46 protein-coding genes and 1 pseudogene (1 of these 47 cut by a window edge) are annotated in these 57,671 nt (G+C 65.8%); 17 read left to right on the plus strand and 30 right to left on the minus strand.

Annotated features, from left to right (window positions below; translation table 11 throughout):
* Positions 1-474, minus strand: the 5' portion of a protein-coding gene (locus ACQPYR_RS34450) for a TetR/AcrR family transcriptional regulator (protein WP_433623032.1). Its footprint begins 183 nt before the window's first position; 474 of the gene's 657 nt are visible here — the first part of the coding sequence; it begins with the start codon at positions 472-474; its stop codon lies off the left edge, out of view.
* Between the two features lie 62 nt (positions 475-536).
* Between ACQPYR_RS34450 and ACQPYR_RS34455 the strand changes: the two are divergent.
* The 4 genes and pseudogenes from ACQPYR_RS34455 to ACQPYR_RS34470 form a co-directional block, all read left to right on the plus strand.
* A pseudogene (locus tag ACQPYR_RS34455) lies at positions 537-1,547 on the plus strand (VOC family protein); the annotation flags it as partial.
* Positions 1,544-2,482, plus strand: coding sequence for a fumarylacetoacetate hydrolase family protein (locus ACQPYR_RS34460; protein ID WP_433623034.1), 939 nt, complete (start codon positions 1,544-1,546; stop codon positions 2,480-2,482). The pseudogene ACQPYR_RS34455 and the gene ACQPYR_RS34460, both read left to right, overlap by 4 nt.
* Before the next feature lie 2 nt (positions 2,483-2,484).
* Positions 2,485-4,362, plus strand: coding sequence for an acyl-CoA synthetase (locus ACQPYR_RS34465; RefSeq protein ID WP_433623036.1), 1,878 nt, complete (start codon positions 2,485-2,487; stop codon positions 4,360-4,362).
* A 22-nt stretch (positions 4,363-4,384) separates the two neighbouring features.
* A complete protein-coding gene (locus tag ACQPYR_RS34470) occupies positions 4,385-5,905 on the plus strand; it encodes a bifunctional 3-(3-hydroxy-phenyl)propionate/3-hydroxycinnamic acid hydroxylase (protein WP_433623038.1) in 1,521 nt (506 codons plus the stop codon).
* Positions 5,906-5,929: 24 nt separating this feature from the next.
* Here the strand turns inward: ACQPYR_RS34470 and ACQPYR_RS34475 are convergent, their stop codons facing one another.
* Positions 5,930-6,544 carry a TetR/AcrR family transcriptional regulator gene (locus ACQPYR_RS34475; protein ID WP_433623040.1) on the minus strand — a complete coding sequence of 205 codons (615 nt, stop codon included), beginning with the start codon at positions 6,542-6,544 and terminating at the stop codon, positions 5,930-5,932.
* Positions 6,545-6,649: 105 nt separating this feature from the next.
* On the opposite strand from ACQPYR_RS34475, the gene ACQPYR_RS34480 reads away from it, so the two are divergent.
* The gene (locus ACQPYR_RS34480) at positions 6,650-8,059 is read left to right on the plus strand and encodes an MFS transporter (RefSeq protein WP_433623042.1); all 1,410 of its coding nucleotides are present in this window, start codon (positions 6,650-6,652) and stop codon (positions 8,057-8,059) included.
* 8 nt (positions 8,060-8,067) lie between these two features.
* Positions 8,068-8,754 (plus strand): SGNH/GDSL hydrolase family protein, encoded by a 687-nt coding sequence (locus ACQPYR_RS34485; RefSeq protein ID WP_433623044.1) that lies wholly within the window; start codon positions 8,068-8,070, stop codon positions 8,752-8,754.
* A gap of 168 nt (positions 8,755-8,922) precedes the next feature.
* Here the strand turns inward: ACQPYR_RS34485 and ACQPYR_RS34490 are convergent, their stop codons facing one another.
* Positions 8,923-9,105 carry a hypothetical protein gene (locus ACQPYR_RS34490; protein ID WP_433623046.1) on the minus strand — a complete coding sequence of 61 codons (183 nt, stop codon included), beginning with the start codon at positions 9,103-9,105 and terminating at the stop codon, positions 8,923-8,925.
* 232 nt (positions 9,106-9,337) lie between these two features.
* Positions 9,338-10,279: a helix-turn-helix transcriptional regulator gene (locus ACQPYR_RS34495; protein WP_433623048.1), complete on the minus strand. Its 942-nt coding sequence runs from the start codon at positions 10,277-10,279 to the stop codon at positions 9,338-9,340.
* Positions 10,280-10,367: 88 nt separating this feature from the next.
* On the opposite strand from ACQPYR_RS34495, the gene ACQPYR_RS34500 reads away from it, so the two are divergent.
* On the plus strand, positions 10,368-10,766 hold the full coding sequence (locus ACQPYR_RS34500; RefSeq protein ID WP_433623050.1) for a VOC family protein: 399 nt from the start codon (positions 10,368-10,370) through the stop codon (positions 10,764-10,766).
* 1,168 nt (positions 10,767-11,934) lie between these two features.
* Here the strand turns inward: ACQPYR_RS34500 and ACQPYR_RS34505 are convergent.
* From ACQPYR_RS34505 to ACQPYR_RS34515, 3 genes are all read right to left on the minus strand, one after another.
* Positions 11,935-12,765: an HAD family hydrolase gene (locus tag ACQPYR_RS34505; protein ID WP_433623052.1), complete on the minus strand. Its 831-nt coding sequence runs from the start codon at positions 12,763-12,765 to the stop codon at positions 11,935-11,937.
* Between the two features lie 260 nt (positions 12,766-13,025).
* Positions 13,026-13,268, minus strand: a complete 243-nt coding sequence (locus tag ACQPYR_RS34510; RefSeq protein WP_433623054.1) for a hypothetical protein — start codon at positions 13,266-13,268, stop codon at positions 13,026-13,028.
* A 351-nt stretch (positions 13,269-13,619) separates the two neighbouring features.
* Positions 13,620-15,965, minus strand: a complete 2,346-nt coding sequence (locus tag ACQPYR_RS34515) for an Hsp70 family protein (RefSeq protein ID WP_433623056.1) — start codon at positions 15,963-15,965, stop codon at positions 13,620-13,622.
* Between the two features lie 590 nt (positions 15,966-16,555).
* On the opposite strand from ACQPYR_RS34515, the gene ACQPYR_RS34520 reads away from it, so the two are divergent.
* Positions 16,556-17,317, plus strand: a complete 762-nt coding sequence (locus ACQPYR_RS34520; RefSeq protein WP_433623057.1) for an SDR family NAD(P)-dependent oxidoreductase — start codon at positions 16,556-16,558, stop codon at positions 17,315-17,317.
* Positions 17,318-17,473: 156 nt separating this feature from the next.
* Here the strand turns inward: ACQPYR_RS34520 and ACQPYR_RS34525 are convergent, their stop codons facing one another.
* The 9 genes from ACQPYR_RS34525 to ACQPYR_RS34565 all read right to left on the minus strand — a co-directional run bounded on the left by ACQPYR_RS34525 (position 17,474) and on the right by ACQPYR_RS34565 (position 26,793).
* Positions 17,474-19,057, minus strand: a complete 1,584-nt coding sequence (locus tag ACQPYR_RS34525; protein WP_433623059.1) for an FAD-dependent oxidoreductase — start codon at positions 19,055-19,057, stop codon at positions 17,474-17,476.
* A gap of 1 nt (position 19,058) precedes the next feature.
* Positions 19,059-20,063 (minus strand): AurF N-oxygenase family protein, encoded by a 1,005-nt coding sequence (locus ACQPYR_RS34530; protein ID WP_433635319.1) that lies wholly within the window; start codon positions 20,061-20,063, stop codon positions 19,059-19,061.
* A gap of 127 nt (positions 20,064-20,190) precedes the next feature.
* Complete coding sequence (locus ACQPYR_RS34535) at positions 20,191-21,303, minus strand: Hsp70 family protein (RefSeq protein ID WP_433623061.1); 1,113 nt, start codon at positions 21,301-21,303, stop codon at positions 20,191-20,193.
* A 513-nt stretch (positions 21,304-21,816) separates the two neighbouring features.
* Positions 21,817-22,527 (minus strand): hypothetical protein, encoded by a 711-nt coding sequence (locus ACQPYR_RS34540; RefSeq protein WP_433623063.1) that lies wholly within the window; start codon positions 22,525-22,527, stop codon positions 21,817-21,819.
* 225 nt (positions 22,528-22,752) lie between these two features.
* Positions 22,753-23,748, minus strand: a complete 996-nt coding sequence (locus tag ACQPYR_RS34545; protein ID WP_063047837.1) for a sulfate/molybdate ABC transporter ATP-binding protein — start codon at positions 23,746-23,748, stop codon at positions 22,753-22,755.
* Positions 23,745-24,551, minus strand: coding sequence for a sulfate ABC transporter permease subunit CysW (gene cysW / locus ACQPYR_RS34550; RefSeq protein WP_062991326.1), 807 nt, complete (start codon positions 24,549-24,551; stop codon positions 23,745-23,747). The genes ACQPYR_RS34545 and cysW overlap by 4 nt, the downstream gene beginning before the upstream one ends.
* Positions 24,548-25,348 (minus strand): sulfate ABC transporter permease subunit CysT, encoded by an 801-nt coding sequence (cysT, locus tag ACQPYR_RS34555; protein ID WP_157124980.1) that lies wholly within the window; start codon positions 25,346-25,348, stop codon positions 24,548-24,550. Before cysT ends, cysW begins: the two co-directional genes overlap by 4 nt.
* Positions 25,349-25,480: 132 nt before the next feature.
* On the minus strand, positions 25,481-26,539 hold the full coding sequence (locus ACQPYR_RS34560) for a sulfate ABC transporter substrate-binding protein (RefSeq protein ID WP_433623065.1): 1,059 nt from the start codon (positions 26,537-26,539) through the stop codon (positions 25,481-25,483).
* A 164-nt stretch (positions 26,540-26,703) separates the two neighbouring features.
* Positions 26,704-26,793, minus strand: a complete 90-nt coding sequence (locus ACQPYR_RS34565; protein ID WP_387290907.1) for an Ms4533A family Cys-rich leader peptide — start codon at positions 26,791-26,793, stop codon at positions 26,704-26,706.
* Between the two features lie 106 nt (positions 26,794-26,899).
* Here ACQPYR_RS34565 and ACQPYR_RS34570 point away from each other — a divergent pair, with 106 nt between their 5' ends.
* Positions 26,900-27,970: a M48 family metallopeptidase gene (locus ACQPYR_RS34570; RefSeq protein WP_433623067.1), complete on the plus strand. Its 1,071-nt coding sequence runs from the start codon at positions 26,900-26,902 to the stop codon at positions 27,968-27,970.
* Positions 27,971-28,010: 40 nt separating this feature from the next.
* On the opposite strand, the gene ACQPYR_RS34575 is transcribed toward ACQPYR_RS34570, so the two are convergent.
* Entirely contained in the window at positions 28,011-29,999 is a 1,989-nt protein-coding gene (locus ACQPYR_RS34575) for a glycoside hydrolase family 15 protein (RefSeq protein ID WP_433623069.1), read from the minus strand.
* Positions 30,000-30,103: 104 nt separating this feature from the next.
* Here ACQPYR_RS34575 and ACQPYR_RS34580 point away from each other — a divergent pair, with 104 nt between their 5' ends.
* Entirely contained in the window at positions 30,104-30,388 is a 285-nt protein-coding gene (locus ACQPYR_RS34580) for a hypothetical protein (RefSeq protein WP_433623071.1), read from the plus strand.
* A 253-nt stretch (positions 30,389-30,641) separates the two neighbouring features.
* On the opposite strand, the gene ACQPYR_RS34585 is transcribed toward ACQPYR_RS34580, so the two are convergent.
* Both ACQPYR_RS34585 and ACQPYR_RS34590 read right to left on the minus strand, forming a co-directional pair.
* Entirely contained in the window at positions 30,642-32,441 is a 1,800-nt protein-coding gene (locus ACQPYR_RS34585) for a hypothetical protein (RefSeq protein ID WP_433623073.1), read from the minus strand.
* 85 nt (positions 32,442-32,526) lie between these two features.
* Positions 32,527-34,770, minus strand: coding sequence for a hypothetical protein (locus ACQPYR_RS34590; protein ID WP_433623075.1), 2,244 nt, complete (start codon positions 34,768-34,770; stop codon positions 32,527-32,529).
* Between the two features lie 416 nt (positions 34,771-35,186).
* Between ACQPYR_RS34590 and ACQPYR_RS34595 the strand changes: the two genes are divergently transcribed.
* From ACQPYR_RS34595 to ACQPYR_RS34605, 3 genes are all read left to right on the plus strand, one after another.
* Positions 35,187-35,564, plus strand: a complete 378-nt coding sequence (locus ACQPYR_RS34595; RefSeq protein WP_433623077.1) for a hypothetical protein — start codon at positions 35,187-35,189, stop codon at positions 35,562-35,564.
* A 26-nt stretch (positions 35,565-35,590) separates the two neighbouring features.
* On the plus strand, positions 35,591-36,286 hold the full coding sequence (locus tag ACQPYR_RS34600) for a response regulator transcription factor (protein WP_433623079.1): 696 nt from the start codon (positions 35,591-35,593) through the stop codon (positions 36,284-36,286).
* 178 nt (positions 36,287-36,464) lie between these two features.
* Entirely contained in the window at positions 36,465-38,153 is a 1,689-nt protein-coding gene (locus ACQPYR_RS34605) for an ATP-binding protein (RefSeq protein ID WP_433623081.1), read from the plus strand.
* A 2-nt stretch (positions 38,154-38,155) separates the two neighbouring features.
* Here ACQPYR_RS34605 and ACQPYR_RS34610 read toward each other — a convergent pair whose 3' ends face one another.
* The 3 genes from ACQPYR_RS34610 to ACQPYR_RS34620 all read right to left on the minus strand — a co-directional run bounded on the left by ACQPYR_RS34610 (position 38,156) and on the right by ACQPYR_RS34620 (position 41,450).
* Entirely contained in the window at positions 38,156-38,740 is a 585-nt protein-coding gene (locus ACQPYR_RS34610; RefSeq protein WP_433623083.1) for a Uma2 family endonuclease, read from the minus strand.
* Positions 38,741-38,847: 107 nt separating this feature from the next.
* Entirely contained in the window at positions 38,848-40,734 is a 1,887-nt protein-coding gene (gene lepA, locus ACQPYR_RS34615) for a translation elongation factor 4 (RefSeq protein WP_433623085.1), read from the minus strand.
* A gap of 62 nt (positions 40,735-40,796) precedes the next feature.
* Positions 40,797-41,450 carry a DUF6304 family protein gene (locus ACQPYR_RS34620; RefSeq protein ID WP_433623087.1) on the minus strand — a complete coding sequence of 218 codons (654 nt, stop codon included), beginning with the start codon at positions 41,448-41,450 and terminating at the stop codon, positions 40,797-40,799.
* Positions 41,451-41,515: 65 nt separating this feature from the next.
* On the opposite strand from ACQPYR_RS34620, the gene ACQPYR_RS34625 reads away from it, so the two are divergent.
* Positions 41,516-42,244: a hypothetical protein gene (locus tag ACQPYR_RS34625; protein ID WP_433623089.1), complete on the plus strand. Its 729-nt coding sequence runs from the start codon at positions 41,516-41,518 to the stop codon at positions 42,242-42,244.
* Positions 42,245-42,316: 72 nt separating this feature from the next.
* Complete coding sequence (locus ACQPYR_RS34630; RefSeq protein WP_433623091.1) at positions 42,317-42,895, plus strand: type II toxin-antitoxin system PemK/MazF family toxin; 579 nt, start codon at positions 42,317-42,319, stop codon at positions 42,893-42,895.
* A 59-nt stretch (positions 42,896-42,954) separates the two neighbouring features.
* Here ACQPYR_RS34630 and ACQPYR_RS34635 read toward each other — a convergent pair whose 3' ends face one another.
* From ACQPYR_RS34635 to eccD, 4 genes are all read right to left on the minus strand, one after another.
* On the minus strand, positions 42,955-43,743 hold the full coding sequence (locus tag ACQPYR_RS34635) for an aquaporin (RefSeq protein WP_433623093.1): 789 nt from the start codon (positions 43,741-43,743) through the stop codon (positions 42,955-42,957).
* 182 nt (positions 43,744-43,925) lie between these two features.
* On the minus strand, positions 43,926-47,996 hold the full coding sequence (gene eccCa / locus ACQPYR_RS34640) for a type VII secretion protein EccCa (protein ID WP_433623095.1): 4,071 nt from the start codon (positions 47,994-47,996) through the stop codon (positions 43,926-43,928).
* A 3-nt stretch (positions 47,997-47,999) separates the two neighbouring features.
* A complete protein-coding gene (mycP, locus tag ACQPYR_RS34645) occupies positions 48,000-49,397 on the minus strand; it encodes a type VII secretion-associated serine protease mycosin (protein WP_433623097.1) in 1,398 nt (465 codons plus the stop codon).
* A 14-nt stretch (positions 49,398-49,411) separates the two neighbouring features.
* Entirely contained in the window at positions 49,412-50,884 is a 1,473-nt protein-coding gene (eccD, locus tag ACQPYR_RS34650) for a type VII secretion integral membrane protein EccD (RefSeq protein ID WP_433623099.1), read from the minus strand.
* 118 nt (positions 50,885-51,002) lie between these two features.
* Here eccD and eccA point away from each other — a divergent pair, with 118 nt between their 5' ends.
* Entirely contained in the window at positions 51,003-52,811 is a 1,809-nt protein-coding gene (gene eccA / locus ACQPYR_RS34655) for a type VII secretion AAA-ATPase EccA (protein ID WP_433623101.1), read from the plus strand.
* A 28-nt stretch (positions 52,812-52,839) separates the two neighbouring features.
* Here the strand turns inward: eccA and eccB are convergent, their stop codons facing one another.
* On the minus strand, positions 52,840-54,282 hold the full coding sequence (eccB, locus tag ACQPYR_RS34660) for a type VII secretion protein EccB (protein WP_433623103.1): 1,443 nt from the start codon (positions 54,280-54,282) through the stop codon (positions 52,840-52,842).
* A gap of 94 nt (positions 54,283-54,376) precedes the next feature.
* On the opposite strand from eccB, the gene eccE reads away from it, so the two are divergent.
* Complete coding sequence (gene eccE / locus ACQPYR_RS34665; protein ID WP_433623105.1) at positions 54,377-56,101, plus strand: type VII secretion protein EccE; 1,725 nt, start codon at positions 54,377-54,379, stop codon at positions 56,099-56,101.
* Between the two features lie 60 nt (positions 56,102-56,161).
* Here the strand turns inward: eccE and ACQPYR_RS34670 are convergent, their stop codons facing one another.
* The 3 genes from ACQPYR_RS34670 to ACQPYR_RS34680 form a co-directional block, all read right to left on the minus strand.
* Positions 56,162-56,452, minus strand: coding sequence for a WXG100 family type VII secretion target (locus ACQPYR_RS34670; protein ID WP_433623107.1), 291 nt, complete (start codon positions 56,450-56,452; stop codon positions 56,162-56,164).
* 35 nt (positions 56,453-56,487) lie between these two features.
* The gene (locus tag ACQPYR_RS34675) at positions 56,488-56,784 is read right to left on the minus strand and encodes a WXG100 family type VII secretion target (RefSeq protein ID WP_433623109.1); all 297 of its coding nucleotides are present in this window, start codon (positions 56,782-56,784) and stop codon (positions 56,488-56,490) included.
* A gap of 87 nt (positions 56,785-56,871) precedes the next feature.
* Positions 56,872-57,663, minus strand: coding sequence for an ESX secretion-associated protein EspG (locus ACQPYR_RS34680; protein ID WP_433623111.1), 792 nt, complete (start codon positions 57,661-57,663; stop codon positions 56,872-56,874).
* Positions 57,664-57,671: the final 8 nt, after the last annotated feature.

Below are 57,671 nucleotides of genomic sequence, written 5' to 3' on the forward strand. Positions count from 1 at the left end.
GACGATGGTCATCGCCAGCTCCGCATCGCGGACCTGGAACCGTCCCGCGCGCACCGCGGCATCGATATCGCGGCGCGCGCGGGGCACGAGGCCCTTCGTAGAGCTGACGAGGGCCAGACCATGATTGAGCAGCACCTTGCTCAACGTGGGATTTTTGCGGTGCAGACGACCGGTCAACCGGAAGCTCTGCGCGAAGATTTGCGCTGGATCGTCCATGCCTTCGGTCAGCGCGTCGAGGGTCGAGCCGTGCCGATCGAGCGCCTCCTCGATCGCGGCGCGGAACAATTCCTCACGACTTTCGAAGTGGTTGTAGAACGACCCCATCCCTACATCGGCGGCCTGGGTGATCTCCAGGATCGGCACATTCGGTTTCCCGGCTGCGAGGAAAGACTGGGCCGCGCTGACCAGCGCTGCCCGAGTACGCGCTTTTCGCCGCTCCAACCGATTGGGTTCGGCACCGGTTTGCTCGCTCATCACCTCTCCCTGGTCCATCTCGCAATCCTAACCCGCCGAGTCAGTAATGACGAATTCCTCAGAAGAAGCCCGACCTGGCCGCAGCCGAAATCTTCGCTCGCGCTTTCGGTTTCACGACCGTGCTGCGCACCGCGGACGAATTGCAGCTGCGTGGCACGGACCCGGGTGCACCGTGTGTGATCATTCGCCGGGGTTCGCGGTCGAGGTTCATCGGCCCCGCATTCCAGGCCGCGGCGGCCACGGATCTGCGCCGGCTCGCGCAAGCCACCGGACCCGAGCCGGCGCCGCTGCCGGAGAGTATCGGCGGTCTCTCCGTCGACCTGTCCGACCCGAGCGGTTTGCGGGTGCGCGTGGTCGCCGATACGCATGTGCTCGCGGCCCTGCCCGCCCAGCAGCCGCACACCCTAAATTTCGGCCACCAAACGCCGCGCATGAACCGGACCCAGCGCCCGCCGCGGGAACCGGCGCAGGTGCAGCGGCTCGGGCATGTGGTGATCCAGACGACGCGCTATCGGAAGACGCTCGACTGGTATCTGAAACACCTGGGTCTGATCGTCAGCGATTTCCACTACTACCCGGGTCAACGCGACCGCGGCCCGGTCATGAGCTTCATCCGTTGCGACCGCGGCCGCGCCCCCGCCGACCACCACACGCTGGCGCTGTCGCTCGGCCCGGTCAACCGGTATATGCACTCCGCCTATCAGGTCGCCGACCTCGATGCCCTGGTCGCAGGGGGTGAATATCTGCTCGACCACGGTTATCAGCGGTCATGGGGCATCGGCAGGCACATCAAGGGCAGCCAGATCTTCGACTACTGGCGCGATCCGGACGGGTTTTTGGTCGAGCACTTCAGCGACGGCGACATGTTCGACTGCACGCTGGAGCCCGGCTGGGCGCCGATGACCGCATCCGGACTTGTCCAATGGGGACCGCCCGCCACCAAGGACTTCCTCGGCCCCAAACCCGGTCGGGAATCGGTTCGCGAATTGCGCGGCATATTCGACGCGCTGCGCGCGGACAACGAATTCGATCTACACCGCCTGCGCGGTCTACTGAAAGTTGCCAATTCATGAGTATTTCCGTTCTCCGAACCGCCGACACCTGGTGGGTGTCGACATCTGCGGGAGCCGCGCGGGTGGATACCACCGCGACCACCACCGGTCAGTTGCTCGCCGACCGGCAGGCGCTGGCGGCGGCCGCGTCGAGTACCGAGGTCGTCCCCGTCGAAAGCCTCACGCTGGTGTCACCGGTGACCGCACCGTGCCGAGTGGTCGCGCAGATGACGAATTTCGCGTCGCACGTGCGGGATTCGGGTGGCGATCCGGAAGCCGTGCCGCTGGCCTTCTTCCGCAAATCCTCCGGTTCGATCAGCGGCCCGCACGACGACGTCATCCGGCCCGCGCATGTACGGCTGCTGGATTACGAGGTGGAGATCGGTCTGGTCTTCGGTAAGGCTATGCCGGTCGGCACCGCGATCACCGCTGACAAAATCGGTGAGTATGTGGCCGGACTCGTGGTGACCAATGATGTTTCGGCACGCGATGTGCAGCTGCCGAAAACCCAGTTCTACGAGGCGAAGTCGTATCCGACCTTCACGCCGGTCGGCCCGGCGTTGGTGCTGCTGGACGCCGATGAGCTGAAGCGGTTCATCGATCTGCGCTTACGGCTACTGGTCAATGGTGAAGTGCGCCAGGATATGACGGTCGCCGATATGATCTACGGCCCGGTCGAGACGCTGCAGGCGCTGACCCGATTCCAGCGGGTCGACGCGGGCGATCTCCTGCTCACCGGCACTCCCATCGGCACCGCGATCAGTGCCCCGCCGAAGCCGGTCGAGATCATCGGCTCGCTGCTCCCGGCGGCCACGAAGTGGAAGCTGTTCTTCAAGGGACAGGCAAAGAACCCGAAGTATCTGCGCGACGGCGACGTCATCGAGGCCACCGTGGCCACCGATGACGGCGCGATCGATCTGGGTCGCCAGCGCACTGTTGTGCGGTACGCGCGGTGAACATGACGACAACGGATCTGCTGTGGCCGCGCTACTCCGGCCCCGGCGACCTGGCCGAGATCGAATCCGTACCGCTGGCCGAACGCGGTCTGCCGGAATCGACCTACGCACTGCTGGTCCGGGCCACCGACCTCTGGCCCGACCGAAACGCGCTCACCGTGTTGCCGGAGGCCGCACGATGGCGAGAACCCTTGCAGCGCAGTTACTCCGAGCTCCTGTCCGACGTGCACCGCTACGCGAATCTGCTGCACCGGCTGGGTATCCGACGCGACGACGCGGTCGCATTGATGGCGCCCAACTGCGCGGAGTTGATCCCCGCGACACTCGCGGCGCAGCTGGCCGGTATCGCCGCACCGATCAATGGTGCGATGTCCGGTCGGCATATCGCGGAACTGCTGCGCCGCTCCGGTGCCAGAGTGCTGATCGCCGCCGGTCCCGAACTGGCCACCGATACCTGGGAATCCGCACTCGCCCTCGCGAATGACGGGCTGCTCGACGCCGTACTCGTGCTGCGCCCCACCGGCACTGCCGAGCCGCACCCGCTGCCTGTGCTCGACGGTGTACATATCGGCTATCTGAATGAGCTTGCCGCCGAGAATGATTCGACCGCCTTCGCCGGTCCGCTCCCGGCATCCGACGATCTGGCGGCGCTGTTCCACACCGGCGGCACCACCGGCGTGCCGAAACTCGCCGCGCACACCCATTCCGGCGAGATCGCCAATGCGTGGATGATCGCCGCCAACTCCCTGCTCGACGCGGATGCGACGATCTTCGCCGCACTCCCGCTGTTCCATGTCAATGCCCTGGTGGTGACGCTGCTCGCGCCGCTGTTCAAGGGGCAGCCGGTGGTCTGGGCCGGTCCGCTCGGCTACCGCGATCTCGCGCTGTACGGCGAATTCTGGAAGATCGTGGCGCACTACGGCATTGCCGCGATGAGCGCGGTCCCGACCGTATATGCCGTACTGGCGCAATGCCCCGTCGACGCTGATATCAGCAGTCTGCGCTACGCGATGGTCGGTGCGTCACCGCTGCCGTCCGCGGTGCGGACGAACTTCCAGACGCATACCGGTGTCACTTTGGTCGAAGGCTATGGACTCACCGAGGCGACCTGCGCGACCGCTCGTAGCTATCCGGACCGACCGCGACCGGGTGCGGTCGGGCAGCGGATGCCCTACCAGCAGGTGCGTGTGGTGCGCGCGGGCGACCGGGAACCGCTGCCCGCCGGCGCGATCGGCGTGCTGGAGATCAGTGGCCCAACGGTTTTCGCCGGGTATGTGATCGGCCGCAATGAACAGGGCCACCTTCTCGACGGGCTCGGCACCATGGTCGACGGCTGGCTCGATACCGGTGACCTCGCGCACATCGATGCGGACGACTTCATCCATTTGCACGGCCGCGCCAAGGATCTCATCATTCGTGGCGGGCACAATATCGACCCGGCGCTGATCGAGGACGCACTCCTGTCACATCCGCAGGTGACCGCGGCCGGTGCCGTCGGACGTCCCGATGTCCACGCCGGTGAAGTACCAGTCGCCTATGTCACGCTCGGAGCCGATGCCGATATCACCGAATCGGAATTGCTCGCCTGGGCGAGCGAGCGGGTGCCCGAGCGCGCCGCCGTGCCGAAATCCATTGTGGTTCTGGATGCTTTGCCGGTTACCGATGTCGGTAAGCCCTACAAGCTCGGGCTGCGCGCCGATGCGACTCGCCGTGCACTGCAGGACGCGCTCGAGCAGGTCGCCGGAGTGCACAGCGTCACGGCGGCAGTGGAAGACGGCGCGATCGTCGCGACCGTCGAACTGGACGCCGCCTCCGACGGTGTTGCAACCGCAATCCTCGGCCGGTATGCCATCCGCTGGAAAGTCGTGGTCCGGCAGTGAATCTCGTGATCGGATCGAGTCGATGAACTCGGTTCCGGTGGTGATCGTCGGTGCGGGGCCATCGGGCCTCACCGCGGCGACGCTGCTGGCCGAATACGGCATCGAAACCGTGGTGCTGGAACGCTGGGACGGCATATATCCGCAGCCCCGGGCGGTACATCTCGACGGCGAAATCCGCCGGATACTGGCACGTCTCGGCGTCGGTGACGGCTTCGACGCGATCTCGCGTCCGGCGCTGGGCCTGCGATTGATCGACCCCGATATGCGGGTACTGGCCCAATTCGATCGCGATCCGGCGGGCGGCGCAAATGGCTACCCGGAGGCGAACCTATTCGACCAACCGGAGCTCGAAGCAATCCTGCGTGCCAATGTGCGGCGATATCCCGGCATTACCCTCCGCGGCAACGCCGAGGTCGTCGGCGTGACGCAGGAAAACGACTGTGTGCGTATCGATTTCACCGATCGCGTGACCGGTGCCGCCGAGTCGGTCCTTGCCGAATATGTGCTGGGCTGCGACGGCGCCAACAGCGTGGTCCGGTCCGCGATCGGAGCCACGATGCGGGATCTGAACTTCGCACAGCGCTGGCTCGTGGTCGATGTGGACACCACTGCCGACTTCGGGGAATGGGAAGGGGTCCACCAGGTTTGCGACCCCGTTCGAGCCGCGACCTACATGCGGATCGGAACGACTCGCTACCGCTGGGAATTCCGACTCCGCCCCGGTGAAACCGCCGCAGACTACGGCGATTCGACGACGCTGCAGCCACTGATCGCGCCGTGGACCGGGAACACCCCATCCGAGGAACTCCGGCTGGTGCGCGTCGCCGAATACACCTTCCGCGCTCAGCTCGCCGACCGCTGGCGTTCGGGCCGGATGTTCATTCTCGGCGATGCCGCCCACCTGACCCCACCGTTCATCGGTCAGGGCATGGGCGCTGGGCTACGCGATGCGACCAACTTGGCCTGGAAGCTCGCGGGCGTTCTCGCCGAAGACCTGCCGGCGAGCGCCCTCGATACCTACGAAATCGAACGAAAACCACACGCGCACGCCATGATCAGGCTCGCCAAATTCGTCGGATGGGCGATGACCGACGGCGGTGAGTTCGGAAATCTGCTGCGCCGCCTCATGGCGCCGCGGTTGCACCACCTGCCCGGTTTCGCCGAGCTGGTCACCAACGGACAGACGCCGCCGCTACACCGATCCGAACTTGTTGTGGCGCATCGCTTCCACCGAGGGCCGGCGGGCAAATTGGTCCCGAACGCATTCCTCGACGGCCGCCGCTTCGACGATATCGCGGCGGGCCGATTCGCGATCCTCACCGCTGTCCAGCCGACACCGGCACAGCGTCGCGAGATCGAACAGCGCGGTGGTGTCATCGTCATCGCTCGGGGCGCGTTGCGCGGCTGGCTCAGGCGCGGACGCGGCGCCCTCGTCCGTCCCGATGGCACGGTGCAGCGAACCAGCCGTCAGCTGTCCGACCTCATCGCCGACTTGCCGCGATTCAAGGCACCCGCTCCGGGTGATTCTTCACGCGTGTGCTGACTCCCGACGCGTAAGCAGAGGATCTCAGCCCAGCAGCCGGTTCACGATGGTGCGCGCGGTGGCGACACCGCGATCATCACCCATCTGCAGGGCGGTATTGGCCGCACTGATCACCGCATCGAATTCGAAAGCCATGGCATCGGCGTCGCGGCCGGCGAGATCGCCCTGATCCTGCGCGTGCCGAATCTGCTTGGCCAAGAAGTCGAGCCATTCGCTGCGATCCTCGGCGATGGCATCACGGACCGGGCCGGGCTTGCTGTCGAATTCGGCAATGGTGGCCACACGGAAGCAGCCGCCCGGAAAAGTCGGGTCGGTGATGTGGTCGAACCAGCGGTCCATGATGGCGCGCAGGCGGGGTAAGCCGCGCGGTTCGCTCAGGCTGGGCGCGATCACTCGTTCGACGAAGGCCTCGCGGGCCACCTTCACCGCGGCGACCTGCAGCGCTTCCTTGGTGCCGAACAGAGTGGCTATGCCGCTTTTGCTGATGCCGAGATCGGTCGCGAGACGGCCGATGCTCAGGCCGGTCAGTCCCTCGACCGAGGCCACGTCGGCGGCGTGTCTGGCAATCGAGGCCCGGGAGCGGGCGCCCTTCGCGAGACGCTGATCGGTGCCCTGCGCGGTGGTTGTCGACTCGGCCATGAGGCCATTCTTCCACTTCCCGGTTGCAAATACGAACGTACGGTCGTACGTTTATTGCACGAACGGTCGTACGTTTAGATTTCGCCTCACCGAAGGATCTCCCTCATGACCGAAGTGTCCGAGCGGACCGACAGTCCGCCGACCTCGAAGGCCGCCGTGCGCACGCTCGTCATCGCCTGTGGCGCAGCGTTCATCGCCTTCCTGGATCTGTCCGTCGTCAATATCGCGTTTCCCTCGATCGCCCGCGACTTTCCCGGGACCGCGACAACCACGCTGACCTGGGTGGTCAGTGGATATGCCATCGCCTTCGCCGCACTGCTCACCCCCGCGGGCCGCTTCGCCGACACACTGGGACGGCGCAGGCTGTTCCTGATCGCACTGGCCGGTTTCGCCGTGACATCGCTGCTGTGCGGACTCGCGCCCACCGCGGGTTGGCTCATTGCCGGACGCCTGCTGCAAGGTGCGACGGCGGCGCTGATGGTGCCGTCCGCGCTCGGACTCGTCCTCACCGTCACCCCGCGCGAGAAGATCGGTGCGGCCATCGGAGCCTGGTCGGCCGCAGGCGGTTTCGCCGCGGTGGTCGGTCCGGCGATCGGCGGCGCGCTGGTCGAGGCCTTCGGCTGGCGAGCGGTATTCGTCATCAATATCCCGGTGGCGATCGTGCTGATCGCGCCCGGGCTGCGTATTCCCGTGCCCGATATCCGTCAGCCCGGCAGCGCGCTACCAGACCCCATCGGGACCATCGCCATTGCCCTTGGGCTCGGCGGCGTGGTCGCCGGGGTGACCGAGGGGCAGCGATGGGACTGGACCGCACCCGGCACCCTCGCTGTACTCGGCGTCGGCGCACTGCTGATCGTGGCCGCGCTGATTCGCTCTGTGCGCCACCACAATCCGGCCATCGCGGTCGAACTGTGGCAGAGCAGGCCGTATGCGCTGGCCAATGCCGCCTCGTTCGTCTTCGGTGCGACCATGTTCGCCTGGCTGCTCGCCGGACCGCTGTTCCTCGATGCGATCTGGCAGTATTCGGTGCTCGGCTCGGCCGCGGCATTGACGGTGGGCGCGGTGTCCTCGATGGTGACCGCGACGATTGCCGGTCGCGTCACGACGGCGCGCACACGGCGCTGGCTCGGTGTTCTCGGGGCGCTGATGTACACCGGCACCAATGTGTGGATGAGCACCGATACCTTCGGGCCGACACCGGCGCTCTGGTCCGCGTGGGTACCGGCCGGGCTGTTCGGTGGCGGTGGCGTCGGGATCGTCGTGACAGTGCTCGGCACCGCCGCCGCGAGTTCGCTTCCACCGCAACGCTTCGCGGCCGGAATCGGGATGAATCTGACTGCCAGGCAGGTGGGCGGTGCGCTCGGTGTCGCGGTACTGGCCGCAGTCTTCGCCGCCAATGCCGACGATGCGCTGGCCGCCTTCCACACACTGTTCGCCGTTTGCGCGGGGATCGGTATCGCGTCCGCATTGGTCATCGCGATACCGGCGCGCATCCCTGCTGCCGTTACCAGCTAGGAGTCACCTTGACGCACAAGGATATTCGTACCGAAGCCAACGACCCGATGCTGTTGTCGAACACCGCCGCACTCGAACTGCTCGCCGACGCACCCTGGCAGCGCTATGCGGTAATCGGGGATTCGATAGCCCAAGGCGTCGGCGATCCGAGTCCCGGGTACGACACCGCAGGATGGGCAGATCGCGTCGCCGCGGTATTGACCTCGGCGAATCCCGCTCTCGCATATCTGAATACCGGCCGGATCGGCGCGACGTCCGCGCAGGTACGCGCCGATCAGCTGCCGCAGGTACTCGAATTCGCACCGGACCTGGTGCATATCAGCTGCGGCGGAAACGATCTGTTCACTCCCGGCGGCAATCTCGACGCGTTGCGCACGAATCTCGACACGATCTTCGGCGCGCTTGCCCGCAGCGGGGCGCAGGTGAGCACCTTCACCCTCGCCGATGTGTGGGACGCGGAACGGATGGCGCCGATGCGTCCGATGCGAGACCGGATGTCGGCGCTCAACGACATCACCCGCGAGTTGGCCGCTCGTTACGACGCTGTGCTGGTGGAGTTCTGGGACCATCCGCTGCGGCTGCGGCCGGATGTGATGAGCGCCGATCTCATTCACTTCACGATGAGCGGGCACGCGGTGGTGGCCACCGAAATGGTGCGCGCACTGCACCGACTGCTGCCCGAACCCGCGCATTGATCGAATCCAGGCACCGGGGCCACGTTCGAGCTTGTCATTCGGACGCGGTCCGGTGGTCGTCTCCTCGACGCTTATGAACCCCCGGGGGCGACATCTTCTCGGCGTGCAACCGCCGAGCCGGATACCTGATCGGCGTTCGCAAACGCCGCATCCCGAAGTGAATGCGGATCAGGGCAGAACCCGCGGCACCGCGTCCGGAGCCGTGGCCCCGACCAAGAGACCGATGACGGTACCCCGCAGTGCACTGGTGAGGGCGCCTTGGACCGCGGCGCCGAACGCGGTCGCTGTCGCGTGCCCGGCGGCGGGCAGCACTGCGGCCAACGCCAGCAATGATCTTCGGCGGAGCAGCATGCGCTGCTGATACCGCGCGGAATCGCCATGACGATGAATCTCGACCCGGTAATTCGAATGCCGTTCGAATACGACTGGCCGTCCTGGACAAACCTGGCCAGAACTATTCATAGCCGACCGTGATGCGATGGCAATCCCCCCTGCGCCACAAGTGATTTCGACGACCAGGGCGCACTCGTCATGATCATTCGCGGTGCACGAATCGATGTGTAAAACTCGACTTTCCGTGCGGTCACTCACCGTATCGATCGACGAGTTCGGCACCGAGTACGGCCAACTCCGCCTGCACCGACTGCGGTGCCAGCACCTCGATTTCGGCACCCCAGCCCGCCAATTGCTGGGCGATCATGCGCGGTGTCGGCGCGGTGATGCGGACCTGAACGCGACCGTCGGCCACCGGACCGTCCACCTCACAGTGTCGCCCCTGCTGCTTGCGCAGGACCGGAAGTAGTTGCGGCGCAATAAGTGCGGTGGCGGATGTGGCGGCGCGACGTTGTTCGACCTCGCCGACCACCTCTGCCCAGGCGGTGGACAGATCGAAATTTGCAGGGCGGTGGGCTATTTCGCCGGTGATCGTGGCATCGACGATGCGATCGACGCGGAAGGTGCGCCTGCCACGATCGGTGCCTGCGATGAGATACCAGATGGCGTCCTTGTCGACCAGGCCCCACGGGTCGACGACGCGCCGGGTGCGCTCCCCCGCGCGCTCATATGTCAGCTGCACTTTGCGGCGTTGGACTACCCCGCGCTGCAACAATTCCACGAGCCGCGGCCGGGTCTGATCGTGCTCACCCCAGCGCGCGGGATCGATCACCACCGCGTCGGCCGCGGCCTCCGCATCGGTGCGGAAGGTCTGCGGGAGCGCGCGCACCAGCTTGCGCAGCGCCGATTTCACCTCGGGCACCGCGTTCGCGGACGGGCCCGCCAACAGGAACAGCGCGCGAGCCTCCGGTTCGGTGAGGCCGCTGAGATCCGTGCGCGCGCCGCCGACCAGCGACCAGCCGCCGCCGCGGCCCGGCTGCGGATAGACCGGAACTCCTGCGGCCGAGAGCGCCTCCAGGTCGCGACGTGCGGTGGCGACCGATACCTCGAGTTCGGCGGCGATCTCGGAAGCCGTCACCCGTCCGCGGGTTTGCATCAGCAACAGGGTCGCCACCAATCGGTCTGCTCGCATGAGCACAATTCTGCCCAAAAAAGTGCTCATTCGGTGAGCACTTTAGGCGGAATCATAGATTGCACAGAACCCGATCAGAGGAGCAAAAATGTTGCGAGGAATGGCCACCGTTTCGTTCTATGCCGACGACCTCGAGGCCGCGAAGGACTGGTACACCGAGGTCCTCGGCCTCGATCCGTACTACGCGGTGCCCGGCGGATACTACGAATTCCGCATCGGCGACTACCAGCACGAACTGGGAATCATCAATCGCAAATTCGCCCCCGCAGGAGCACAGAACGCCCCCGGCGGCGCCATCCTGAACTGGCACGTCGACGATGTACAGGCAAGTTTCGACCGACTTGTGGCCCTCGGCGCCAAGGAATACGAGCCGATCACGCCACGTGGCAACGGAGACTTCATCACCGCCTCGGTAGTAGACCCCTTCGGCAACGTCCTCGGCATCATGCAGAACCCCCACTACCTGGAAATCCTCGGCCGCACCTAAACCACCACCCGGGCACACTCTGCCCGAGAATGCGTTGGTGGGGCGCGTTCTCGGGTCTGCCCGCCCTTCCGCGCACGACGCCGCCCAACGCATGCCTTCCCACAGAGTGCCTGGCGGCGGGATGCTCTCGGAGCCCGCCCACACTATCGCCACCACACCCACGGCATACCTACCCGCGAAATGTTTGGTGGGATGCTCCGGATTCGCTCGCCTCCCCCGATTCGCCTTGCCCTGAGAATGCAATGGTGGCCGGGTCCCTCACAACGCCCGCCCCCTTCGCGACGCCCCCCGAAGCATGCCGCCCCCCGAGAATGCGTTGGTTGAGTGGCACTCTCGACATTTGCCGCCACCAACGCATGATGATCACCAATCCAGGTCAATGGCCGAACCAGCGCTCCAGGATTTTGACGGAGCGGGCACTCACAGGGGTCTACCCGCCCCTTCGCGACGCCACCCGAAGCATGCCCGGCGCCGAGAATGCATTGGCGGAGAGACACTCTCGATAATTGCCGCCACCAACACATGATGATCACCAATCCAGGTCAATGGCCAAGCCAGCGCTGCAGGATTTTGACGGAGCGGGCACTCACAGGGGTCTACCTGCCCCTTCGCGACGCAACCCAAGGCAGGCCTTCCCCTAGGAATGCTTGACGGCGGGGCGCTCTCGAGGTCTGCCCGCACGCACAGGAGCATCCCGAGGTTCGCCGTGCCCTGAAAATTGCAATAGCGGCCGGGTCCTCGAAGAGCCCCGCCCCCTTCGCTAGGCCACCCGAGGCATGCCCTGCGCCGAGAATGCTTGGCGGCGGGGCGCTCTCGAGGTCTGTTCGCACTCACGGGACGCATCCCGAGGTTCGCCGTGCCCCGAGAATGCAATGGTGGCCGGGTCCACACAGCGCCCGCCTGCCCCTTCATGACGCCGCAAACGGCTTACCTTGCCCGAGAATGCGCTGGTGGAGACGCTCTCTCGATAATTGCCGCCACCAACACATGATGATCACCAATCCAGGCCAATGGCCGAACCAGCGCTCCAGAAGGCCGAGCGGGTACTCACAGGGCCTACCCGCCCCCTCACTACGCCACCCGAAACATGCCCTGCGCCGAGAATGCGTTGGTTGAGGGGCACTCTCGATATTTGCCGCCACCAACACATGGTGATCGTCGGTCCAGGTCAATGGCCGAACCAGCGCTCCAGGATTTTGGCGACGCCGTCTTCGGCTACATCGTCGGCGACTTCGTCTGCCCAGTTGCGGACCTCGTTCGGTGCGTTCGCCATCGCTACGGAATGGCCTGCCCAATACAGCATTTCGCGGTCGTTGTAGCCGTCGCCGATGGCGAGGGTGGCGGAGCGGGGGATGCAGAGTGCGGTGCGCAGGCGTTCCAGTGCCCAACCCTTGGAGACGCCACGGCGCGAAACAGTAAGCCACGGGCCGAATTCGCCGTGCACCCAGCTCGCACCCGGTACCCGCAGTTGGGTGAGCAGGCGCAGCATCTCTTCCAGGGAACCGTCGGGCCACCAGCCGTTCAGTCGCGGGGTCGGCTCGCTGCTCAACGCGCCGTCATCGACAAGAACGTATTCGCCGATGGAGAATTCGCCCGGACTGACACCCGTGGCCCAGGTGCCGATTCCGACCTTCTCCACCGCGAAGATCATCTCCGGAAACAGAGCCCGCAAGGCGACGACCGCGGGTCCCGGATCGAAGGTCTGCACCGCCACCGGCTCTCCCCTCGCCACATCGATGTGCACCGCCCCGTTGGAACACAACGCATGGCCATCGATAAGCCCGAGCTCCCGCAGCACCGGCCGCGTCGTCATCAACGTCCGCCCGGTCGTCACAACCACATGCGCCCCCGCCGCCACCGCCGCCCGCACAGCATCGATCACCCGTTCACTGACCGGCGATCCCGTCTGCAACAACGTTCCATCGACATCCAGCGCAATAAGCTGAGGTCCCCCGTGTACCACCAACCCATTGTGCATCGCTATGGCACTCGGCGTCATCGAAATTCGACCGGTCCGAATGTGCGTATCACTCGCTGACAGACCAGCGAAACGAACAGTCGCACTCCTTCACGGAACCCGCGCCCTACATCAGCGCCCAGAAGAAGTCCGAATTCTGACAAATGGTGCGGATCTCTGCCCAGGCATGAAGTCCGCCTCGTAACCAACAGCCATGCGGACCAGCGACTTTCACCCAACCGCGGATGCTGCAGCAGTGACCATTCGCAGGCGCTGTCCCGTCGCTATGCTGCGGTCTCCACTCAGTGCCCACCCCAGAGCCGCCACCCGATGATCCGCCAGAGGATCTCGGCACGAAGTGCCACCTGCACCAGTGCAGCCAAAGCAGCATTGCCGGCCGCGCACGGCAGCACTACATCTCGGGGGTCGTGGCGGTCGAAGCGGATGGTCGCCACCGTCCTCGATCGGCATGGTGTCGACGTCGGTGCGCACTGCACGCGCATCTCGTATTCGACGCTGCGGCAGGCGAAGAAGTCCACGACCATGTTCTCGGATCCTCCCGAACGCGCAACCACGGACTACCTGCGGGCACCAAGCACCAAAGGCCAACGCCGTTCCACCGACCGGCCCAATCGCAAACGCAAGCGCAAACCCCGACCCGCGCTCAGTAGACGATCACCCTCCGCCACCAGCCTCCGTGCAGACGATGCGGCACACCCGAGCAGTACTACCGCGGACTACCTGCGGGCACCAAGCACCAAAGGCCAACGCCGTTCCACCGACCGGCCCAATCGCAAACGCAAGCGCAAACCCCGCCCCGCGCTCAGTAGACGATCACCCTCCGCCGCCAGCCTCCGTGCAGGCGATGCGGCACACCCGAGCAGTACTACCGCGGACTACCTGCGGGCACCGCCGCCACCGCCGGAGCCCCCCGAACCGTGTGAGGAGATACCACCGGTGGAGGCGCCGGAGCTGGTGCTGCCGCCGGAAGTGGTTCCGCCGGAGAACTTGCCGTTGGAGGAGGGGCCTGCGGTCGAACCGCCGACCGTGCCGCCGCTCGTCGAGCCGCCCGACATACCACCGCCCGTCGATCCACCCGAGGCACCGCCACTCGTGGAACCACCCGAAGCACCGCCACTCGTGGAACCACCCGAAGCACCGCCACTCGTCGAACCACCCGAAGCACCGCCACCGGTGGAACCACCCGACGCACCGCCACCCGTGGAACCACCCGAAGCACCGCCACTCGTCGAACCACCCGAAGCACCGCCACCGGTGGAACCACCCGACGCACCGCCACCCGTGGAACCACCCGACGCACCGCCACTCGTCGAACCACCCGACGCACCGCCACTCGTCGAACCACCCGACGCACCGCCACCCGTCGAACCACCCGAAGCACCGCCACCCGTCGAACCACCCGACGCACCGCCACCCGTCGAACCACCCGACGCACCGCCACCCGTCGAACCACCCGACGCACCACCCGGCGCACCACCACCCGTCGAGCCCGATCCACCACCGCTCGTGGAGCCGCCCGATGCGCCCCCATCCGCGGCATCGCCCGAGGTACTGCCGTCGGTCGAACCACCTGAAGCGCCAGTGCTTGTCGAGCCGGCCGAGGTACTACCCGACGAACCGCCGCTATGGGAATTTCCCGACGTCGAGCCGCTGGTTCCCGAAGTGGTACCGCCGGACGCATCACCCGTGCTGCCATCCGTGGCGGCTCCGCCCGATGTCGCTGTCCCGGTAGATGTTTCGCCGGTACCCGGTACACCTGTGCCCGTCGAGGGCCCGCCGGTACCCGGAGTCGTCGTGGTGCCAGCCGGCACGGCGGGAGTCGAATTGGTCGGGGCGGGAACCGAACCCGGAAGGCTGACGCTCGGGATGGGCGTACCAGCGGGAGGCAGGTACGGCATGGCCGGGATCGTCCGCGGGCTTCGGTTGAATGGCAGCGGGTTCAGGAACTGAGCGGGGTTGGCATAGGTGACGCCACCGGAATGTGCTGTTCCACCGCGTGGTTCGCTGTGGCTGCCGCCGTGTGCCTCGGCCACGGATGGACCGATCGTTGGTCCGCTCCGCGCCGTATAGGCGACGGGAGCGATCCCGTAGGCCGGTCGACCGGAATAGCCGAAACCCGCCGTCGTGGTGGCCCAACCAACCGCCGCGGAACCGGCCTCCGCGAGCGCTTCGACATCGGGCTCGAGCAGCAGGTTGTCTATCGGGAAGCTGCCCGGCAAGGCATCCACCAGGGACGGCATCTGCGAAGTGTGCGGGCCGCCGAATACCGTGACGGCCGATACGGCCACTGCGGAAGCCACTGCGGCACTGGAGAATACAGCCACCTTCGGCGCTCGATGCCGGCCACCGGTCGACAGCGGTGCGAAGCTGCGGGCCGCATAGCCGGCGGCGCCGACGGCGACGGTCTGCCCCGGATCGCTCGACATCACCACCGGTCGGCCGAGTTCGGCAAGGATGCGCGCGACCTCGACGGGACGGGTGGCGCCGCCGACCAGCAGGATGCAGCTGATATCGGACAGGCGCCGTCCCGTCGATTCCACACATTCGTGGACCACATCTAGGGAATCCCGGATGTGCTGGGCACGCATACTGGTGATATCGACAATCGAGGTCATCTGCAGCATCGACCCGTTGTCGCCGGGTTCGGCGACCCGGGCATACCGCGCGATCATCGAACCGAGCGGCCGACCGCCGAAATCGTAGGAGCGCACGGACTTTCCGACGATCGGGTGATCGTCCCAGTCCGGTCCGACCCGGACCATCGACACATCGAGGCAAGATCCGCCGAGGTCGTACACCAGCACGAACCCGGACTCCAGCGGTCCGCGTTCCTGTTCGAGCCACTCCGCGGCCGCGACGGGTTCGGGTATGAGCAGCACATCCGCGGCACCGGCCAGATTCAATGCCTGCCGCAGCAGCGATAGCTGCTTATCGGAATAGCATGCGGGATAGGTGGCCACGGCTCCCGCGGTCGGCGGGAAGGATTCGAGCAGGCCGTTCACCACGGCGGCGACCAGGTTCGCAGGTGACCAGAGCCGACCGCCCACGACAATCGACTCCGGGTCTCGCGCCAGATCGGCGAAATCCGTTACGGCCATGTCGAATTGGGGGATGCCCCCGATTCGGATGCCACCCGCACTGTCGAAGGTCACCGCCGTGCGGCGTGTTCGCACCGACGACAATGGTCGGTCGCCGGTCACCATGGCGGATACGGAGTTCACTGAACCGATGCTGAAACCCAGACCTGTAGTCATTCGCTATCCCGTCAACGCACCGAGACCACGTCCATCACACAGGAGATCCATGTGGCCGCGGTCGCTTCCCAAACAGCACCCACAGGTTAGCTGCTGCCGGATCGATTCGGATGTCGAATTGATATGAAACGTTTGGCTGCCGTTGACCCCGTTTAAAACTCCCAGCTAGATCGCATGAAAAAGATTCATCCAGTCCTCTGGACGTCCGGCGTTTCGCGACCGAAGGCCCGATTCCACTGCGGTAAACCAAATTCCGCTACCGCGCAGTAACTCAAAACGAGCCCCAGATCAGCCAAGCCGAACAGAACTACCCAGAACCGACAACACACACCGACTGGTCGGTAACCAATCCGTTGCCAGCACTGTGGATTTCATACTGCGGGCGTACCGACTGCCGGAGCATGACGCATCAAATTCAGCGGCTGATTTCCGCTAGCAGTACAGCTCCCCGACCGCTTGACTGGATTCAGCAATGAGCAAGCGCTCGGACGAACCGAGTTCTCAGGCCAGCTCATCAGCTGATGAAACCGAAAGAACGAGAAGGGAATTCGAAGACGATGTCGACACGTTTCGCGGACAAGGTCATGCTCATCACCGGGGCCAGCTCGGGTGTCGGCAAGGCGGTAGCCCTGCGGGCAGCGACCGAGGGCGCGGCCGTGGTGCTCGGCGCACGTGGCAAAGACGCGGGCGAGCAGGTCGCGGCCGACATCCGCGCGGCGGGTGGCCGGGCGATCTTCGTACCGACCGATGTCACCGTCGAGGACGAGGTCGCCCGGCTGACGCAGGCGGCACTCACCGAATACGGTCGGCTGGACGCGGCATTCAACAATGCGGGTGCCGTCAATGCCTTCGGCCCGATCGAGCAGATCGATGAGGCCGGCTGGCGCGCTGATCTCGAACTCAATCTGACCAGCGTGTTCTACGGTCTGCGCCACCAGGTTCCGGCGATTGTCGCCTCCGGCGGCGGCGCGATCCTCAACAACGCCTCGAACCTCGGGGTGGTCGGCATGGGTTCGGTGGCACCGTATGTGGCGGCCAAGCACGGCATCGTCGGACTGACCCGCGCGGTCGCGCTGGAGGCCGCCGAACAGGGCGTTCGTGTCAACGCGCTGGTCTCCGGCGCCGTCGATACGCCCGCTTTCCGCAACTCGATGGGTGCGACGCCCGAGGGTGAAGCGGCCATCGCCGCACTGCATCCGCTCGGCCGGATCAGCAAGCCGGAGGAGATCGCGTCGTTCTGCGCCTACCTGCTGAGCGATGAGGCCAGCTTCATCACCGGCGCGGCGCTCGCGATCGACGGTGGGTTCACCGCCAAATAGTCGGCAATCGGCACCTCGGCCCGGCACTCGCCCTCATCGCGTCGCCGTGCGCCGAGGTGCCGACCGTCGTCACGGACCCTACCGTGCACACACCATGTCGGCGGAAGGCGAAAACCGTTACACAGCACGAATAAGACATGGGCGCGCTTGCGCCGCTCAGGCGCGGGCAAGCAGACGGCGCACGATACCGGTTCGTACCGCGCTGCGGCGGGCAAGGACCGAGGGCCGACGGCGGCGCACCAGGTGATCGAAATCCGCGGGCTTACCTGCCGGTTCACGTAACCGACCTGCATTGAAATCATCGGCCAACTGCCGAACCGTCTCCTGCGCGCAGGATTTGTTGGTACCGATGAATCCGGTGGGTCCACGCTTGATCCAGCCGGTGACATACATTCCGGGCAGCACCGCACCACCGGACTTTTCCAGAACGCGGCCGTTCAGATTCGGGATCACGGCGGCTTGCTCGTCGAACGGCAAGCCCGGCAGGGCCACACCGCGATAACCCACCGAGGTGAGCACCAGCCCGGTATCCAACCGCTCGGTCTCCTCCGTCGCCACCGCACGAACGCGACCATCCGGATCGGTGACGAGTTCGTTTCGGCTCAGCTCGATGCCGGTCACCTCGTCGGCGCCCAGCATCGCGGTCGGCGCGGCCAGATACCGGAAGACGATCCGCTTGCGCGCACCGAACGGCCGCCCCGCTACGGAGTGCAGCAGCCGCAGCTTCTGCTCGACCTGATACGGCAGCTCGTCGGTCACCGCGGGCAGTGCACCCTCGACGGCGATATCGACATCCGCGCCGAGCAGCCCGACGAATTCCGGTACGGTAAAAGCGGATTCGGCCGGACCGCGCCGACCGAGCACTACCACTTCTTCGATCTTGCTCTCTCGCAAGGCCTTCAGCGCATGGGGTGCAATATCGGTTTCCGACAACGCTTCCGGATCGCTGGCCAGAATGCGCGCCACATCGAGCGCCACATTGCCATTGCCGACGATGACGGCGCGGCGCTGCGACAGATCGAAGGTGCGCCCGGCGTGATCCGGATGCCCGTTGTACCAGGCGACGAAGTCGGTGGCAGATACATTACCCACCAAACCTTCTCCAGGAATATCGAGCTTACGATCCGAGGAAGCACCGACCGCATAGATCACCGCGTGGAAGTGCGCGAGCAGCTCCTGATGCGAAATATGTTTGCCCACTTCGATATTCAGGTATGACTCGAAACCAGGCTGCGCCGAGATGATATCGAAGAGCTTGTTGACCTGCCGGGTCTTGGCGTGGTCCGGCGCGACTCCGTACCTGGCGAGTCCGTGGGGTACCGGAAGCCGGTCGAAGACCGTCACAGTGACGTCGGGCTGGGTCAGCAGTTCATCGGCCGCGTACATGGCCGAAGGCCCGGATCCGACTATCGCCACCCGCAACGGCTGACGCTCGGTGTGGATCTCAGCAGCTGGCACCGGCTTGGCCAGCAGCGGCCGCGGCCGCGCCTGCCGATAGAAGTCGGCATTGATCTCGATGAACGGCTTCTGCTCGTCGGTCAGCTTCTTCGACGACGTGATTGCATCGACGGGGCACGCACTCGCACATGCGCCGCAGTCCACGCACGCCTGCGGGTCGACATACAGCATCTCCGCCGTCAGGAAATCGGGTTCGTCGGGCGTGGGATGGATGCAGTTGACCGGGCAGGCGTAGACGCAGGAAGCGTCGCTACAGCAGGACTGCGTGACGACGTAGGGCACGTCAGCCGGCCTTGGCCGTGCGCAACGGCTCCGAGCGGTAGCGGCTGGTGTGGCCGTCGATATTCAGCAGTTTCCAGACCGCCTTGCCGATGGGGTTCATCAGGCCGATGTCATTGGCCAGCGTGCGCACATCGCCGAAGAAGTCGCTGAACTCCTGCTTGGCCTGCTTCGAACCGTAGAACAGCTCTTTGCGTACCTCGTCCGGGATATCGAACTCCTTGAAGAACGACCGGGGCGGGGTGTAGATGGAGCGGCCGAGGATGAACATGACGATCGGCATGACGATCGAGAGCACCAATTTGTTGGCCGCATTCTTCTCGGGCACATGCTGCTTCAGGAATTCGTGCGCGAAGGAGATGTGGCGCGCCTCCTCGGCGACGTGAATCGCCATGACGCCGCGCATGATCGGGTGCACGTCCTCGCCCGAGCGCAGGATCGCCTTCTGGATGTGGTCGATCGGCTCCTCGCCCGCGAGCACGGCCATGAAGAACAGATTCGGGAACAGGGCGGCCACCGGCGCACCGATGTATTTGAACTTGCGCACGAGCGGGCCCATACCGGGAACGTCGATGCCGATCCGGTTGACCATCTCTTGGAACATCAGGGTGTGGTTGTGCTCCTCGATCATTTCGTGGGAGCAGTAACGGAATTCGGGCGAACCGTTGGGCAGACCGAAGCTGTGCGTCACCATGCCGCTGATCAGAATGGATTCGAACTGCAGACCGACCTTGGCGACATTGGCTTGGCGGTACTTGCCGATCGCGATCTTCCGGTCCAGCGGCAGCGCCTGGTACCAGGGGTGGCGACCGAGCGCATCGCCGGATACCGGGAGCACCCAGCGCTCTTCACCGGCATCGGCGGCGAAATCCGGATTGTCCCAGTCGATGTCCTCGAAGGGGTCGAAGTGCTTGTTCACCGAACCTTCGGAGAGCAGCAGCAGCTTGGCGGCGTACTCCTGCGCCTTCGCCAGATCGGGATCGACTGCGGGCGTCACGGCTGTAGACATCGTCGTCACTGCCTCTCCTCGTGGGACACATTTACTGTATCCCATAGTTACACCTACGAGGAGTCACGTCAACCTGGCCCATGATCGGCATTCCCGGCGACGATGCGGTGTGCCGCCGGGTCCGCCTTTACCGCAGCCCGAGTTGCGACAAGCCCGCGACCACCGTGTCGGCGGGCAACGCCAGCGCGAGCGCTACTCCAGCGGCCGACATCCCCGCCGCGATCGCCACCCGGGTCAAGCGGCGCTTGGTGCGCCGTGAAAGTAAGAGAGCGCGCGTCTTCGCTCTGCGCGGTCTGCGCCGATGGTGATGTCCGGTGACCTCCTCGTCCGCGGCGGCGGCGCGACGCGCCAAGATGGCGGCGCCGTCGGCGATCGTGCGTTCCGGATCCGGGGCCGTGATCACCGGACGCGCCAGTTCACCGGCGAGCACCTGGGCCACCTCGACCGGCCGGGCCGCGCCGCCGACCACCAGCACACAGTCCACATCGGCCATGGTCACATCCGCCATCCGCAGACAGCGATAGACCAGCTTCAGCGACGATCGGATATGGATGGTGCGCAATTCGTCGGCGGTGACACCGGTGACCGCGCCGGAGATGGAGGCGGGCACGGTCCCGTTCCCGGCCCGCGCGGCGACCAGCGCGCCGAACGCCCGCCCGCCGAATTCCGTCGAACGGATCGGTACGCCGACAATCGGATTGAGCGGACAGCCCGCACCGACTCGCACCAGGGTGATATCGAGACTTGCTCCACCCAGGTCATAGACCAGGGCTAGGCCCGGCATCAACGGTCCGCGTTCGACCTCTAGCCAGGTGGCCGCCGCGACGGGTTCGGCGACCAGCGCGACATGATTCAGGCCGATCGAGTCCAGCGCCGCACGCAACTCCGCCAACTGGCCCTCGGTGTAGCCCGCCGGATGCGTCAGCGTGACCCCCGCATCGACCGCACGACGATCGCGACGCGCCTCGGTGATCAGACAATCCGTGACGACCGCGATCAGATCGGCCGCGGTCAGCGCGCGGTGCCCTACCCTGGCCTGCTTGGTCTTGCGTTGACTCAGATCGGCGAATTCGGTGATGGCGCGCCCGTGTCGCGGAATCATGCCGACCCTGGCCATTCCGGTGCTGTCGAAGGTGAGGGTGGTGCGGCGGGTGACCGCGCGCGAGCGTTCGGCGGCGGAGCGGCGACCGGGTGGAGCCTTGGCCGAACCCTCCTCCGCCAGAGCGGAAACCGTGTTCACCGTGCCTATGCTCAAACCGAGACCAACCGCCATCGCAATCCTCTGATCGCCGAGCCGATTTGCTTCGAACCTTGTTCACGCAACCACTCCGCGATCGGCCTGCCAACCACCGGACACACGGTTGTCCGCATGCCGCCGCCACTGACACAGGTTGCATAGCCATAGCGCCGATCCCGGCCCACCTGGCACGGGAGCTGACGCGACGATTTCTCGGCCGGATCTTTTTACGGCGCGCCGGGATTCAACGATGCCCTGTTGCTGTTTGCCAGCAGGCAGCCAGCTCGTCACCCCGGCTTCCGATACATGTTCTCACATGCGAAAATAGCCACCAATCGCCCCGCAATCGAGGGTGCCGAACAGGTCACAACAAGCCGATCCCGAGCCCTGTCGAAACCGACCAGTCCGCCGCCACGCGGATGGACCGATCCAGCAACGAGTTCCGATTTCCCGCACCGGAATTCGCGAGCGATTCCAGTGCGGGAAATCAAAACCACTACACCCATTGGCAACTCATCAGCAACAGCCCAGCACTGCTTGGGCACTCGCCGCCCGCCGCACCGGTCCCTGCCGTGGTCCGAACAATCGCGACACCATCTGCGCGGCCTGCTCCTGCCACCGCGCATACGCCATCGGAAAGCCAGAGCGCTGCGCGGCCTGCGCCGCCTGCCACAGCGGCATCGCCTGGTAATCAGGCGCGTGGACCAGCAGTGCGTCCAGGAATCGATCGGTCGCGTACCGCGGATCGGTGAGTTGCTCAGGCGTGCCCCAGCCGACGGACGGCCGCTGCTGGAACACCCCGAGCGAGTCGTGATCGACCGCCGCGGTCACGTTGCGCAACAACGATTCCTGCATTGCGGTGGCCAGCGCGACCACCGCCGCATAGGCGGGCAGATCACGACGCAGGACCACTTCGACAATCGTTCGCGCGTTGTCCCATTGCTCCGGATTCGGCGTGAAATGCCGTTGCTCGCCCTCGATTCCGCGCGGTATCAACTGTGCCGGAGTGAGACCGACATATGAGTTCGGGATCGGCTTCCCCACCGATTCCGGACCGATTGCGGCCACTTCGGGCGAGTCCGCGGGAATCTCGGTGATAACCGGGCCATCCGGTGCGCGTACTGCAGGCGTTCCGGGTGGTGGTGCGGCGATCGCCGGGCCGGATTGGATCAGCACCGCGACGCCGGCAACGGCCAGCGCCAGAAATATCTGTCTTCGAATCGACATGGTGATCGTTCAACTTCCCGCCGCCCGCATACGGGCCGCGTTCGACGACCATTGCGAATGCTCACATCGGATTACGTTCCGATAATTCACCGGAACCCACTAGCGGGTGTTTCGCATTCAGCACAATATGACGTGGAAACCGGAGTTCGGTTTCGACACGCCAGGAATGGCCACGGATTTCGCAAATGCGGAATCCGCAGCCATAAAGCGGAGTCGAATTCGCGCTTATCCCGCAGGCAGTTCCGGAATACGGGTGGCGCGGGCGTAGACGGTTTCCCCGTCGCTGAGCTGCAGCGCCTCGGCGTCACCGCGGGTCACCTGCGCGGCGAAGAGATCGCCGGTGGCGGCATTGCGCAACTCGACGCGCACCTCGAATCCGAGGTGCACAACGCGTTCCACGGTGGCGCGGGTGACGCCCGCCGATTCCGCGGTCCCCTCGTCCTTCGCCAACGCCATGCTGGCATCGCGGCCGACGCGAATATCGTGCGGACGCACCAGATGTCCGTTGAGCCGGGCCACCGCACCGAGGAACGACATCACGAATTCGTTGGCGGGCCGGTCGTAGACGTCCTCCGGGCTGCCGACCTGTTCGATGCGGCCCTTGTTCATCACCGCGATCCGGTCGGCGACGTCGAGCGCCTCCTCCTGGTCGTGAGTGACCAGCACGGTGGTCACGTGGACCTCCTCGTGCAGCCGGCGCAGCCAGGTGCGCAGATCGGCGCGCACCTTGGCATCGAGCGCGCCGAACGGCTCGTCGAGCAGCAGCACCTGCGGGTCGACCGCGAGCGCGCGAGCCAGTGCCATGCGCTGACGCTGACCGCCGGAGAGCTGAGCCGGGTAGCGGTGCTGGAAGCCGTCGAGGCCGACGATGCCGAGCAATTCGTCTACGCGCTTGGCGATTTCGCTCTTGGGACGCTTGCGGATCTTGAGTCCGAAGGCCACGTTATCGCGCACGGTCATATGCTTGAACGCGGCGTAATGCTGGAATACGAAGCCGATATCGCGCTTCTGCGGCGGTATGTGGGTGACATCGTTGCCCGCGATGGCGACGACGCCGGAGTCCAGCGATTCCAGGCCCGCGATCGAACGCAGCAGCGTCGACTTGCCCGAGCCGGACGGGCCGAGCAGGGCGGTCAGTTCCCCCGACGGGATCTCGATGCTGACATCGTCCAGGGCAGCGAAGGAACCGTAGTTCTTCTTCGCATTGGTCACGGTGATCACTTGGTGCCCCGCTTACGTTCGAGGAGGGTCATCAACAGGAGGACTACGAGGGCAAGGCCCATCAGCAGGGTCGCGGCGGCGTAGGCGCCGAAGGTGTTGTGGTCGTTGATGTATCGACCGTGTACGAGCAGGGTCAGCGTCTGCGATTTACCCGGCAGCGCGGAGGACACCATGATCACCGCGCCGAATTCGCCGAGCGCACGCGCGACGGTCAGCACGACACCGTAGGTCAGGCCCCAGCGGATCGCGGGCAGGGTGATCCGCCAGAACGTCTGCCAGCGGGACGCGCCGAGGGTGGCCGCGGCCTGCTCCTGATCGTCGCCGATCTCGTGCAGCACCGGCTCGACCTCGCGCACCACGAACGGCAGCGTGACGAAGATCGTCGCGATCACCATGCCGGGCAGATTGAAGATCACCTTGAAGCCGACGTCTTCGAGTCCGCCGAACCAGCCGTCGGCACCCCACAGCAGGATCAGTGCGACACCGACCACGACCGGCGAGACCGCGAAGGGCAGATCCACGATGCCCTGCACCAGCGTGCGGCCCGGGAACTTGCCGCGCACCAGGGCGATCGCGGTGACGATGCCGAAGATGACATTCACCGGCACCACGATCGCCACGATGAGGATCGACAGCTGGAATGCCGAGATCGCCGCGGGGGTGGAGATCGAGTCGATGAACGCGCCGATCCCCTTCTCGAAGGTGCGCCACAGAATGATGATCAGCGGCAGCACCAGCAGGATGAACAGGTAGCCGAGCGCGACCACGCGCAGCGAAATACGAGTCGGCCAAGACAGATTCATCGCGCCTCCTCCTCCTTGCGCGCCGTGCGCTCGGCCCACAGCCGCAGCACCAGCAGCGTCGCGAACGAGATGACCAGCAGTGCGACCGACACCGCCGCCGCATTCACCGGCCGATCGATCTCGATCTGCTTCTGGATGTACTGCGAAGCCATTTCGGTCTTACGCGGAATGGCGCCACCGATCAGCACCACCGAACCGTATTCGCCGATGGCGCGGGCGAAGGCGAGGCCGCCGCCGCTGATGATCGCGGGCGCGAGGGTCGGCAAGACGATGCGGCGGAAGGTGGTCCAGTTGTCCGCGCCGAGGGACAGCGCGGCCTGCTCGACCTCCCGGTCGGCCTCGATGAGCACCGGCTGCACCGAGCGCACCACGAACGGCAGCGTGACGAAGGCCAGTGCCACCACCAAGCCGGGCTGGGTGGCGTTGAGGTGGATATCGATCGGACTCTGCGGTCCGTAGAGCGACAGCAGCACGATGCTCGCGACGATCGTCGGTAGCGCGAACGGTAGGTCGATGAGCGCGTTGACGATGCTCTTGCCCGGGAACTGGTCGCGGACCAGCACCCAGGCGATCAGCGTGCCCATCACCACATTGATGACCGCCACCACCACGGAGACGAGCACCGTGATGCGCAGCGAGTCGATGGCCGCGGGTGCGGTGATGGCATCCCAGAACCCCGACCAGCCGTCATCGAATGAGGTGACCGTCAGCGCGGCCAGCGGTAGCAGCACGATGATGCTGAGCCAGAGCACCGCGGTGGCGATGCCGAGCGGACCCACCGAACCGGTTACCCGCAACCACGACCAGGTCCGACCTGCGGCCTTGGGTGTGGCGTCTTCGGAGCCGCCGGGAGCGGGCGCATGCCCGATCCCGGCGCTGCTGCTGTCAGTCACGATCGTCCAGTATCCCGTGTGTTTCAGATCACCGAATTACTTGGTGGCCTTGTCGTAGATGACCGCGACGGAGCCGGTGTTCGCGGTGAACAGCTCCTTGTCGACGGTCTTCCAGCCACCGAGATCGGCGATGGTCCACAGCTTCTGCGGAGTCGGGAAGTCCTTGGCGTAGTCGGCGGCCACCTTCGGATCGACCGGGCGGAATCCGGCGGAGGCCCACGCCTTTTGGCCCGCGGTGGTGAACAGGAAGTCGCGGAAGGCGTTCGCCGTGTCCAGATGCTTGCTGTTCTTCAGTACCGCGACCGGGTTCTCGATCTTGAAGGTGGTCGGCGGCACGATGTGCTCGATCTGGTCGCCGTTGCGCTCGGAGAAGATCGCCTCGTTCTCGTAGCTCAGCAGCACGTCACCGGTGCCCTGCAGGAAGGTCTCGGTGGCCTCGCGGCCCGACTTCGGCTGCACCTGCACATGCTCCTTGGAAATGAGCTGGCTCAGGTAATCCAGACCCGCCTGCGGGTTCTTGCCGCCGTCGCTCTTGGCCGCATACGGCGCGAGCAGATTCCACTTGGCCGAGCCCGAGCTGAACGGGTTCGGGGTGACGACCTGGACGCCCGGCTTGAGCAGATCGTCCCAGTCCTTGATGCCCTTCGGATTGCCCTTGCGCACCACGATCGCGACGACCGAGCCGAACGGAATTCCCTTGGTGGCGTCGGCATTCCAGCTCGGGTCGACCAGACCGGCGTCGACCAGGCGGGTGATATCGGGCTCGACGGAGAAGTTGACGATATCGGCCTCGGCGCCGTCCTTGACCTTGCGGGACTGATCGCCCGACGCGCCGTAGGAGCCGTTGATCTGGACGCCCTTGCCCTTATCGGTCTTGTTGAACTCCGGGACGACCTTGTCGAAGCCGGGCTTCGGGACCGCGTAGGCGTAGAGGTTGAGGGTGCCGCCGCTGCCGTCGGCGCCGCCACCGCCCGCGGTGTCACTCGCTCCACCACCGCACGCGGTGAGCACGACGGCGGCGACGGCCGTTAGCGCGGCGATCACCGGGCGACGGTGCGATCGGGAGGATCCGAGGAGCAAGGACCTGGGTGACATGGGTGGAACCTTTCCTATATGCTCCGCCGCGACATGGACTAGTTGTCGCGGCGGTAGAACTGCGGCGCGACTTGTCGACCGAAGGTCGGGGGGACGGACACTGCTGCGAAAAGTTTGCGCGCCAGTCTAGATAAAGATGGGTGCGCAGCAGCGCCGGGCGCCGATCAGCGACAGAGAATGTCCGCGACCGCGAGATTGCCGACAGCGATCAACGCCAATTCATGGCGGACCTGCGGGACGACAATCGAAGACACGGGCAGACTGTATCAGAGGAAACGTCACCAGTTCGAATCAACGCTAGCTATCCGCTTGCAGGCGGCAAAAACCGGCAAAGTTCCTGGAAGAGGGGGGTTTCATCCCATGACTACCAGCCCGGACCGCATACGCACCCGGTTCCCCGATATCAGCACTCGCGCGTGGGAGCATCCCGCCGACCGCACCGCGTTGGTGACGCTGCGCTCGCTCGCCGGGTTCGATACCGTTTTGCGCACCTTGTCGGGATTGCTGCAGGAACGCCAGCACCGGTTGCTTTACCTCGCGACCGCGGTCCGGGTGGACGAGCGGCAGTTCCGTTCGCTGCACCAGTTGCGTCAGGACTGCGTGGAAGTCCTGGACGCGCGCATCACACCCGAGATGTTCGTCTTGCAGAGCCCGCACGTGAATGCCTTCACGATCGGCATGGACCAGCCGTTCATCGTGCTGACGACCGGGCTGATCGATCTGATGGACACCGAGGAACTGCGCTTCGTCGTCGGTCACGAACTCGGGCACGCGCTATCCGGGCATGCGGTATACCGCACCATGCTCATGCATCTACTCCGCATTTCGGCCAATCTGGGCTGGATGCCGGTCGGCGGCTGGGCACTGCGCGCGATCGTTGCCGCACTGATGGAGTGGAGCCGCAAGTCCGAGTTGTCCGGCGACCGGGCCGGACTGCTGTGCGGTCAGGACGTCGAGGCGTCGGTGCGGGTGCATATGAAGACCGCGGGCGGCACCTGGATCAAGGAGATGAATCACGGCGCGTTCCTGCAGCAGGCCGATGACTACGAGCGCTCCGGCGATCTGCGCGACGGGGTGCTGAAGCTGCTCAATCTGGAACTGCAGAGCCATCCGTTCTCGGTGCTACGAGCCGCCGAACTGCGCCGCTGGATCCAATCCGGCGAATACAACCGGATGCTCGGCGGCGACTACCCACGCCGCGAACACGATAAGCACACCAAGATCAGCGATGAGATCAAGGAGGCCGCGCGCACCTATCGGACGAACTTCGACCAGTCCGAGGATCCGCTGATCCGCACCGTGCGCAATCTCGGGCGCGATGTCGGATCCGCGGTGAGCACGGTCGGTCAGGAGGTCGGCGAGACCGTCTCCAAGATCGGCAAGCGTTTCAATGACTGGCGCAGCGGGGCCGATCGGGAATCCGACGAATAACTCCGGCTTCGACCCCGTCGACTCCCCCCGCCCCACGGCCTCAGGCGGGGTGACTCGCCGGTGTGTGTGCCGGCTGGAACGCGCCGGAGGTATGTGACTGCTCGGCCCTGATCACGTGCGTCACCGCATTGATCAGCGCCAGATGGGTGAAGGCCTGCGGGAAATTGCCGAGATGACGTCCGCTGCGCGAATCGATCTCCTCGGCATACAGCCGCAGCGGACTCGCATAGCCGAGCAGCCGCTCGCACAGGTGCCGGGCCCGCTGCACTTCGCCGATCTCCACCAGTGCGGACACCAGCCAGAACGAGCAGATGGTGAAGGTGCCCTCCGCGCCGGTCAGTCCGTCGTCGGTGGTTTCGGTCCGGTAGCGCAGCACCAGGCCGTTCTCGGTGAGCCGGTCGGCGATCGAGAGCACGGTGGCGCGTACCCGATGGTCGGTGGGCGGAAGGAAGCGGTTCAGCACCACCAGCAGCAGTGAGGCGTCCAGGGTGTCGCCGCCGTAGGTCTGGGTGAAGACACCGTCGGCATTCACGCCGTTGGTGAGGATATCGGCCTTGATCTGGTCGGCGATGGTGTACCACTCGGTGGCCCGCTCGTTCGCGCCGTGCAGTTCGGCCAGTTTCGCACCGCGGTCCAGTGCCACCCAGCACATTACTTTCGATGAGGTGAAATGCTGTGGCTCACCGCGCACTTCCCAGATGCCGCGGTCGGGCTCCTGCCAGTGCGCGATGGCCGCCTGAACCTGGCGCTCCAGCAGCGGCCACAGCGACTCCGGCACCTGTTGCCGGGATTTCACGTGCAGGTACACCGCGTCGAGCATGGTGCCCCAGATATCGTGCTGGTCCTGGTTGTACGCGCCGTTACCGATGCGCACGGGTTTCGCGCCGTCGTAGCCGGTCAGATCGTCGAGCGTGCTCTCGGTGAGGTCGCGTTCGCCGCCGATGCCGTAGAGCACTTGCAGCGGAACGGGTTCGCCGTTGTCGCCGGTGGTGGCGTCCCTGAGGAAGGCGAAGAAATCATTGGCCTCGCGGTCCAGACCGAGGGTGTACAAGCCCCACAGTGCGAAGCTGGAATCGCGCACCCAAGTATAGCGGTAGTCCCAATTGCGTTGGCCGCCAGGGGTTTCCGGCAGCGAAGTGGTTGCCGCGGCCATCAGCGCACCCGTCGGCGCGTAGGTGAGTCCCTTGAGCGTGAGCGCGCTGCGCTGTAAGTAGTTGCGCCACGGATGATCCGGGAAATCGCCGAGGGTGATCCACTGCCGCCAGCATTCGGTGGTCTGCCACATCTTCTGCGCCGCCTCTGCGAAGGTGCGCGGTGCGGGCAGTTCTGACCAGGTCAGCGCGACGAACACCTCGTCGCCCTCCTTCATCCTGGTCCTCGCGCGGGCCTCGCGGCCCTCGAGTCCGAGCCGCAGATCGGTGGTCAGCACCAGCGTCGGGCCCACGCTCGGGTCGGTGGTGCGCACCGCGGTGGCCTCCTCATACACCTTGCCGGTGTACTCCCAGCGGGCCGGGGCGCGGTGGTAATCGAAGGCGGGTTCACAGCTCATCTCCAACTCGACCGTGCCGTTCACGCACTTCACCGTGCGCAGCAGGACGTGCTCGGCGTCCCAGTCCATCGGCGTGCGGCGGTGCGTCTTGCTGCGCTGATCGTTGTTGTGCCAGGGGCCGAGTACCAATGCGTCGCGCACGATCAGCCAGCCGGTCTCGGACTGCCAGGTGGTCTCCAGGATCATGCCGCCGGGCAGATACCGTCGCGCCGCGGGCACATTGACCCCGTACGGGCCGATCCGGAAATGACCGGCACTGCGATCGAGCATCGCCCCGAAGATGCTGGGCGAATCCGGCCGTGGCACGCACATCCACTCGACGCCGCCATTGCTGGCGATCAGACAGCTGGTCTCACAATCGGACAGGAATGCGTAATCGTCGATCGGCGGATAGGTGGCATGCTGACGCACGTCACTCAGCTGACTGAGCACGGGCAGGTCGGCAGGTTCTTCTACGGTCAGATCATCGGAAGACGCCATACCTCATCTTCGGTCCGTCTGCCCGTGTCGTCCACCGCGCGCCGAAACCCGGCCGCCACGCGGTGCCGACGGCGCGGCGAATTCAACACGGCTAGGCTGGTGCCGTGCATCAGATTGCAGGGTGGTGGGACGGCTTCGAGCTGTGGGTCGCGGGATTGCCGTTTATCCCGCAGTTCATCGTGGTGTTGGTCGGCATGGTTCCGGTCAGCTTCGCCATCGCCTACCTGCTGGACCGACTGCTGCGGGTCTCGCTGCAACTGCTCGGCCGTAATCGCGCGACCTCGACGGCACTCACCGCAGAGGATGTCGTGGGCCGCGAGCCCGCCCTGATGCCCGAGCCGATCGCACCACCGGTGGTGCGCGAGACCGCGCAGAGCGGGGCACGTTGATGCCGCGTTCCCGCGTTCAGCTCGCCTTGATCGCCCTGCTCGTGCTCGTCGTCATCGCCTGGCTCGTCACCCGCTAGCCGAGTCGTCCGCACCGGTCGCTTACTCAGCCGATCTTGGGACGGGCTCGCCGACGCTCGACTGAACACAGCCCGCATCGAGCTCTGGATTGCGTACGGTCCTACCGATGCGGCCACACCGCGATCTGCTTATGCGGCACCCTGCGTCCTGCTGACGTGCCCGCGCCGCGACTTGCTTACGCGGCCGCGCTGATCCCATCGGCCTCGGCGCGCAGCCCGCGCAATCTGCCGAGTTGCACATCCAGGTCGGCGATGCGTTCCTCGCGGCGATCGCCGTATTTTCCGTAGGCCACCTCCGCGACGCGCAACCGTTCGTCGGCGGCGCGGAGTACATCGGTGGCGATATCGGTGAAGTGATCGCGCAGCGTGCGCTGCATGGCGCGCAACCGATTTCGCGATTCCTTACCGACCTGGAAGATCACATCGTCCATGAGTCTGGCCACCGAAACCTTGGCCTCGGCCTGACGGCGCTGCTTGCGCACCTTGCGGTCGTCCCACAGCGCATTGGCGCCGAGCAGCAGCGCGGCGGCGGCCGAATACCAGTTCACCAGTGGCATTTTCAGCAGGCTGGTGAGCACACCGACCATGAGCAGACCACCGTAGGACCCGCGCATGACGGTCAGGAATTGGCCGAGCACACCGGCTTTCCCGCTGGTCAGCGGATCCAGCGGCGCGACCTGGTCGAGCACTTCACCGGGATTTTCCAGGCGCAGGTCCGGTAGCGGCGGGGTGCGGTGATCGGCGGGGAATTTGGCGGCCACCTGTTCGGACAGCTCCACCGCCCGGTAGTGCGCCACCACGAAATTCTCTTCGACGGCCTCGCAGATGCGCGCATCCAGATCCGCGCCGAAATCCTGCCAGCGGCGGGCCGGATCGGTGGCGGCGATCTCGGCCTCGGCATCGCGCACCAGACTGCGCAGCCGATGCCGCAGGTCGTGTTCGATATCGGCCATCAGCTCGGTACTGCCGTCACCGAGGGTGACCTGCCAATTGGCCGAGCGCTGCCGAAGTTGGTCGGCCTGGTCGCGGGCGGCGACGAGTTGTTCGGTGATCTCCACCCGGCGGCGCGGATCGCGCAGCGCCTCGGCCTCGGTCCGCAGGGTCACCGCCAGGTGGTCGGCGACCAGACGGATGTCGTTGGCCGCGGCTTCCAGGACCAGGCTGTCGGCCCTTGCCAGCACATAGTCACGCAGGTGGTCGACCAGTTGGGGCACACCGGATTCGATATCGCGCTGGTAATTGCCCGCCTGCAGGTGCAGCAGCGCGGAGACCGGCGCCACCGCGAAACCGAGACCGGCCGCGTCCAATAGCTCACGATTGCGCTGCTGGGTGTGCTGCCAGTGCGGGTGCAGGTCGATCTTGTTCAGCGCGCAGATGACCGTCGGACAGAGCTGCTGGATGCGCTCGAGGTAGCCGATCTGTTCCGGGCTGAACTCGGATCCGGCGTCACCGACGTAGAGCACGGCATCCGCGGCGGCGATCATCGACCAGGTGGTGTGATCGTCGCCGTTGCCGCCTGGTGCGTCCATCAGGACCAGGCCCTCGGCGAGCAGCGGGCTCGGCTCGGTGAATTCGGCGCGGATCACCCCGTCGGCGGCCAGCGCGGGCCCGGGGTCGAGCGGATCGACGGGCTGGCGTTCGATCCGGCCCGCGCCCAGCGATTTCACCAGGACGGCAGTCGGCTCCGGCCCGAACTCCGCGATCACCGGAACGCTCAGCGCACTCTCGGTTGCGCTCACCCGCGCCCCGATCAGACCGTTGACCAGGGTGCTCATACCGTTCTTCGCGGCGCCGACGACCACGAGGCGCAGCCGGGTGTCACCGACCCTGGCCCGGACCATACTCAGTCGGCCACCCAGGTCTTGCCGCCCCACGGAGCGGGTCATCTCCTGCAGTTGATCGAGAATTCCGATCACTGGCGCCATCGCCGCCGGATGTTTCACCGTGGCGGCCTCCAGCCCAGCTGCGGCAGACAACCGCTCCTCCTAACTGTCGTACGAATATCGCGTTCGACGATGACATGCGCCGGCGCGACGGATGCGCGCGACCCCCGTGCGGCTCCTAGAACAGGGTGATATCCGGGCCCGCCACGAAGTGGTGGCCGTCGTCCACACCCGGATCGGGCAGCAACGGGGTGGACAGCCCGGCGGCCATGAGGGTCAGTGCCGTGTGATCGGGCTCGTATACCGGGTGCGCGAAATCGGCCGGATCGCCGAGGTCGGCGGCGATCGGGTGCGCGGGCGGCTTCATCGGGGTGACCGGTGCGGGCATGGTCGGCGCGGGCACGTGCGGCTGCTGAGTCGGGATCGGCGCCGGGGAGTTCGCGGTAGGGATATCGATATCAGGGGTCGGCGGGACCGTCGGGGCGGAATGGGTCACCGTCGGCACTGAAACGGTCGGGACGTCCACAGTCGGGTCGTCGATGTCCGGCTGGGTGGTGTGTGTGTTCGGGACCGAGTTGCCGCCGTTGACGGTGCTCGGGGTGGTGCCGCCGTTGTGACCGGTGCTGGTTCCGCCACCGGTGCCGGTGCTCGGAATCGTCACATCGTCGTCGTCCGGAATCGTCGGCGTCGCGGTGTGGGTCGGCGCGTGCGTGGTGGGAGCCTGTGTGGTCGGCGCGTGGGTCACGGTCGGGATCTTCGTCGTCCCCGTGGCATCCGTGTCCGGAACAGTGGTGTGGCCGGGCTTGGTGCTGCCCGTATCGGGGGTCTTGGTCGGATGCCCGGTGGTGTTGTCGCCGGGGATCGGCACTGTCTTGGTGACAGTGGTCGGCGTATTCGTCAGCGGCGTCGTGGTCGAAGGCGAATCGTCGACCACGACCGGATGCTTCGCCGGAACAGGCCTCGGCTCGAATAGCGCGGGCACCGTCGCGGCGGGCGCGGTCAGCGGCGACGGACCCGCCGGGGCGACGAGGACGTTGGCGACGGGGGTGCTCGCCACATCCGGCTGAATCGTGGTCTGCAGCGGGGTGGCCGCAACCGGCGCTGCCACCGCAGCGGGCGCTACGACCGGTGGGGCCACCGCCGCCGGCGCGACGGCCGCGACCGGAGCGGGCAGCGGCGCCGCGAACGGCTGCACGGGCTGCACCGCGACGGGCTGCACGGCCGAGTACTGCGGGACGGACCCACCCACGGGCTGGGTGCCGACCGGGTTGACCGTGCCGTTCGTGCTGGCATTGTCGAGGCCGGAACGTCCAGCGGCGCCGGGGGTTTGGCCGAGCCAATCGGAGTACCTGTCGATATTGTCGCCGACCCGGCCCGCGCCGACCTCTACCTTCAGCGCGCCCTCGACCTCGACCTTGGACTGTGTGGCGAGGTACACCCCGTTCGGGCCCGCACTGAAGTCCACTTGGAGTTCGGTGTGCACGCTGAAACCGGCTTCGGCATTGATGAATACGCCGAAAGCATCCGGGCTGCCGACACCGTGGTACATGTCGGCACCGTGGAATGCGTCGCCACCATGGAGCGCGTCGTTGCCATGGAACGCGTCGTTGCCATGGAACAGCTCACCACTGCCCCCGGTCGCACCGCTGTGAAACATGTTGCCGCCGTAGAACGGAACATTGCTCGCGACCACATCACCGTCGTCGGAGCTTTCGGCATCGCTGCTCACCGACTCGCTGATGGCCGTCCCCGACGTCGGAACACGGGGCAGGGTAAAGGGATTCGAACCCGGAGCGAGGAAGCCGTTCGGGCTGGGGAGATTCGGGCTGGGGAGGTTGAAGCCGTGGCCGCCCTGACCGAGGTCGAGTCCGGGCACGTTACCCAAGCCGGGCACGTGTCCGGTACCCAGATCGAGGCCGGACTGCGGTGAGTCGCTGTGCAGATCGAGGCCGGACCGTTCGCTCTCGGTTCCGAGCGCGAGGCCGGGCTGATAGCTGCCGTACCCGGTGTTCTGCCATGGTTGCGGTGAATGCTGCTGCGGCACAGGCCCGATGTACACACCCGAATTGGGCACATTGGGGATGGTGAAGGGCGCGTTGACGCTCACATCGCGCGGGGTCGGCGTCGACGAATGCAGTGGTGCGGGCGGTGTCGAATTCGGGTCCGGATCCGGGAAGGTGACCACCGGGCTCGGCGCATCCGCATCTGGGTCGCGGGTGTAGGCCGAAGTCCAGCTGTCGAGCCGTTGCCCGCCGGGATGTACGGGTGCGGTACCGCCATTGGCGGCGACCAGCGCGCCGCCGGTCACATACGCGCCCGCCCTCGCTACCCGCGCGACGCCGGTGGCAACGCGATAGGCGGTGTCGCCCGCACGGTCGTCAGCGTCTGTGGCATCGCTGTCGAAGGGCAGGTCACTCGTCATGCAAGCTCCACTCTCAGGTTTCCAGCATCCTCACCACGCCGGGCAGACCGAGTGAAGATCACCTAACGATATTCCGGAAAACCCAACTGTCACATTCTGCAGGTCCGCAGAGCATACGACTGTGACGAGCAACATAACCTTGCCATTGGATAAACCAGAACGGAAGCCCTGTTTCTGCGGGCATCCGAATCGGGGCCGGTATCGCCATCGGACCTGCTCGAGCGCTCCGGGCCCGCGCCACGCGGCGGCCCTGAAACCGTGTCGACGAGACTAACTCGTCGGCGGCCACGCGTACAGCCCGAAGTTCGATGCGCCGCAAGAGATTTCTAATAATTGCTCAAGAGATGGTGAAGTTCGGCTCCCTAGCGTCGGTCTCGCCGGGACGAACCCGGCACCGACGCGAAGGAGATCGCATCATGATCGCAACCCTCGGACGCGGCCGAGCCCGCATTGTCACCGTCGCCACGGGAACCGCATTCGTCGCCACTGCGGCCGCGCTGGTCGCGGGAGCCGCCTCGGCCCAGCCACCGCTGCCGGGCGACGGGGACGTGACGGTGACATGCGTGGTGCAGGGCCCCGGCGAACCCCACGTGGTGATCATCGAGCGGCAGGGTCGGATGCCCGGCGCTCCGGCCGCACCGCTGCCACCGGACCTCGCGCTGCCGGGCTGCCCGGATATCGATCCGTCCGGACCGGTCATCGTGGCGCCTGGCCGGCCCGGCGGACCCGTTGGGCCCGGCGTCTTGCACGTCCAGCCCGCACGTCCGGCGCCGACCGGCAGTAGCGGCAGCTGACCGAGGTCCGGCTCTATGGTGGCCCCATGACCGGACAACGCATCTTGGTCGTTGACGACGAGGTTCGAGTTCTCGCGTCGCTGCGGCGCGGGCTCGAACTCTCGGACTTCGAAGTGGTCACCGCGGGAGACGGCGCCGAGGCGCTGTCGATGCTCCGCAGCGCCGAACCGGACGCCATGGTGCTCGATGTGAATATGCCGAATCTCGATGGGGCGGGTGTGGTTACGGCATTGCGGGCGATGGGCAACGACATTCCGATCTGCGTGCTGAGCGCCCGCACCGCGGTCAGCGATCGCATCGCGGCCCTGGAGCGCGGCGCCGACGATTACCTGACCAAGCCTTTCGACCTCGGCGAACTCGTCGCCCGGCTGCATGCGTTGCTGCGCCGTCGGCCCGCGCTGATCCGGCCGTCCGGCGATGACCAACGCCAGGTCGGACAGGTGCGCATCGATCGGGCCGGACATCGGGTTTTCGCGAGCGGACACCAGGTGGAACTGACCAAACGGGAATTCGAGGTGCTCGCACTGCTCGCCGAGAACATCGGGATCGTGCTCAGTCGCGAGCAGATCCTTTCCGCGGTATGGGGTTACGACTTCAGCACAGACACCAATGTGGTGGATGTGTTCGTCTCCTACCTGCGGCGGAAGTTGGAGGCGCACGGTGCGCCACGGGTGATCCATACCGTGCGCGGCGTGGGTTTCGTACTGCGGGAGGAAGCGTGAGTCAGCGTCAGCGAGTGCCCCGAGGCAGAGCGCTCTCCGGCACACAGCGTCGGCGAGGCGGAGTCGTGAATGAGCTTCAGCGATCGAACCCGATGACACGGCGCACCCACGCCCACGACGGAATCGAGCGCCGACGAGGCGCAGTCATGAGCAAGGCAGCATCGCTATGTGGAGCCGAGTGAGGGTGCCGAAGATGTCGTTGTCGTTGCGTGCCCGGGTGGCGCTGGTGTCGGGCGTTGTCGCCGCGCTGGTGGCGGTCACGCTCGGCATCGCCTATACCGCCCTGCTCGACGCCACCGGATCTCGACAGTTCGACGAGACGGTATCGACGATGGGCGTCGCGGTCGTACAGCGGTTCGATGTGCCACCGCACGTGGCGATTCCGCCACTTCCAGCGCCGCCACCACTTCCTGCGCTGCCGCCACTGCCGGGGCCGGCGGTATCCGGACCGGTGCTCGTCGGCCCCGGTGATGTCCGCACCACCGTGGCCGGTGCGCCCGGTCTAGTGGTCCGGCTCGATCCCGATCGCGCACTGGTTGATTCGGCCATCCATCGCAGCCAGCTGATCGGCATCGCGATCGGCATCGCGGGTGTGCTGCTCGCCGCGCTGCTCGGCTGGTTCCTGGCCGGTTACGCCGCGCGGCCACTGCGCAGACTCGCCACCGCGACGCACGGCATCGATACCCTGGAGCAGCTCCCTCCGCTGAGCGGTCGCGGAGCCCGTGAAGCGGAAGAACTTTCCGATGCCATCAGCCGCATGCTCGCCCGACTCGAGGCGGCGCACGGTGCCACCAATCGCGCACTCGCCAGTGCCAGGGACTTCGCTGCGGTCTGCGCACATGAGCTGCGCACACCGCTCACCGCGATGCGCACCGATCTGGAAGTCCTGGCCACCAAAGAATTACGCGCTGAACAGCAGCGCGCGGTACTCGCCGATGTCCTGCTCGCCGAGCGCCAGATCGAGAACACCCTGACCGATCTCGAGCAACTCGCCGTCGGCGAGCTCACCGAGTCCGATGCCTTCGAACCCTTCGAACTCTGCGAAATCCTCGACCGCGCAGTACAAGACGCGCGCCGCCGACACCCCGACGTCAGCATCGCTCTCACCGCATGCACCCCGACAACGCTGACCGGCCTACCCGGCGGCGTCATGCTGATCGTCACCAACGCAGTCGCCAACGCCGTACAACACGGTCGTGCGCGCGCCATCACAGTCGCCGCCCGAGACTGCGATCCGCGCCCCGCTGATGCGATCCCAGCCGATCTGAACGTGGCTGGCCCGAGGCCTGACAATCCGAGCACGGCAGGTACAAGCCGTATCCACGCGAACTCTGCCGATCCAAGCGTGGCAGGCTCAGCCCCTGCCGATCCGAGCACCGCCGAGATGAGCCCCGCTGACGCAAAGCCCGCCGGTGCGACTGTGAGTGATCCAAGCCCCGCCAATCCGAGCACGGCCGGTACAAGCCGTATCCGCATGAACTCTGCCGATCCAAGCGTGGCCGGCTCAGACCCTGCCGATCCGAACCCTGCCGGAATGAGCCCCGTCGACGCGAATCCGGCCGATCCGAAAACCTCGGGTCAGCACGCCGACGTACGCCCAACCATTCTAAATACCTTCCGCCACAACGCTGCCGAGGCAACCGCCGGCGTCGAGATCATCATCGACGACGACGGCACCGGCATCCCGGAAACCCTGCGCGCGAACGCCTTCGACCGCTTCGTCAAAGGTCACGGCTCTACTGGCTCCGGCCTGGGCCTCGCTCTTGTCCGCCAACAAGCCGAACTGCACTCCGGCACAGCCGAACTCGACCAGAGCCCGCTCGGCGGCGTCCGCCTGCGCGTGCGAATCGCCACACGAGATTCCTGAACTCAGTGAATCCAGTCCCTTAGCGGCGCGGTATCGAGTGTGACACCCACCGGTTCCGGCAATGTCACTTCGAGGCCGATCGCATACCGGTGCACGTCCAGGTATCGGCCGTTGTCCGGCTTGCTGTACACCACTACCTCGGCTGAATCCGGGTCGATGAGCAGATAGATCGGAATACCGGTCTCGGCGAAGGCCGCTGGCTTATCCACACGGTCGCGTTGGTTGGTATCCGAGTCCCACGACGTGACCTCAACGGCCATCAGCGCGGCGTGAGCGGACCCCCACTCTCCTTGCCCCAAGAAAGCGTCGATCGGTGCCAATACAGCGTCTGGGCGTGCTCGCCCTTTGCGGTAGGCACCTACCTCCAAGCCCTGCCCCGCAATATGCAGAAACAAACGCGGACTCAGCGGCATAAGGACGAGAAGCAGCCAGTGCAAAATCCGGTTGTGCTCAGCATCGGGCACAGGCTTGACCCCCAGTCGTCCGCCGATCAGTTCGACACGCACACCCTCGGTCTCGCGTTCGACCGCACGGGCGATCGCCTCGAACTCGGATGTGAGGATTGGATCCTCATGCACTGCTGTCACCGCCCCCCTCCCCGGTTTCTGCCGACCCGACAACGAATCCTGCCTCATAGTCGTCACCTATGAGGCATTATCTCCCAGTTTTCTGATCGACGCCGAGTGCCTGACTCCTATTTCTGGCCCTTGGGTTTGTCGGAAGCGGCGTCGGAGGACAGGGCGGCTACGAAGGCTTCCTGGGGGACGTCCACGCGACCGATGGTCTTCATGCGCTTCTTGCCCTCCTTCTGCTTCTCGAGCAGTTTGCGCTTACGGCTGATGTCACCGCCGTAGCACTTGGCGAGCACGTCCTTGCGGATGGCGCGAATGTTCTCGCGGGCAATGATTTTCGAGCCGATGGCGGCCTGGATGGGCACCTCGAACTGCTGGCGTGGAATGAGTTCGCGCAGTTTGGTGGTCATCTTGTGGCCGTATGCCTGGGCGGCGTCGCGGTGCACGATCGCGCTGAACGCGTCCACCGCCTCGCCCTGCAGCAGAATATCCACCTTGACCAGCGCCGACTCCTGCACACCCGACTCCTCGTAGTCGAGGCTGGCGTAACCGCGGGTGCGCGACTTCAGCGAATCGAAGAAGTCGAAGATGATCTCGGCCATCGGCATGGTGTAGCGCAGTTCGACTCGGGTCTCGGACAGATAGTCCATGCCGCCGAGCTCACCGCGCCGCGCCTGGCACAGCTCCATGATCGAGCCGATGAATTCACTCGGCGAGATGATCGTGCACTTGACCACCGGCTCGTACACATGCCGGACCTTGCCCTCGGGCCAGTACGACGGATTGGTGACGACGTGCTCGGCTCCGTCCTCCATCTCCACCTTGTAGACCACGTTCGGCGCGGTCGAGATCAGGTCCAGATCGAATTCGCGCTGCAGGCGCTCGCGGGTGATCTCCATATGCAGCAGGCCGAGGAAGCCACAGCGGAATCCGAAGCCGAGCGCCACCGAGGTCTCCGGCTCATAGGTCAGTGCGGCGTCGTTGAGCTGGAGCTTGTCGAGCGCGTCGCGCAAATCCGGATAGTCCGAGCCGTCGACCGGGTAGAGGCCGGAGTACACCATCGGGCGCGGCTCGCGATAGCCGGTGAGCGGTTCGCTCGCACCGCCGCGCGCGGAGGTCACGGTATCGCCGACCTTCGACTGGCGCACATCCTTCACGCCGGTGATCAGATAACCGACCTCGCCGACGCCGAGGCCCTGGGTGGGCTTGGGCTCCGGGGAAACGATGCCGACCTCGAGCAACTCGTGTGTCGCACCGGTGGACATCATCTTGATCTTCTCGCGCGGAATGATCTTGCCGTCCACCACGCGAACGTAGGTGACCACGCCGCGATAGGTGTCGTAGACCGAGTCGAAGATCATGGCGCGCGCGGGCGCGTCCGGATCGCCGACCGGAGCGGGCACCTGCTTGATGACCTCGTTCAGCAGCTCCGTGACCCCGACACCGGTCTTACCGGAGACCCGCAGCACATCATCGGGTTCGCAGCCGACGATATGCGCGATCTCGGCGGCGTAGCGGTCCGGATCGGCGGCGGGCAGGTCGATCTTGTTCAGCACCGGGATGATCGTCAGATCCTTTTCCAGCGCCAGGTACAGATTCGCCAGCGTCTGCGCCTCGATGCCCTGCGCCGCGTCGACCAGCAGCACCGCGCCCTCGCACGCCTCGAGCGCGCGCGACACCTCGTAGGTGAAGTCGACATGGCCGGGCGTATCGATCAGGTGCAGCACATAGTCGGTGCCGTCGACCTGCCAGGGCAGCCGCACATTCTGTGCCTTGATGGTGATGCCGCGCTCGCGCTCGATGTCCATCCGGTCCAGGTATTGGGCGCGCATCGCCCGCTCCTCGACCACACCGGTGAGCTGCAGCATGCGGTCGGCCAGCGTCGACTTGCCGTGGTCGATGTGCGCGATGATGCAGAAGTTCCGGATCCGGGCGGGATCGGTGAACGTCGTGTCGGCGAAGCTGGCGGGCACTCCACTCCTCATGGGTATCGGCAAACTGCCATCCATCGTCCCATGCGCGAGGTAGCGGCACTGTCAGCGGTTCACCGTTCCGCGTTCTGTACCACTTTTCAGCCGCGGTAGCCGGTGCCAGGAATGCGGACCGTGTAGTCGGCGCACAGGTAGGTCTCGGGTACCTGCTCGGTCACCGGGACCTCGAAATAGTCGTCCTTGGTGCGGACCGCGAGGTACTGATCCTTGGCATCGCGATGACACCACATACCGGTGAGGCCGTGGCCGTACGGCGAGTAGTCGGAGAACAGGCAGGTAATGCAGGAGAGCAGGCGAATGCCGTCCGGGAACTGTTGTCCGAGCCGGAACAGCGCGTCCTCGAAGTATCGGTCGGTGCCCTGGTAGGTCAGCCCGTCGATCTCGATGGCGAGTTCGAGCGACTCCCCCGCCCCACCGGGCGGCAGGGTCAGCCGGAAGTGGATCACACCGGGTCGGCGCTGGTCGTGCACCTGCACCGAGCAGGGCAGTTCGCCGGAGAATGCGCAGCCCGAGAGGACATCCCACTGGTCGACGGGCAGTCCGACCCGAAGTGCGGCGCCCTTGTCATAGGGGCCGAGCGCGTCGAAGTCCGGGCCCGCCACCGGAACGCCACGGATCACCGTCCGGATATCGAACCGGTTCGCACCCCAGTGCCGCGATGGCCCGAGCCGCCACATGATGCGCTCGGTGCCGTGATCGTCGGTGTAGGTTCCCGGAAAAACCTGCGGCTGCACAGCTGGATCCTTCTTCCACGACGAATTGCCCGACTCTAACGGAGAGTTCGCCGTATTTTCGGCGGGTGGAGAAATTGGTTTTCGTCCTGCGCCGATCCGATGCCGAGGCGACCGAGTCGTGGTGCGAATCGCTGCGCACCACCGTGGCCGCGCGACTGGTCGATCTCGGGGTTGCGGGTGTCACCGTCTATGTCCGTGATGCGGCGGTCCAGGCCGCGCTGATGCGAATGGTGACGCTCGACCCGCCGATCGCCGCGGCGGTCACGGTCTGGGTCGAGCAGAGCTACGGTCCAGCGGCCACGGCCGCGGCGGAAGTCCTCGCCGAATTCGCGACCGCGGCACACGGCTACCTGGTCACCGAGTCGGTGCCGCTGCGGCTCGACGATTCGGTCCCGACCCGCACCGAGGGCTTCGGCAACCTCGCCTTCCTGCGTCGGCCCGCCGAACTCACGCAGGCGGATTGGCTGAGTGACTGGCAGGGACGACACACCACCGTGGCCATCGAGACGCAGTCGACGTTCGGCTACACGCAGAACGTAGTGGTCCGGGCGATCACCCCGGACGCGCCCGTCATCGATGCCATTGTCGAGGAACAGTTTCCGGCCGCGGCGCTCACCGACCCGCTGGTCTGGTACGGCGCGCGCGACGCGGCCGAGTTCCAGGATCGGGTGCGCCGCATGCTCGACTCGGTCGCGCGGATCGGTGCCGATCGCGACCTCGATACCGTCTCCGCCAGCAGATATCCAGTGCTGCAACCGTTTTCGACACGGACAACGCAGCGGACCGGCGCCTGATGCGCGAACTCGCCCTACCGGGCGGTAGGCAGTGCTGATGAGAACGCGAGATCGCGCCGTTACCATCCAAGGATGGCCCGAACTTGGAACACGATCGGCAAGCAGCTAGGCCTCATCGCGAAGGAGCAGGGTCCCAAGATCGTCAAGCAGCAGGGACCGAAGCTGGTGGACAAGCTGCAGCGCTCATCGCTGCTCGAGCGCGCGGTCGGGTCGCTGGCGACACGTAAGGCGCCCGCGGTCGCGATCCGGCCGACCGCCTCGACCCCGGTACCGACCACCGAGCGGGCCAGGCAGATCGTGTACTGCCCGCAGCTGGACGGTCGGGCCGATCCGGGCGAGATCGTGTGGACCTGGGTGCCCTATGAGGAGGATCCGAACAACGGTAAGGACCGCCCGGTGCTCGTCGTCGGGCGCGACCGCCGGACCCTGCTCGGCCTGATGCTGTCGTCGAATCCGGAGCGCGCGCACGACCGCGACTGGGTCGGAATCGGCAGCGGCAGTTGGGATCACGAGGGCAGGCCGAGCTGGGTCCGCCTCGATCGAGTACTCGACGTCCCGGAGGACGGCATCCGTCGCGAAGGCGCGATCCTCGCCCGCAAGACCTTCGACCTGGTCGCCCACCGCTTGTGCGCCGAATACGCCTGGCACTGACCGGGAATCGGGCGACTCCCGCGGCACTCGCTTGTCGGCCTAAAGGCGCAGAGAGGCGGTCAAGACACCATCTCGCGGGAACGTCCGTAGAGCAGGCCGTAGACCAGCGCGCCGAGTACGCCACCGACGAGCGGGAACACCACGAAGACCCAGACCTGGGGTCCCGCGCCGTTCTGGTAGAAGGCGACGGCGAGGCTGCGGGCCGGATTCACCGAGGTGTTGTCCACCGGGATCGAGATCAGGTGGATGACCGCGAGCGTGACGCCGATCGACAGGCCGGCCAGCGGAATATCGGAGATCTGGTCGGTGGAGGCCAGCACCACGAATACCAATAGCGCGGTCAACATGACCTCGATGATGATCGTCGCCGACAGGCCGTATCCGTTCTCGATCACCACCTGTCCGAGCGGACCGCGCACGGCGGAGGGACTGTGCTTACCCCAGCCGTTCGCCCCGAGCCCGTTGACCGAGCGATCGTAGGAGGGGAGATTCTTCGCGATCGCGAACAGCACGATTCCAGCCAGGAATCCACCGATCAGCTGCGCGATCCAATAGCCGGCCGCGGAGATCACCGAAAGCCTGCCGAGCAGCAACTGCCCGAGGGTCACGGCCGGATTCACATGGCAGCCGGAGATCGGCCCGATCGCGTAGACCAGGAACAGCAGAGACAGGCCGAAGGCCAGTGCCACGCCCAGCGGCCCGACGCGCTCACCGGCCAGTACCGCGGTGCCGACACCGCTCATGACCAGAACGAACGTGCCCAGCGCCTCGGCGGCCCACTTCTTGGCCTCCGGCGTCGGCTCCAGTTCGGTGACTTCCTCGACGACTTCCTGAGCAGTGGGAGACATACGCGCCACCTTCCGAGAGGGTCTTCCCCGTGTGCACGGGGTCTGCCTGGGACCTGCTACGAAAATCACGGCTGATGCGGAAAACGACGTTACGCGAGACCGGTGAGCACTACAACGACTATGAGATGCCCGCGACGACTGATTTCGCGAGCACATGGGCAGCTCCAGGAAAGCGGGCCGAACTACACCGGTGGGAGGTAGGCCACCTGAATCATCTCGTTGCCGCCTCGGGTCACGAGTGTGCCGCGCCCCGCGGGCAGCTTCGTCGACCGGATATCGCCGATGATCTTGCCCTCGTCCTTGGGAGCGCTCATCATCAGCGCGTCGACGGACAGATCCTTCATTCCGCCGAGCACCTTGTCGTACAATGCGCGCGAGGCGCCGCCGGAGCGACGGGCCACGATCAGATGCATTCCGACATCGCGCGCCTGCGGCAGGAATTCCAGCAGCGGCGCCAGCGGATTCTCCGCCGTGGCGACCATGTCGTAGTCGTCGACGACGATGTAGATCTCCGGCCCGCTCCACCAGCTGCGCTCGCGCAGCTCCTTCGGGGTGATATCCGAGCCGGGAATCCGTTTGGACAGATAGCCCGCGACCTCTTTGATCATGCCGACCGAGGTCTGCGACGATGTCGAATATCCGGCCAGCTGCTCCCCTTCGATGACCCCGAGCATGGTGCGCCGGTAATCGATGAGGATGACCCGCGCCTGCTCGGCATTCGCATTCTCGACCACCCCCATGACGATATTGCGCAGCATCGTCGTCTTCCCGCATTCGACATCGGCGAACACCATGAGATGCGGCTGCGCGCCGAAATCCAGGACCACCGGCTGCAATTCGGATTCGTCGATTCCGACGACAACGCGGGTCGGCCCGAGCTCGATGCGCTGACGACGGGCGGTTTCCATTACCTGTTCGCGCGGAATCTCCATCGGGAGCATGCGCACCTGCGGGGCCCGCCTGCTGCCGTAGAGCTCATTCAACTGCCGTTTGGCCGCGCCCACCCCCTCCGAGAGCGTTTGCGCGTCGGAGTCGGAATCCAGCCGAGGCAGCGCGATCAGCATATGCAGGCTGTCGGGTGTCAGTCCGCGGCCCGGACGGCCCACCGGGACGAGTACGGCTGTGCGTCGGTCCATTTCGGAATCACTCGGATCACCGAGTCGCAATTCGAGGCGAGTACCGATGAGATCCCTGACGACAGGCCGGATCTCGGCCCAGCGGCCGGCGGCGAGCATGAGATGGATGCCGTAGGACAAACCGCGAGCGGCCAGTGTATTGAAAGCCGGTTCGAGTATGTCGAATTCGTCCCGGATGGTCGCCCACCCGTCCACCACGAGGAACACATCGCCGAACAGATCCTCCGACAGTGGATCGGCCGCACGTTCGGCCTCCGGGAGCTGGGCGAGATAGGCCTTGCGCTTGCGGAATTCGGCGATCGACTCGATGCCGAGCGCGCGGAAACGCTCCTCACGCTGATGCAGAAGCGTATTCATCTCGGCGATGGTGCGCCGGACCCGATCGACCTCCAACCGGCCGGCCACCGAACCGACATGTGGCACATCGGCGAGACCGGACAGCGTGCCACCGCCGAAGTCCAGGCAGTAGAACTGGATCTGTTCGGGGGTGTGGGTGGCCGCGGCCGCCATGATGACGGTGCGCAGCGCGGTGGATTTGCCCGACTGCGGTCCGCCGACCACGGCCAGATTGCCCTGTGCACCGGCCAAATCGATCATCAGTACGTCACGACGCTGCTCGTAGGGCTTGTCGATGACACCGATCGGCATCCAGAGCTGACCGTGCCGGTTGACCGGCGACTTCCAATCCGGATCGGGGAGCAACATATCCACCGAGGGCGATTCGTCCAGCGGCGGCAGCCACACCTCGTGCGCCGGCCGTCCGTGCCCATTCAGGCGTGCGACAACTACCTGAAGCAGGGTCGCCGGGACACCGCCCTCCCCCTGCCCGCCGATCGGCTCCGCCAGCTCCGCATCGACGGCACCGGGCGGGGGTGGCAGGGCCGGAAGCCCGCGCGGCCCGGCACTTTCCCGGTGGGCCGGCTGCTCGGGTGCCTCGACCTCCGATGCGGTGAAGATCAATGGCACCTGTCCGCCGATTTCCCGACCGCCGACCTGCTGGCCACCCTGCGGCGAGACATACGGTCCCGAGACGTAGGCCGCGTTGAAACGCAGCGGATCGTCCGCGTCACTCTTGAGATAGGCCGAACCGGGCACGCTGGGCAGGTGGTAGGCATCGGTGATACCGAGCACCGCGCGGGACTCGTTGGCCGAGAAGGTACGAAGACCGATGCGGTAGGACAGGTGACTGTCCAGTCCGCGCATCTTGTTCTCCTCGAGCCGCTGCGAGGCGAGCAGCAGATGCACCCGCAGCGAGCGCCCGAGGCGGCCGATCATCACGAACAGATCGGCGAAATCCGGCTTCTGCGACAGCAATTCGGAGAACTCGTCGACTACGACGAACAGCGCGGGCAACGGATCGAGCTGAGCGCCCGCGACGCGCGCCTTCTCGTATTCGGTGACATTGGCGAAATTTCCCGCCGAGCGCAGCAGTTCCTGACGGCGGTTCATCTCGCCGGACAGCGCGTCCTTCATGCGGTCGACCATCGAGAGTTCGTCCTCGAGGTTGGTGATGACCGCGGCGACATGTGGCAGCGAGTCCAGGCCGAGAAAGGTCGCACCACCCTTGAAGTCGACCAGGACCAGATTCAGTAGATCCGGAGAATGCGAGGTCACCAGCGACAGCACCAGGGTGCGCAGGAACTCCGACTTACCGGAACCGGTTGCGCCGATGCACAATCCGTGCGGTCCCATACCGTTCTCGGCGGACTCCTTGATATCGAGTTCGACCGGGGTGCCGTCCGGGGTTACCCCGATCGGCACCCGCAGGCGCTCGCGGTCGCTGCGCGAACGCCACACCAACGCCGGATTGATCTGCGCGGCATCGGGAATCTTCAACAGCGACATCAAACCCGCCACCGCGCGGGTTTCGTCGCCGAGACTCATGATCTGCGCCGCGGTCGCGATCCGGTAGCGAGACAGAGCTCGGGCCAGGGCGGCAGCCTCGGGCACCGTGACGGTATCCGCTGTGGCGAATTTCTCGATACCCGCGGCCGATTTGGCGGCCACCATGCCATCACCGACGACCAGTTGCAGTCCGCGGCGCACGGCGAGCCCGGTTTGTGGCGCGGTGAGGTCGAGCACGGTGAGCGAGTCCAGGCCCGAGTCACTGACGATACGTTCGCGACCGCTGACGAATCCGTCGTCGATGATGACCAGCAGATGGATGCGTCCCGCCGTCGGCTGCGCATTGCGCATGAAACGGCCGCGTTCGATCAGTTCGGCGGACATGGCGGTTTCGAGTTCGGCCAGCGACTGGTACATCATGCGCCGCGAGCCGAGTCCGTCCCGGTCGATCGGATGTTGCAGGTGCGGTAGCCATTTGGCCCAGGACCAGGCCTCACTGTCGGGGTCGGCGCAGATGATCGCCACCGCGGTGTGATCGGGACCGTGTGTGGTGGCGAACTCCATCAGCATCGACCGGACCAGCATTCTGGCCTCGTCGGTATCACCTTCGATATTGATCGCGGGGAAGGCGCGCAGCGAGATCGCGGTGGGCAGGTTGTGCACCACCGAGTGGGTACGGACGAACCGGCGCAACGCCACGGTCGATACCGGTTCCAGATCCTCGAGCGGACCGGTCTCGGGACGGGCGAGTTTGGTCGCGAGCCGGTGGCTGCCGGAACCGACGCGCACATGCCCGAAGTCCGGGTCACTGGGCCGGCGTTCCCACATCCGGCGGGTTCCGGCGATCGATTGCAGATCCGCCGGCTCCGGATGACTCCAGACCAGCGCGGCCAGCTGGGACTTACCGGTCTCCCGCACATCCGCGCGCACCTGGGCGAGGTAGCGGAAATAGTCCTTGCGCTCCTCGTTGAGTTCGGCGGCCTTCTTCGTCCCGCCGCCACCCCGGAAACCCGCCACCATGCCGACCATCGACATGAGCATCATCATCGGGAACATCATCATGAACGGATTTGCCAGCAGGTTGCGGCCCATCATGACCATCATCGCGATCATGCCGACCACCGCGACCACCATGACCACCGGCATGAGCTTCATCAGCAGCCCGGCCGGCACCGGCCGCGGGATCTCCGGCGGTGCCGACAGTGCGACCTCACCACCCGGCGGGCGAGGCGCCGCGATACGCGGGCGGCGCACAAATCCTTCGGTAACCATGTCCTACAGTCCTTCTCGGTCTTCTCCCGCCGGATCGACACGATTGCGTCGTCCACGGAACGGAATCGACAGCGCGAAGCCGATGGCGAGCAGCGTCAGCAGAACCAGCGTCCCGATGATCGCGACCCGGCCGGGCACCGGATCGACATACGGCGGTGGCGCCGGTGCCGGCAGCGCTCGCGCCGCATCGGCGGCGATCGGCTGTGCGGGCAGTTGTGCGGTGAGCGCGGCGAGCGGGTCGATCAGCCCGGCGCCGAGCCGGTCATCTCGGCCCGGGCCGGGTTGCATCGCCGTGCGGGTGATCCGATCCATCACCTGCTGGGCCGACAGCTGCGGGAATCTGGCCCGCACCAATGCCGCCAGCCCGGAAACGTACGCGCTGGAAAAGCTTGTGCCGTTGATCGATCCGGTGCCCTCGCTGGTCTGCACGGAGTCGACCACACCGGCCGCACCCGGTTTGCTGTCGAGCGAAACGATCCCCCGGCCGGGTGCGGCGACACCGACCCAGGGGCCGTGGATGGAGAAGTCCGACGGCTTCCCATCGGGGTCCACCGAGGCGACCGACAGTACATAGGGGGTGAACCAGGCCGGGCTCACCACGGTCTTCACCGCACCCCAGCCGGTGCCGTCGTTCTGCGCGGCGCATGCCCCGCCCTGCTGGATATTGCCGGCGGCGGTCACCACCACCACATTGCGGTCGTAGGCGTATTTCACCGCGGCGCCGAGTGCCGCATCGGCGGGACCAGATCCACCTGCGGCACAGGCGACTTCGGAAATATTGAGCACGGTCGCGCCCATATCGACCGCGCGGACGACGGATGCGGCCAGGGTCATCACATTGCCGTAACCGGCCGAGGCGATCTTGCCCGGTTCGTCGCCGCGACCTCGATCCTTTGCTTCGAAGGCCAGGCTCAACTGCCGGATCGCGAGGATCTCCGCATCCGGTGCGACCCCGGCGAATCCGTCCTCCGGGCTGGGTTGAGCGGCGATCAGGCCGGCCACCAGGGTGCCGTGGCCGTCGCAGTCGTCGGTGCCATCCGAATTCGACACGAAGTCCCCGCCCGGCTGCACGGCACGCAGGCGTGGGTGGCGCCGCACGCCGGTGTCGATCACTGCGACCTTCTGGCCGGCACCGCGGCTGAACTGCCAGGCGGCGGGCAGGTCGAGCAGCCGCTGTGGTTGCGGCGGATCACGCGGTGGGGTGCCGGCGAGTTTTGGTTCGGCGCAGACCGAGCGCTGTTCGGTGGCCTCGGGTGGTCCGCCCCCACTGGCGGCTATCGCCGCACCGAGCGCACCGCCATCGATGACGGGCGGCCCGGCGGCGAAGGCCGGAGCGGGAAACCCGATCGTGGCGAGAGCGAGCAGCAGTATCGCTCCGGCCAGCCTCAGTACAACTCGCATGCGGGAACCTCGGGTCACAGATTCCGGGCGGCCGAGTAGAGGTCCATGATCCACAGCGCCAGCGGGATGATGGTGACGATCAGGAGATATTCGAAGATCTCGCCGGCCCTGCGGACCACTGGCGAGAACTCGGTGTGCGGTGCGATGACACCGAAGGCGATCATCGCCGCCGAGACCGCCAGCACGATCGCGGCGATCGGCACCAGATACGACGATTGCCCGAGCCCGGCGGTGACAAGCGCCGCGAGCAGTGTGACGGCGCCGCCGACGATCAGCGTCCCGGCCTGGACCAGGTCCGCGAACGATCGCCCGCGCAGGCAGAGGATCAGTCCGACGACGACCGCGAGCGCGACACCCTGCCATCGCGCGGTCCCCAACTGATCGGCGGCGAGCACCGCGGCGAGAAGGGCCGCGAGCGTGCTGGCGAGCAACTGACCGGATTGATAGTGGTTGGCGGCGTTGGCCCGCAGTTCGAGGCCCGCCGCCGACGGCAGCGCGGTCGCGCCGATGGCGCCGATATCCGCGATTGTCGGCCGCGGTTCGTGATCGGCCGGGTCGATCGCGCCGCCCGCGGTCGGAACCGGCGGCACCGGCAGCCGCGCGGCACCGACCGCGAGCCGTGGTGCCATGGTGATGACGATCAGTGCCGCAACAAGCACCCCGGCGGCGATCTTCGGTGTGCCGGCGTCCCACACCAGGCGAACCAGCGCCGCGAATCCACCGAACAGTACGAAGGTGGTCACCGTCGCGCACGGCATGGCGCCCACACCGGTGACGCTGTAGGCGATCACGGCAACGAACAGTGCGGTGGCACAAGCCAACAGCAGATGCGGACTGCCGAGATCACCCGGCACGAACAGGGCCGCCGACGCGGCGCACAGCAGTGTCGCGAACAGCGACAGCATCATCGCGGTCACTCGGGCCGCGTACTGGCGGATCGCGATCACCGCCGCGACGACGGCGGCGATACCGGCGCCGAGCGGGAGAAATCCGAGAAAGCCACTGGTGCCGTCCTGTTTGGCCACCACCAGCAGCCCGATCGCCGCCGATATCCCGGCCAGCGCGGTCATCAGCCCCGTCCAGCGGGCCGCGACCGGTGACCAACCGCGGAACGACTCCGTAGTCAGCCGGGACACCGCGTCGATGACATCGTCGAACAGCGCCGGGGATTCCTTTGCCGTCACCGAGCGCAGCACGAGCAGTTCACCATCGAAAATCTGTGCGTCGATCAAGGTTTGGTTCGGCGGGATCGGATCGCGCCCAACCCTGGCAAGAGTCCAGTGCTCGGTGCGCAGCGGGGCGCCCTCGTCATCCGCGGCGAGATCCGGTGTGCGAGATTCGATCAGTCCGACCACATCGGTGATGAACGCGGCGATCGGAACGGTCGCGGGCAATCCCATGTCCAGCTGGGTATTTCCACCGATGATCGAAACACGGCACAATTCCGGATCCGCGGCTCCCACGCTCCCGGTCGAAGGCTCGCTCACGAGTCTGCAGGCTCCTCATTCACGCTCTCGAGCTGGATAAGGGCTCTCAACCTACACCTGCGCCTGTCGTATGCTGAGCAAATCTCGTCCGCATCGCATGCTTTGGGGGCTCTCCCGTATGACCGACAATCGCCAAGCGCAACGCGCTTTCGACGCCGGCGTATTGTCGTTGGGCCTTACCATCGACGGCCAGGAATCCACCCGTGACCTGGAATATGCCCAGCTCGCGTTCACCCGGGCAACCGAATGGGACCCCGAGATGTGCGATGCGTGGCTGGGACGCGCGGCGGCCGGGGAGATCACCCGCGAGGTCATTTACAACCTCTACAAAACAAGTTCGACTTCCCTGTGCCGGGAACAACGCCGTCTCGGTTTGCGTCCCCGCGAGCTCGCCGGGCGCTTCGTGATAGGCCAGTACATCGACTATCCGCTCGCCAGTTTCGTCGAGATCGTGTTGGCACAGGCGGCGACGTTGATCGCCGACGGCGACTACGACGAAGCCGAGCGGGTACTCGATGACCTCGCCCGGCATCGCAAATCTCAACTGTCACAAGAGGATCGCTCGGCCGACGACCGCATCTGCGCATATGTCCGCGGCTCGCTGCACTATCAGACCCAGCGCTGGCCCGATGTGATGACGGTACTGGCCGGCTCCGCGGAGTGGGACGACCCCTACATGGCCGCGGCCGCACATGTGATGGTCGGCACCGCCTGCGCCCAGCTGGGACTGTTCGGCGAGGCCATCCGCCGTATGGAGCAGGCCGAGCAGGGTCCGATCCCCGCCGCCGCGGTCTCCGCTCGATTCTGCCGCGGCCTGTGCCTGCGCGAAACGGGACATGAGACCGAGGCACAGGCATTGTTCGAGAAGGTGTTCTCCGAGGCTCCGGATTTCGAGGCCAATGCGCAGGCGATGCGGGACCGCAGGTATCGCATCACGACCACCACCCAGGAACGGATCGACGCTCGCACCAACCGATGGGATCCGTCCTCGGCACCGTCGGCCGAGCAGATCGATCGCGAGGAGCGCGACGACAAGGCCAAGCTGATTCTCGATGCCGCGCGCACGGAACTCGACGAACAGATCGGCCTGGCAGCGGTCAAGACCCAGGTCGCCAAACTACAGGCCACCGCACAGCTGGCGAAGATTCGCGCCGGTAAGGGGATGGCCAGCATGCCGCGCGGCCAGCATCTGGCCTTCACCGGCCCGCCCGGAACCGGCAAGACGACGGTCGCCCGGGTGGTCGCCAAGATCTATTGCGGGCTCGGCCTCTTGAAGAGCGACTCGCTGGTGGAGGCCAAGCGCGCCGACTTCGTCGGCGAGCATCTGGGCAGCACGGCGATCAAGACATCCAAGCTGATCGACAGCGCGATGGACGGTGTGCTGTTCATCGACGAGGCCTACACCCTGGTGCAGTCCGGTCTGCAGGGCGGCGACGCCTTCGGACGTGAGGCGATCGATACCCTGCTGGCCCGTATGGAGGACGATCGGGACCGCCTGGTGGTCATCATCGCCGGATACGACGGCGAGATCGATCGGCTGCTGGCGGCCAACGACGGTCTCGCCTCCCGGTTCGCCAAGCGGGTGAAGTTCGATTCCTACACACCGGACGAACTGGGCGATATCGGGGAATACATTGCGCGCAAACGAGATTCGTCGATCACCGATGAGGCGCTCGACCTACTGGTCGAGGCGTGCACCGAGCTGTACAACCGTCAGAGTACCGACCAGAACGGCCAACCGCGCCGCGGCATCGACCTGGTCGGCAACGGACGTTTCATCCGCAACCTCATCGAATCGGCCGAGGAGGAGCGCGAATTCCGACTGGCCAATGACGAGACCCTGGACCTGACCGATATCGACGAAGCGGTCCTGATGCGCATCGAGGCGGACGATATGCGCAACGCACTCGCGAATATTCTAGGCTAGCAGGATAGTCGGCGCCGTTGCCGAGACCTCACAAAGTGTCGTGGCTCACCAGGGCCTGCTGGGCGGACAGGGTCGGCCCGGGGACCAGCTGACCGACGATCGGCCACGGGGCCGGCAGCGGCTTGTCCGCCAAACCGAGGATCTTCGCCGTTTCGGCGTCGGGGATGCCGTAGCGAACACCGTTGTCGCCCACATAGAACAGCGTGCCGCGACGCTCGCTGTCGGAACCGATCGCGGCGGCTTGAATGAACTCCCCGGTGCTCGGGGGGATGAAGGCGGCATCGAGGCGGTCACCGATACCATCGGCGGTGGTGAGCTGGACCGGAACCGACGACTTCGCCAGTGGTAGCTCACGTCCCGCGAGCACCGTCACCACCGCCCCCTCCCCCGCGGCATTCGCCGACCAGGACACACATCCGACCGGCGCCTTCTCGGCGGAGACGATGACCGGCGTTTGTTTCGGGAAGTGGTCGACCGGAAGCACCGTGAGCAGCGGAACGCCGACCAGCCGGTCCGGCGGCACGGTCGTGATCTCGCTCATTCCCTGGGAATTCGCGTTGCGAATCATCTCGGCGGCAAACGGCGACACCCGCTGTACCCCGGCGGAGAGCACCACATACAGCGCATCGGAATCGACCCCGCGCACCCGGATGACACCACCGACCGGAACATCGGACAACCGGCCCGGACCGTGCTCACCGATTCGGTCGATCGGCGGGGGCGGGGTCAAGGCCGGTACCTGGATAGTGGCATTCAGCAGACCGGCACTGATCGGCCTCGGCGCAACGTTGCCCGCCCCGAGTGCCCTGGCCACGATCGAATCGTTCAGGTCGACCTCGGCACGCTTGCCGTCGAAGATCAGGAAGGTCTTTCCGTCCCGGGTCACCAGGAGTGCCTGTGCCGGATTCAGCGGCCGGGCAGCGGTTTCCGCGGAGGTGTCGAGTCCACCGGCGATCACGGTCGATTCCGCGCCCGAGGCCCCGGTGGCACTGCCTGCCGACGACAACGGCACGGCATCGCAGAGCGTCCAGGTCGGCCGGTTGCCCGCCGAGGATCCGGGCAGCGTCGCCGGGGCGCCCGGGATCCCGAGCAAGGGACCGCGCGGCATACTGCCGAGTTTGGACTCCTTCACCGAGGTCGGCGTCTCGTTGCTCTGGGTGATCAATCGGGCCGAAGCCAGATTCAGTACCGGATGCAACGTGTTGTCGACGACCGCGTACAACGCGCCGCTGTCCTTGGCCATCACGATCTTCGCGTCGCCGATGGAACCCTGCGGACGCAGGAACGACAGGATCGCCGCGCCCGCGATGATCAGGATGCCGAGTACCGTGCTGACGATCAGCGAGCGCGACTGCGACCGCATCGGATCGTGCAGCATGCGGACGTCACGGCGCACCATCGCGTGCTCATAGCGGCGCAACAGGAACCGGTATCCGTTGACCTGGGCACGGGTAGTCAGCTGGGCCGGCACGATTCCTCCGAAACAGATCTGGGGTGACGAGGGGTATACCCACCTGAGGTGACAACAGTAGCGAAGCCACCGACGTTCGGTCCATGATGAGCGCATGGCGACGACGACTGCCGGCCCCGCGGCGCAACCCGCTGCCCCACCGCTGAGTTCACCGCAATTCTGGTTGTTCCGAGTGCTACCGCTACGCCTGGTGGTTCCCGTACTCCTGGTTGCGATCGCCGTCGCCTTCGCGGTAATCGCCTGTGGCGCACCCTGGTACGCGGCAGCCGCCGGTGGTGTGGCGGTCACACTGATCGGGCTTGTACGAGTGCGCGGCACCTGTGCGGCGGCGTCCCTCGCGGACGCATTCGCTTTCCGCTGGCATTCCCAGCGTTGGGGATCCGACACCCAGCACACCCCGTTCGACGTACCGGCTCCCGACGGCGGGAGTTACGGTATGCGCTGGGACGGTGCCCGGTTGATCACCATGTTGCGCATCGACGCGCCGCCGCAGAATGTGACACTGCTGAGCCCGAGCGGCCTGAATACCGGCGAGATGGTGCCACTGCCCGAAATCGCCCGCTGCCTGAGCCAATTCGATATCGACCTCGATTCGATCGACGTGATCACCACCGGTTCGCGCACTTCCGATGCCGGCCGGGTGGCCCAGCTCTACGAGCAGATCCTGGGCCCGCTGCCCGCGGTCGCGCACCGCACGGCATGGGTGGTGCTGCGGTTCGACCCGCTGGCCAATGCGCCCGCGATCCACCGTCGCGGCGGCGGCCCGGCCGGCACATTGCGGTCCGCGATCATCGCGACCCGGCGCGTGACCAACCGCCTCGCGGCCCGCGATCTGACGGTGTCGGTGTTGTCGGCGACCGAGATCACCGCAGCCGTGCACCAGCTCACCCTCAATGCCGACCTCACCCGGCTCGACGAGACCCCGCACAGCGTCGAGCACAACGGAATCCATTCCGCCACTTACCGTATGACTCCCGAAGCGCTCGGCCCACGCGGACTGGCGGAGGTATGGGCGACCCCGAGTCTGGCGACCACCGTCACCCTGCGGCTACGTCGCGCCACCGGCACTCCGACCCACCGGGCCGATCGCGGACCGGCAACCATCTCGGTGTCGGCGACAGTGCGTTTCGATGCTCGCGATCAGCCGGCCAAGGTATCGAGTCCGGGTCTGGTCGCCCTGTCCGGTAAACACCGTCGCGCCATGCTGGATCGGCTGCCGATCAATGTCCAAGGGCCCGCACTGCCGATCGAGAGCTATCTGGGAACGCCGGATTCGCTGGCCGATCTGTTCACCCCGATCGCCGGATGCGGGCAGATCGTCGGCGCCGATTTCTCCGGACAGGGCGTCGCATTGCCGCTGGTCGGTCAGTACATCCGCCGGGTCGAGATCATCGGATCGCTGCTCATCGTGAAACAGGTGATTCTGCGCGCGATCGCGCTGGGAGCGACCGTCGTCGTGCACACCAATCGCCATGAGGCCTGGCGTGCCATGGTGGCGAGAGTCGATGCACCACAGGCAATGTCGCTGGCCGGATGGTCGGCCAGTTCACAGCAGGCGAGTTCGTATCGGTCGGCGACGGTGGTCGTCTACGACGGTATCGTGCCCTCCACGCATCATTCCGACGCGACCGTCATCCTGTTGCGCCCGCAGGGAAGTCACGGAATCGAGAACTTCACCGCCGACATTGTACTGACCGAGGATCCACAGACGGCGAATCTGGTCACCGTCCACACGGCGACGGAGCAGACTTCGGTCTACATGGTCGCGACTCCCGCGGAGATGGAGTATCTCGATACCGGAATGGTTATGGCCTACTGACCGAACAACGCCACCGGCCCGTGCACGCGATCGTGCACGGGCCGTTCGTAATCGACGCGACTACATTCCTTCGAAGCTCTGGTAGATCTTCTGGTCGGCATGCTGGGCATTGCCGAGCGCCCGATCGACCGCATCACGCAGGTTTTCGAGCTTCGTTGCGGTGTCGGAGAACTCGCCTTCCCAGTTCTTGTGCGCCTTGCTGAATGCGATGGCCGAGTCGTTGTCTTCCCAGGCAACTTTGATCAGTTTATCCGCGGCCGACTCCAGGTGCGCGATCTGGGTGTGCAGGTTCTTGTAATGGTCGTCGAGCTGCCCCAGCAGCGGGACAAGGTATTTGGGGTCGTAAAGCATATCGGTTCCTTTCGGATGTGATGGTCGGCGAGGTGTTACACCAGGTTGGTGAAGTTGTCGACGTTGTCGGCATCGACACTGGTCTTGGTCTTGCCGCCCTCGAAGATCTTCGACGTCATGTCGTCGAGCTTGAGCCGCAACTGCTCACCTTCGTCCGCCCACGCATCGGCGGCCTTACCGCATGCGGTGTTGGCGTCACCCTGCCAGCCGGGCTTGGCGGCGTTGATGTCCTCGCCGATCCCGCTGATCGTCTTCTTGATCTCTCCCACCGCCGTCATGAAATCATTCACAACCTGGGCGGCGGCGGCATCGTCGAGACTTACCTTGCTCATTGTTCAGTCCTTCTCATTCTGCGGTGTCGGGTGTATTCAGTTGGTGTTGCCGGTAATTCGCACAGTCAGCGCTCGACAGCGCGTGAGCTAGGGCATCCACCTTCCTCCGGGCAGGGAATCGATCAGAGCCGAAATCGACTGTGCGATCCGGTGATCGGAGCCCGGGGTGAAGGTGGACCAGACCCGGAGGTCCTGGGCTGCTCCGGGGCTGGCGACGATGCGGCCACGTGCGGTGTCGTATACCGCGACCGATCCGAGGGCCCGGGTCGTCACCGCGTCGGAGGTGGCGTAGGCGACGATTTCGGCGTGTGCGAAGCAGGTCGACATGGCCAGCCCGAATTCGATCGCATCGCGTTCGTCGGCCACTCCCAGCGAATACAGCGCCTGGGTGAAGTCGCTCGAGGTCGTTGCGCCGTCGAAGAACCGTCGCAGCTCCTCGGCGAGCGCGCTGAAATTGGCGATCGGCGCGGGCTCGCATGCGCCGAGCGCGAACAGTATCGGACGGGCCAACGCGGTTCCGCTGTCGTCGGCCCAAGTGGTGCGGATATCGAAATCGCCGCCTTGACGAACGGCCAGCGCGTGTTCGAACCCTCTGCGCGCCAAGCAGATTCGTATCGGTCCCGATTCGGTGTAGATGCGCGCCACCAATTCCCGATCCGGCTGCGCCAATACATGCAGTGCGGCCGCCAGGTCGGACTCGACCTCGTCGTAGCCGTCGATCAGGCCGGCGCCGCGCAGATCCGATAACGCCTGCTGTTGCGCGGCCTGCCAGGCGTCGGCCGAATCCTGCTGCGGGCAGGCCCCGAGTACGGTCGGCAGGGTCTGCACGCCGAGCATGTCCGACACTGCGAGCAGCCCGTCATTCGTCAACGTCGGCATATCGATCC

Origin of the sequence: Nocardia sp. CA-120079, from assembly GCF_050955745.1 — a bacterium.
Classification (GTDB): Bacteria; Actinomycetota; Actinomycetes; order Mycobacteriales; family Mycobacteriaceae; genus Nocardia.

Excerpts from the sequence above, each read along its gene's own strand:
- eccA (WP_433623101.1), top strand. The coding sequence starts at position 51,003 with ATGACCGACAATCGCCAAGCGCAACGCGCTTTCGACGCCGGCGTATTG.
- ACQPYR_RS34630 (WP_433623091.1), top strand. The coding sequence starts at position 42,317 with ATGGCCCGAACTTGGAACACGATCGGCAAGCAGCTAGGCCTCATCGCG.
- ACQPYR_RS34505 (WP_433623052.1), bottom strand. The coding sequence starts at position 12,765 with ATGACGCCGAGTGCCATAGCGATGCACAATGGGTTGGTGGTACACGGG.
- ACQPYR_RS34635 (WP_433623093.1), bottom strand. The coding sequence starts at position 43,743 with ATGTCTCCCACTGCTCAGGAAGTCGTCGAGGAAGTCACCGAACTGGAG.
- ACQPYR_RS34475 (WP_433623040.1), bottom strand. The coding sequence starts at position 6,544 with ATGGCCGAGTCGACAACCACCGCGCAGGGCACCGATCAGCGTCTCGCG.
- ACQPYR_RS34465 (WP_433623036.1), top strand. The coding sequence starts at position 2,485 with ATGACGACAACGGATCTGCTGTGGCCGCGCTACTCCGGCCCCGGCGAC.
- ACQPYR_RS34510 (WP_433623054.1), bottom strand. The coding sequence starts at position 13,268 with ATGGTCGTGGACTTCTTCGCCTGCCGCAGCGTCGAATACGAGATGCGC.
- ACQPYR_RS34540 (WP_433623063.1), bottom strand. The coding sequence starts at position 22,527 with ATGTCGATTCGAAGACAGATATTTCTGGCGCTGGCCGTTGCCGGCGTC.
- ACQPYR_RS34670 (WP_433623107.1), bottom strand. The coding sequence starts at position 56,452 with ATGCTTTACGACCCCAAATACCTTGTCCCGCTGCTGGGGCAGCTCGAC.
- ACQPYR_RS34460 (WP_433623034.1), top strand. The coding sequence starts at position 1,544 with ATGAGTATTTCCGTTCTCCGAACCGCCGACACCTGGTGGGTGTCGACA.
- ACQPYR_RS34680 (WP_433623111.1), bottom strand. The coding sequence starts at position 57,663 with ATGCCGACGTTGACGAATGACGGGCTGCTCGCAGTGTCGGACATGCTC.
- ACQPYR_RS34590 (WP_433623075.1), bottom strand. The coding sequence starts at position 34,770 with ATGACGAGTGACCTGCCCTTCGACAGCGATGCCACAGACGCTGACGAC.
- ACQPYR_RS34530 (WP_433635319.1), bottom strand. The coding sequence starts at position 20,063 with ATGTCTACAGCCGTGACGCCCGCAGTCGATCCCGATCTGGCGAAGGCG.
- ACQPYR_RS34490 (WP_433623046.1), bottom strand. The coding sequence starts at position 9,105 with ATGCTGCTCCGCCGAAGATCATTGCTGGCGTTGGCCGCAGTGCTGCCC.
- ACQPYR_RS34675 (WP_433623109.1), bottom strand. The coding sequence starts at position 56,784 with ATGAGCAAGGTAAGTCTCGACGATGCCGCCGCCGCCCAGGTTGTGAAT.
- mycP (WP_433623097.1), bottom strand. The coding sequence starts at position 49,397 with ATGCGAGTTGTACTGAGGCTGGCCGGAGCGATACTGCTGCTCGCTCTC.
- ACQPYR_RS34480 (WP_433623042.1), top strand. The coding sequence starts at position 6,650 with ATGACCGAAGTGTCCGAGCGGACCGACAGTCCGCCGACCTCGAAGGCC.
- ACQPYR_RS34495 (WP_433623048.1), bottom strand. The coding sequence starts at position 10,279 with ATGCGAGCAGACCGATTGGTGGCGACCCTGTTGCTGATGCAAACCCGC.
- ACQPYR_RS34595 (WP_433623077.1), top strand. The coding sequence starts at position 35,187 with ATGATCGCAACCCTCGGACGCGGCCGAGCCCGCATTGTCACCGTCGCC.
- ACQPYR_RS34575 (WP_433623069.1), bottom strand. The coding sequence starts at position 29,999 with ATGGCGTCTTCCGATGATCTGACCGTAGAAGAACCTGCCGACCTGCCC.
- ACQPYR_RS34520 (WP_433623057.1), top strand. The coding sequence starts at position 16,556 with ATGTCGACACGTTTCGCGGACAAGGTCATGCTCATCACCGGGGCCAGC.
- cysW (WP_062991326.1), bottom strand. The coding sequence starts at position 24,551 with ATGAATCTGTCTTGGCCGACTCGTATTTCGCTGCGCGTGGTCGCGCTC.
- ACQPYR_RS34570 (WP_433623067.1), top strand. The coding sequence starts at position 26,900 with ATGACTACCAGCCCGGACCGCATACGCACCCGGTTCCCCGATATCAGC.
- ACQPYR_RS34500 (WP_433623050.1), top strand. The coding sequence starts at position 10,368 with ATGTTGCGAGGAATGGCCACCGTTTCGTTCTATGCCGACGACCTCGAG.
- ACQPYR_RS34560 (WP_433623065.1), bottom strand. The coding sequence starts at position 26,539 with ATGTCACCCAGGTCCTTGCTCCTCGGATCCTCCCGATCGCACCGTCGC.
- eccCa (WP_433623095.1), bottom strand. The coding sequence starts at position 47,996 with ATGGTTACCGAAGGATTTGTGCGCCGCCCGCGTATCGCGGCGCCTCGC.
- eccE (WP_433623105.1), top strand. The coding sequence starts at position 54,377 with ATGGCGACGACGACTGCCGGCCCCGCGGCGCAACCCGCTGCCCCACCG.
- ACQPYR_RS34470 (WP_433623038.1), top strand. The coding sequence starts at position 4,385 with ATGAACTCGGTTCCGGTGGTGATCGTCGGTGCGGGGCCATCGGGCCTC.
- ACQPYR_RS34600 (WP_433623079.1), top strand. The coding sequence starts at position 35,591 with ATGACCGGACAACGCATCTTGGTCGTTGACGACGAGGTTCGAGTTCTC.
- lepA (WP_433623085.1), bottom strand. The coding sequence starts at position 40,734 with ATGGATGGCAGTTTGCCGATACCCATGAGGAGTGGAGTGCCCGCCAGC.